The following is a 42,080-nucleotide window of genomic DNA, read 5'->3' on the forward strand; positions in this document are numbered from 1 at the left end:
GCGGGCAACTGCTGCCAGGTACAGCCCGAGGTGGCAACGAACACGATCGCCGCGAGTACCTCACGGTCGCCATGCCGACGCCGGCCACCACCCTGAGGCCGCGACGGCGTATCCGGCACCACCCGCTGGATTGGCTCCCACAACTCATCCGGCACCAGCCGCTCAACAATCCCCGCCACGACCGACAGCCTACCCAACTGCCCAAATGAGATGACCTCTTACTGGGCGTTTTGTCTCTGAAATCGGTGTTTCGTGTCGGTTCTGGGGGTGTCCGACCGGCTCTCCTGCGGTGACTTTGGTGGCCGGGGTGGCAGGAGTGATGCTGGCGTACGCATGCCCGCCGGGATTGCGCACTTCGTTCCGTCTCGTTCCAGGAGGCCGAGTGGATCAGCATTTGCCCGCTCGGCCCCGCGGTCCCTGGCCAGAACGGCGATCCCGCAGTATGCCGTGGTTATGACGGATCGTCGACAGTATCCCAGCGACCTGTCCGACGCTCGCTGGGCCTTGGTGGAACCGACCCTGGCAGCTTGGCGCCAGGCCCGGACCGCACGTGCACTCGCCTTCGGCCGGCCGCCCGAGCACGACCTGCGAGATCTCCTCGACGCGATCCTCTACGTCGACCGCACAGGCATCCCCTGGCGCTACCTCCCGCACGACTACCCGCCCCACCAAACCGTCTACGCCTACTTCGCCCGATGGCAACGCGACGGCGTGTTCGAGCAGCTCAACGGGCTCCTGCGCCGCCGGGTCCGCGCCGGCGAGGGCCGCGATCCGGAGCCGACGGCCTGCATCATCGACTCCCAGAGCGTCAAGACCTCCACCAACGTCCCCGGCGCCACCCAGGGCGTGGACGTCGGAAAGAAGATCGCCGGCCGGAAGCGGAACATCGTCACCGACACGATCGGACTCCTCCTGACCGTCCTGGTCACCGCCGCCAGCGTCCAGGACAGCACCGCAGGCCAGCGCCTGCTGACCGCGGTCGCCGCCGAGCACCCCACCGTACGCAAGACCTGGGCCGACATGGGCTACAAGACCGCCGTCATCGAGCACGGCGCCGCCCTCGGCATCGACGTCGAGATCGTCCGGCGCAACCCCACGACCAGAGGGTTCGTGGTCCAGCCCCGCCGTTGGGTCGTCGAGCGAACCTTTGGCTGGCTCATGAACCACCGCCGCCTCGCCCGCGACTACGAAGCCCTCCCAGCCCGCTCCGAAGCCATGATCCACGTCGCGATGATCAACCTCATGACCCGCCGACTGGCCAAAGAAGCCACCCCGTCCTGGCGCGGGACGTGAACCACAAATCAGGAATGAAACGCCCAGTTAGAGACCCTCATTGACGGCGAAGATGGTGTCGCACCGGTCACGCACGTAGTCGTTGTGGGTGGCGATGACGACAGCGCATCCGGCGACGCTCATCTCCCGGAGGATGTCGACGACCATGGTGGTGTTGCCCTGGTCGAGGGCGCCGGTCGGCTCGTCAGCGAGGACGAGGGCTGGCTGTTTGACCATCAGCCGGGCGAGCGCCACACGCTGCTGCTCACCGCCGCTGAGGTGGTGGATCTTCTCCTTTTCCCGCCCTGTGAGGCCGACGCGGTCGAGTGCTTCGGCGATGGTGACGCCTCCCTTGCCCCTGACGGATCGGCGAGGCCTGATGGCGATGTCCAGATTGGCAGTGACGGTGGCATTCTCGATCAGGGCGTAGCTCTGAAAGAGGTAGCCAAGGACGTCGCGACGGAACCGCCGGACCCCGCGCTGGTTGAGTTTGGTGATGTCCTTCCCTTCGTGTCGGATCGCCCCGGCACTGGGTTCATCAAGCAGACCCAGGCAGTTGAGGAGAGTGGACTTGCCCGATCCGCTGGGGCCAACGAGGGCAAGCATCTCGCCGCGGCTGACGGTCAAGGTGACATCGGACCAAAGAGTCCGAGGGCCGAAGGACTTCGACAGGTTGTCTATATCGATCACTGCGGTGCTCCTGCTGAAGCTGAGGGGGTGCGGGCGTGGGCGGGGCTCACGCTTCGGTCGCCCCTTCCTTGACGATGCGGCGGTGGAAGACAGCCAGCGAGATCAGTACGGCCGTGACCTCGAAGGAGACCAGTGCGGCGGTGAGGCCCAGGTCCAACGCTGTGATCTGGACGGCTGGCCGGGGCGCGGGGATGCCCAGGGCCGCGTACTGCGCCAAGTCCTGGTTTTGCTGCCACGCGTGGAACGGGACCCAGACGGCAAGGAGTGCGGCGAGGAGACCCTCGATGGCGAGGACCGAGCGGTGTGTGGAGGTGAATCTCCAGCCGCTGATGTGTTTGACGAAGATCGCCTGAGCGTTCTTGCGTGAATAGACGATGCAGACCCCGACACCGGTGATGAGAAGCACGGCCAGGGCTACGACGAGGTTAAACAACTGCAGCCGGAAACCGCCGACGGCGTCACGGAGCTGCAGGGCAGCGTCCTGCCCGACCGGACGCACGGCTGTTACATAGGTCTGCAGCTTGTTCTCTGCGATCCCGTCCACGACGTCGTTGGGGTCTGGGAAGATTACCCCGCCCTGCGTGGCGAACGCTGTGTAGGCATTGTCGGTGAGGAACGTTGAACCGTTGGGTACCACGACAAGAACTGGGTCGCGCAGCAGGGAGCGGTCCTGCTTCGGGTTGCGGACGGCGCTGAATGTCTGGTTACCAGGGTTGTAGCCGAAGACAGTCTGACCACTCTTCGACTGGAGCGTCTCTACCTGGTTTTGCCGGATGAGCTTCGGATTGGTCGGGCTCAGTAGCCCGGGAATCTTCGCGGCGATGGCCGACGCATGGGCGGTGAGGGATTCAGGAACGATGAGTCGCACCGTCCGGGCGTCTGAAGACTTGTTTCCGTCCTTCGCTGCTGGGGTGTAGCGCCGTCCTATGGGGTCGAGGATCGGCTGGTTGGCGAGGAACGTTTCATTGACGATCAGTAGCTCACCCTGGGGCAGGTGCTCATGCGGGGCGATGCCTTGGAGGTCTCGGCGGCCGACGACAATGATCTTCCCCTTCGCATCGGATCGGCGGAGCCACTGGCCCACCGATCCTTCCATCTGCGATGTCTCGTGGCCCAGGCTGCCGTTGAGGCGGATGGCGGTGGCGTCGCCCACCTTGGCGTATGCCTCGCGGCTGTCCTGGCGCGACACCACGTCCTGGCCGGCTAGGACAACGGATGAGGCGATGCTGAGCGCGAGCAGTAGCGCGGGGACCCGTACCAGGTAGGCGCAGAGCGCCGCCACCCGGGCAGGAAGTTCGCCCTTGAGGGCTCGCAGCACTTCGGTGTTGAAGGTCAAGGCAAGCGCGGCCGCATGTGCGGCCAGCATCAACAGGAGGAGCAGAGCGGCAACGCCGGCGGCCACGGAGGCGAAGAAGCCAAGCCAGGCCAGCCCGTTGTAGAAGCCTAGGAAGGTCAGCGCGACACTGGCTACTCCGGCGGCTGCGACCGCCCAGAAGACTGCCAGCTGCCGCAGATCCCGAAGTATGACCTCGCCGAAGGACTTACCCTGCAGCCGCAAGACGCCGTATGCCTTGGCATTGAGCAGCACGCTCGCGCCGGTCATCGTTACCGCAGCGAGTGCAACTACCAAGACTGACCAGTACAGGTCGGTGCCGGTGTAGAAACCGGACAGGGCGGCGAACGAGAGCGGATGGGCGATGCTCCCCCTCAAGCCGCAACGGGCGAACTCGGCTACCAGAGCTTGCGCGTCTTGGGGCGACCCGAACACGTAGTACATGCCCCGCGGGTCCCGTTGTCCTATCTCAGCGATCGGGTGGACATCCGTGCGGTAATCCCTGTCGAACGCCGAGTAACCCTCGTCCAGCCATGACGCCGCATCGGCACCAGGGCCACCTGGGGCCAGATATAGATGCCGAAGGCTATCGGGATCATGCAAATCGGGCACCTCACGTGCCACCGTGACCCTGTGGTTAGCAGCGAACGACGCAATCACCTGGGCGACCTGCTCGCCGCGCATCGAGTCGTCTGAATCGGTAACCCATACCAGGGCGGAGTGGCCCAGCACCCAGTCCTCGTCCAGGCCCCGCAGCATCAGAAACGACACTACAGCCGAGAAGGCCAGCACAGCGGCGTGGGTGAACTTAATACCTCGGTGCAGCATCGATTACCTAGGCCGGGCACTCAGGGAGCGCGAAGTTGAGAAACGTGGGATGAACTTCAACAAGCCCAGCTGTGGGGGCCTTGCTCGCTCCCCACAGCTGGGGGCGACTACCGAGAAACCGCGGGGCCGCGAAGGGTACCTACTCAGCAGCCCTTGGACCAGTACGATTCGTTACCCGCCCACTTGTCCGTCGCCGAGGCGTAGGACCACTCCCCGGCCCCGACGTTACCGCTCGAGGACCAGTAGTCACCCTGAACAGAAGAGGAATGGCAGGTAATATTGTGGTAGTAGTTCGACCACACTATCCCGCTGCCAACGCCGTAGTCCCACTTGCCGCCACCGGTGTTAACCACCGTGGCCAGCGCCGGAGTAGCGGAGGCCACAACGAGGGCCACGGCAGTGAGAGTTGTCTTGAGTCTCATGGACTTCCTTCATTTATGTGATCTTTACAGGTGGAGGATGTCAGCACACTCATCCAAGATCAACTTGGCGCGATGTGAGACAGCTCTCGTAACGAGATGCAACCAATCGTCACTGTCAGTAGTTGAAGAGTCGCCTCACCTGGATGCCTGGGTTGCCTGTCAGTCGTGGTGGGGATTGTTGCGTGACTGGTGCCGGATGGGCTGGGGGCGCCGTTCCAGCGGGCGGTGCCCGAGGCGCCTTCGCGGCCTCAGGGTGCGGTCGGCGTCGCCATGGCGACAGGGGCGCTCGCTACGATCATGTTCGTCGCCACCTTGGGCTGTACATGGCAGCAGCTACCCACGCGCCGCTTGGGCCGTCGGGGGCAACGGCTCACCGGCACTTCACAGAGTGAGCGAAGGCACGGGTCTGGACCACGCTCCACCGGGTGCTGGATGAGCTCGGCGCCCACGGCAAGCTGGACTTGGCCCCACTGCGCGATCGACTCGGTGTACATGCGAGCCCCGAAAGGGGAGCCCGATGGGTCCGAATCCTGTCGATCGGAGCAAGTTCGGATCGAAGATCCACTTTCCTATCTTTTCCTGGCATGAATGACAGACTCCAGAAATGACAGCTGGCGAAGCGATCATGAAGATACCGGCCGCGTTCGAGGCCGTCAACGATGGCCTGTAATCGACTACTGCCGGGAACTACACGGACCGGCGGGCAATTTCCTCAAAAAGTTGTGATAGTGCAGTTTCACTGCAGGCCAGCGCACGAAACAGCGCCCTGCAGTGCGGGATTTATGTGGCTTAAATATCGGGATCTTCTTCTTAATCCACACAAAGTGCGTACAGCTTTGAGGGGCCAGCATTCGCCATTTCTGCAGATCGACTGCGATAAATTGTTGCAATGGACTTGAAGTTAACGCAACGAGAACGTTCATTCGTTGCAATGGAATGTAGATAAACGCTATGCCGGATGCGGGTAGCCATGTCCGTACATGAAGGGGCGATCTCCTCAACAACGCTGCTGAAGCGGCTGCGCTCCGGCTTGCGGAAGAGCGCCACATACGCCGCGTTCCGCGAGGTCGGCCGCGTGATCCGCACCGTACAACTGCTGCCCTACCTCTCCGACGCCTCGCTGCGCCGGCAGGTGACCGCAGCGACCAACAAGGTCGAGGCGTTCAACGGCTTCTCCCAGTGGCTCGGCTTCGGCAACCGCTGCGTCCTCGCCGACGACGACCCCGTCGAGCAGGAGAAGGTGATGTCCACTGATCCTCACGTCCGTCCACGGCGAGCGCGGGAGCGGCCGGCTCCACCTGGCCGTGCTCGGCACAGCAGGCGCGGTCCGCGAGCCAAGCGCCGGGAGCGCCCGGGTCACCGAGCTCCAGCAGCCCGTCCGCTCCACCCAGTCGCGCTCGATGTCCTCGCCAGAGCAGTCGAAGTCGCCGACCATTCTCCGGGGCGCCGCGAGCGTGCGGTTTGAGTTCACGCAGCTCAGAAGTGGTCGGGACGACGATAGCCGGTGCAACACCTGTGGTGCACGGTGTCGCCACACGATTCACCCGGCCGCGTGAGTAATCCGCGCGCGACTCCTCCCATCTCGTCTTATCTAGCGTAAATAACGTGGGTAGAGGCTTGCTTGTCGAGCCTCTACCCCGCTACGGTTCCTCCGCAAGGTGCGCTCTTATTCGCCTCTTCCAGCAAAGGGATGACGTGAAACTCCACCTGATCGTTGAGGACCCCGATCCCGCCTTCCAGAAGGCCCTCCTGGCCTTGCTCGCCGGTCATGCCAGCAGCCTGAAGACCGCCGGGCCAGCCACCGACTGGGCTGACCCGGAAACAGCATCCCGCTACTACCTCTCCCTGCCGACCACCGCGCAGCGCATCCTGCGCGAGGCCTCGGCACGCGAGGATGGCTATGTTCCGGCCGATGTCCTGCGCGGCCCCAACGGCGACGGCAAACTCACCGGCAGCAGCGGCGCGTTCAAGGCCGCACTGAAACGCGGCGTCCGCCGCAACTGGTGGATCGCCGGCCAGGTCTCGCCCGTCCTTGCCGAGGGCCCGGGCTTCGGCAAGGTCGCCGGCTACCGCATCCGTAACGACGCCCTCCCCGCCTTCCAGGCCGCCGTCACCTCCCACCAGCAGGGCGAACTCGCCAGCCAGAAGGACTGCCTCGCCGAGGCGATCACCGCCGAAGGCGGCGAGTGGGACGCCCAGCGCTCCGTCGCCGCACTCCACGAGATCGGCCACACAATCGACGAGAAGCGCGCCCGCCAGATCCTCCGCGACCTCGCCGCCGACGGAGTCATCGACCGCGTCGACGCCGATCGAGCCATCTACCGCCCCACTGTCGATCCGGAGCAGTAGAAGCGCCGAGGGGAGCAGACATCCGCAGCGGACGTCGGCTCCCCTCGGATTGGTGCGGAGTCAGCCCTGCGCTGTCTTCGGAACACCGGCGGCCGCGCGGACGGACTGGGTGTCGATGATCACGAGGGACGGGTCCTCTAATCGGCGGGCTCTCTCCCTCACCTGGCAGCGCAGGAGCTCCTGGATGCGCTGGTCGAGGCCGTCCTGGCGCCACAGAGTGAAGTAGTAGAACACCGCCGACCAGGTCGGCAGGTCATGCGGCAGGTAGCGCCACTGGCAGCCCGTCCGGTTCTGGTAGAAGATCGCATTCACGACTTCCCGCAGGTCGCAGGCCCCGGGATCCCCGGTCGCCGACCGTGCCACCCGGTCCTGCTTCCAGGCCGTGATCATCGGCTGGATCAACGCCCACTGCTCGTCCGATAAGTCGCTGGGGTGTGGCTTTCTCTCCATGGCCGCATCTCAGCATGAACATGCCCAGCGGATGTCCGGCATGGCGATCAGTACCACGATCGAGCGATCACGAACCGAGGAAGATCGGACTTAACGTCCTCTCAATAGCTGTTGGTCCCCTCGGCCGTTGGCCGGCCACTTCGACACGAGATGAAGCTGCTGTTCACTGGAGGGAGATGTGGCGGTGGCGCCGTAGCACAGGCGGTCGTTCGGACCGGCGCGGTGGTCTGCTCACACCTGCCAGATGCCCGGCAGCAGCCCGCCCAGGCAGCCGTCCGGTTGGTAGGCGCTCCACGGCGCGACAAGCGCGGGCGACTGCGCAGCGGCAATGCTGGGTGTTACGCCCAGACGAAGACACACGTGGCGGCGCGGGGTGCTTTGCCGCCCTGGGCGGCCGACTTGACCTCGACGGCGGCTGGACAGAGCAGTCCGGGCTGTGGGCGGCTGCGGACGGCCTCGAAGGTGGGTGAGGAAACGGATCAAGCCCAGCGTCGCCACAGAGGACACGCTCTCCGACATAGAAGGTTCATTCGTCGTCGATGCGTTCGATATCCGGGGCTCGTTTGATTCCGAAGGTCTCGGCTGCTGCTACGCCAGCTTCAAAGCGACTGGTGGCCCCCATCTCTCCCATGAGGTCGGCGATGTGTCGGCGGCAGGTCCGTACCGAAACCCCGAGGCGTCGGGCCACGACGTCATCCGTGTAGCCCATGGCCATCAGTCGCAAGACGGACAGCTTCACATCATCAATGGCCTCCTGGTAGCCGACGGCGGTGGGCCGCCAAGGCGACGCTTTCGACCAGTTGCTTTCGAAGACCGAGTGCAGGAAGGCGACGACCGGAGGGTTGGTGATGAAGACTGCCCCCGGAACCTTGGTGATCGCACGGCGGTCTGGGATGACCGCCAGGCGGCGGTCGAAGATGAAGAGCCGTTCGGGAAGCTCTTCAATGGTGCGGACTTCCGCTCCGGCCTGTGTGAGCGTGCGCACGTACGACCCTGTGGGAATGCTCCCGCGTGCTGTGTGCTGGTAGAGGATGCGGAACTCGACGCCGCGCTCCAGCATGCTCACATCGCGCTCCTTCGCAGCCTCCAGTGTGGTCGCGCTGCGTCCTCCGCCGGGCTGGACGGTCACTACGTCGCTGACACAGTTGTCCGTCTCCCGCCGAAGGCGTTCCGTGACTTCCATGGGATCCATCACCACGGTGATGTCGCTGCGCTCTTGCTCTGTCCTGGCGCTCTCGAAGGCGGGCTTGAGAAGCGCCAGATCCTGCTGAAGCCGTTCCCTGGCGTCCGAGAGCGCCTCGATGCGCTGCGCGAGGGGTGCCGACGACCGTCGGAACGCCACTTCGGGATCCACGGCCGTGTAGTAGGTGTCCGCAGCGGTATCCAAGAGGCGCAGCGCCTGGAGGCAGACGAGCTTCTCCACGGCGCGTTCGACCTCCTCTTCGGTCAGTCGACCACCCAGAGTGTCCTGGCTGTGGAAGCGTCCATTGCGCACTGTGTGGACATACACGGCGATCGCCGCATCGTCGACATGGGTTGACTCTTGGTCGCTCATCGGATCTTGCACTTGGTGATCATAAAGGTCATAAGGATCACACCTGCAACATCCTGCCAGTCGAAGGCAGAGAGATGTCACTGGTCAAAGCTAGGACTCGGATGCCTGAGAGGTGAAGCTGACACGGCGCGGATGTGGACGGGGCATGAGGATCTCATGAACTTCGTCGGGGAGGCATCCGCCCGTTCATGCAGAAAAGAGTCAAAAGTATGCGCACATTCATCCGCACGCTACTCTCCGTGGCGGTCCTCGCTTCGGTCGTCAACGTGGTCGCGGAGACCGCCGGCGATGCACCGGCCGTGACCGTCGCGTCCACGAGCCGGATCCAGGTGAGCACCGGCACGTCCCTTCAGCCGGACACGGGGTGGGACTAGCCCCGCCCCGAATTCTCCATCCCTGACGGGACTCATTACTCGCGGAGTGGAGTATTCCGCCCATGACGCTCACCTTTTAGGCGAAGGACACGTATGAACCTGCAGTCCGTGGTTTCCCCTCTCGGCAAGAAGGAATTCTTGGACGGCTATTGGCCTCGGCGCCCGCTGACCATACCGGGCGGGGAAGATCGCGTCGCCAAGATCAAGAACCTTCCGCTCATGGAGTCAGGAGAAACGGTCCTCCAGTCGTATCCCGACCGCGTTTCGCTCATGCGGCCGGACGGATTCTGGTCGGAGGCCGACAGCGGTCCTGCGGCGCTGGAGCACTATCGTACGGGGCACACCTGCTACCTCCGCCGTGTCGAGCGCTACGTTCCCGAGATCGCCGAGCTCGTCACCTCGGTCACCGCGGAACTCGGCATGCCTGAAGGTTCCTTTACCGGAGAGATCTTCTGCTCGACGGCCGAGAGCGGCGTCGGCATGCACAGCGACTACGACGTCAATTTCGCCATGCTCCTCAAGGGAACCAAGCACTGGCGCTTCATGCCCAATGAGCACATCCGCAACCAGACGAACATCTGCCTGCCCAGCACGCTCGACCAGGTCGACGACACCCAGCTGGAACTTGCTGACGAGGTGCCCTTCCCTTCCAGCATGGCAGCGGACGCGCCGGAGATCGAGATGACTCCGGGCGGACTGGTCTTCATTCCGCGCGGCTTGTGGCACCAGACAAGGGCGGTCGGCGAGTGTATTCAGCTCAACATCGTCATGAAGGGCCCCCACTGGGTTTCGGTACTTACCCGTGCCCTGGAGAAGCGGCTGATCAAGGACTCTTCATGGCGTGACTACGCCTACGGAGTGTGCGGCGCCGCCGATCAGCGGCAGTCCGCCGAGGCCGTCTTCGCTGGGCTACTCGACAAGCTGCGCGCCGACCTCGCCACCGGCAGCTCGGTGGAACTGGCCCAGTCACTCATCACCGACGCGGGTCTGCATGGCGAGGCGGACCGCGCCTGACCTGGGCGAGCCCGAGAAATCTGTTGGACAACTGGAGGGGGACAACCATGACAACCGTGACGGATACGGCGCACTCCGAGGTCGGCCACGCGTCGACTGTCGGCGACGAACTCGCCTACGTCGACCTGCTGTCTCTGGTACGAGAGACGAACCGCTGTCCTGGAGGGAAGCGGACCATCCGGCGCATCGCCACACGGCTCGGCATCGGGCCCCACACGCGCGTCCTGGAGATCGGCTCCAACACCGGTTTCACTTCGATGGAACTTGCGAAGATCACCGGGTGCACCGCCGTCGGAATCGACGTCAACGCAGCTGCCGTGGCCGAGGCCAACCGGAAGCGGTCTCAGCTGCCTCAGCGCATCGCCGACCGGCTCTCCTTCTCCGTGGGTGACGCCTGCGCCATTCCCTTCGGCGACGCCGAATTTGACGTGATCGTCTGCGGCGGAGCCAACACCTTCGTCCAGGACCGCGCGACCGCGCTGAGTGAATACCTCCGGGTGCTGCGCCCGTACGGATTTGTCTCGGTCACCAACCTCTACTACCGCAAAGCCCCGGATGAGCAGCTGCTCACGGACCTGCGCGACGTACTCGGCTTCGACGTCCCGCCTTACGGTCTGCAGGACTGGCTGAAGGTCCTGGCGCCTGCGGAGTGGGAGCTGTACGACCTGGAGACGACTGATCTGGTGGCCCGGCCCGACAAGGTCGTGGAGGCCTATGCCGATGCGCTCTGTTCGTCCGACCGGCTCCCGCAGGTGAGCGAGTCTGACCGCCTCCGCGTCCGGAACCGCTGGCACGAGGTTATGTCGATCTTCAACCGTAACCACGCCCATCTGGGCTTCATGGAGCTGACCCTACGCCGGCCCATGCCGGGCGATGAGGAGCAGCCCGAGCTCTTCCTGACCGCCGGTAGCTGGGATCCCTACTTCGAGAAGGCGTTCGTGCAGGGGAACTGAAGGAATGCGGCGACGGGCGCACTCCCGTCGCCGCATTCGGCCCCTCTCCACGTAACACCTCGACACGCCACACGTGAAACAAGGAATCGGCACGGATGATCACCGCAAATCTCTCCACCTCGCAGACCCTTACCGCACCGCCCACCCAGTGGTTTGACCCCGAGCGCTATCTCAAGCTCATGGCCTCTCCTTGGGGGCGTGCCCTGATCGAGCTGCAGAACGCCATCACCGTCACCTCGACGGCCTTCTGGGCCGAGCGTTCCGTACGAGCCATCCACCTGCCCGTCACAACGGGTTCGGTCTCCTCTCCGATGGGGCTGGGCAGCGACTCCAAGCCCGTTCCGGTTGACTTGCTCGGCGCCCGGACCTATCTCGCCGACTCCATGCAGTTCCTGCTCGAGTTCGGAACCCGGATGACTCCCGCGGGCTGTTACTACCTCATGCCCTCGTTCCGAGGCGAAAATGCCGATGAGACGCATTTGTGCCAGTTCTACCACAGCGAGGCGGAGATCCCCGGCGATCTGAACCGGGTGACCGCCACCGTCGAGGAGTACATGCGCGCCTTGTGCCGTGGTGTCCTCGACCTGTGCCCGGACGTGGTGCGTGCCACGGCCGGCACGACCGCCCATCTTGAAGAGGTCGTCGGCCAAGGGGCCGTTTTCGAGCGGATGACGTTCGACGAGGCGGCCGCATTCCTGGGCACCGATCCCCACTACATCCAGGTGGAAAAGCAGGACGGGCGCCAGTGGCGCACCCTGACCCGCGCCGGAGAGCGGCGGCTGATCGAGCACTGTGGCGGCTACGTGTGGGTCACCCACTACGACCACCTTGCGGTCCCCTTCTACCAGGCGTTCGAGGACGGTCAGCGACTGGCGCGCAACGGCGACCTCCTGTTCGGCATGGGTGAGGTGGTTGGTGCTGGTGAGCGGCATGTCACCGCGGATCAGGTGCGCAGCTCTCTGCAATTGCATCAGGTCTCGGAGGAGGACTACGCCTGGTACGTGGCGATGCGTGAGCAGGACCCGAAGCTGACCTCGGGCTTCGGTCTCGGCGTAGAACGCTTCATGATGTGGGTGCTCCAGCACTGGGACATCCGGGACATGCAGCTGCTCAACCGCGCGAACGGCCAGGTGTGCAACCCGTGACCGCTGGGGAAGCTCCTGTACTGATTATCGGATGGCGCAACCACCTCGTCGACGCCGCCCGCCGACTGGGTCTGTCGCCAGTCGTGGTGTACGGCCCCGGCGACAAGGACTGGGCTATGCCCGAGTTCGCACCCGACGTGCGCGCCGTGTTTGCCGAGCGTCCCTCCGACGCGGAGAGCATTCTCACGGCGCTCGCCCGCGCGGGGCTGAGTGACCTGCCCTATCAGGGTGTCTGCCCCGGCGGCGAAAGTTCCGTGGTGGTCTGCGCCCTCATCGCGCAGGTCCTCGGTGCCCCGGGGCTGCCGCTGGACACCGCCGTCCGAGCCCGCGACAAGTTCCTGCAGAAGGAGCGCATGCGAGGCATGGGGCATCTCACGGCCGCCAGTCGGGTGATCGACGACATGGAGGACGTTCACTTCGGCACGGAGTGGCCCCCTGCCATGGGCTTCCCCGTTGTCCTTAAGCCGATCGACGGAGTGGGCACCTCGTACACGCGGGTGGCCCGTGACGAGAGCGAACTTGTCGAGTGCGTTGGTGACCTTGCGCTCCGGTCCGGCCGTCACACCTTTGTCTTGGAGGAGTTCGTCCCCGGCGACGAGTGGGAGATCGACGGGGTGGTTCGCGACGGCGTCGTGGAGTTCTTCTCGGTCGGTATGTACGAGAAACCGGTTTGGCACATCCAGAAGGGCACCGCCATCCGCATCCTGGTCCTCGACCCAGATAACGAGGCGTGGGCGTACGCCCTGATGGAGAGCTACCTGGCCGACTGTCTGCCCGCACTGGGCATCCAGGACGGGGTGTTCCATTTGGAGGTGTTCCACCAGGTGGAGACGGGCCGGCTCGTCTTCAGCGAGTGCGCCGTCCGGCCCGGTGGCGGGCTGATCCCGGAAACGGTGGCTGCCAAGTTTGGCGTGAATCTCACCGAGGAACATCTCCGCGCATGGTGCGGTTTGCCTGCGGGGTGCCAGAAGGGGAAGCCCCGGCCGGGCTACTTCGGCAGTGTGTTCTTCCCTTCCGTCGGCGGAACACTGGTCGAATGCCCGTCCACGGAGGATCTCCGGCTGCAGCCTGGCGTGGTGGACGCGATCGTCCAGACACCTGTCGGGTTCGGCATGGGCCCCAGCGCCGCAAATGTGAACATGCGGATGGGCCTGGCTGTCCAGCACGCCCCCACCTTGGAAGAGCTGCGGGCCGAGCAGACCCGGGTCCTGACGTGGTTTGCCGAGCGAGTGGTAACCAGCGAGCAGGCTCCGTCCGGCCTGCCTCCACGGTTCCTGCGCGCCGCTGAGGGCAAGGTCTCATGAGCGGGGTGGATTGGCGTGATCCCTTCTTCCCGGCGGCCAATGAGCGAACGCTTCCTTACCTCTCGCGCGATACTGAGGGCGTGCTCAGCATCCTCGGGCACGACGCGGAGAGCCTGCTGGTCGACCACGGTTCGCCGCTACTCCTGCTTCTGCCCGAGCGCGCTGCGGACAACGTGCGCAGCGTCCGCGCGGCCTTCGGCACGTTCTTCCCGGACGTGTCCGTGCATTACGCCCTCAAGTCCTGCTACTACGCCCCCATCGCCCGTGCGGCACTCGAAGCGGGCGCGGGCGTTGAGGTGATGAGCGACGCAGAGATGCAGATTGCGGAGCAGGTAGGTTTCCCGGACCACCTTCTCGTGGTCAACGGGCTCGGAAGGGACCGGAGCTATCTGCGCCGCGGGGTATCGGCATCGGGAGCTCTTCACGTCCTGGACTCCTGGGATGACTTCGAGGCGCTCGCTGCCGAGGCCGCGCACCTGCGTCGGCAGTTGGATATCGCTGTCCGAGTCGTGCCTCCCATGCCACAGGGGCTTGACAACGCAATGCCGCTGGACTCCAAGCTCGGCAACCGCGTTGACGACGGCGAGTTCTGGCGATTGTGTGACGCCGTGTCTGAGCACCCGTGGCTGAACCTTCGCGGGCTGCACGGGCACCAGTTCACCCGAGCGGCTTCGCCGGCGGACTACGGCGTGTTCGTCGCCGGTTTCGCGGCGGTGGTCCAGGAGGCGTACGAGCAGCGAGACATCCGGTTCGAGATCCTGGATATCGGCGGAGGTTTCGACACCCGGTCGGTGCTCGAGGCACGGGGCCTTCCCCTGTCGATGTTTGCCGAGGTTGCCGCGCGGGAGTTGGCGGTTGTGCCGTATCCCTTCCGGCTGGTTGTTGAACCGGGCCGCTATGTGTCGGCCGATGCCGCCATCGGCCTGTCGCGAGTGCGAGCGCGAAGGCAGAGGGGGCCCGTCACCTGGCAAGTGGTGGACCTGGCGACCAACACGTTGATCCCTGTGCCGGGTGCGGAGTATCTGCCCGTCCCGGTACGAGACGGCGAGCGTCGGCAGCTCTCCCGGATTGGTGACGGAACGTGTGCCCCCTCGGTGATGTGCGGTGATGTGGCCCTTCCCACGACCGAGCCGGGCACACCGCTGGCCCTGCTGCACTGTGGGGCGTACACGACTGTGTTTGCCCATGTGTGGGGGCCTAGGCCGCCGACGGTCATGGCCCTGAGAGCGGGTCGGATGCCAGAACTTGTAACGGGTCCGGCGGAGTTCGGTGCTGCGGCAAAGGCCGTGTACGGCTACGACCTCAGCTTGACCCCGGACGTCTGAGTGCTGTTCGGCCGGGCGCTGAGGCCGGCCGAACAGCAGCAGGATTCCAGGAGGTGATCAGCTTCGGGACTCGGCACGCAGTGCCTGCGCGGCACGGATGCTCTGCTTCGTCCACGCCGGGCAGGCTGCATCGGCTTCCAGCTCGGCCAGGGTGCGCGTCACCACGGCTGCCACCTCGTCCGGGGCCTTCACTACCGGCTTCTGATCGCCAAGGGGGCACATGAAGACGATGTTGAGAACCCGATCGCCCGAGTCACTGACGAAGAACGTGGACTCCACGTACTGCAGAGGGCCGGTCAGCTCAACACCGATCTCTTCGGCCACCTCACGGCGTGCGGTCGCCTCCAGCGCTTCGGAGGCCGGGCTCGTCTCGTCAAAGGTCCCGCCGACCAGCGACAGCATGCCAGCCGCATGCTCTTCCTTTTCGCTTCGGACGATAAGGGTCCACTCGTCGCCGTCGTGAAGGGCGACATCTACATTGATGAACGTTTCCATGGACGCATCCTAGATCGATCCAAGAAGCCTTAGCAAGAGGTTCATTCAGTGGGAATTCTCAAAAAGCCCTATCAGCCGGAGTACTTCAACTTTGACGAATCGCTGCTGGCTCAACTAGCTCACGGCTACGGCATCGCGCAGAGCCTGCGCCTCTGCCCCATCCTGCTTGACGGTGACTACTGCACACTCGTAGACGTCCGTTCCGCCACGAGCAAGAAGATGATTCTCGAAGCCGACGGGCGATGGCTCTTTCTCAAGCAGGTGCCATGGTACTGCGACGATGAGACCGTCGAGTTCGCCCTCGCCTGGCAGAACGCACTGTCGGCGGCATCCTTCAGAGTGCCCGGCATATTGCGTACCGCAGAGAGCGCCCAGGTCCTGCGGTCAGGAGGTGCCCGTCTCATCCTCTTCGAGTACGTGCAGGGATCCCGCTACCAGGCACGACCAGAGGAGTACCGAGCAGCAGCGGCTACACTCGCGACCCTGCACTCCCTGCCGGGACCCGATGAGGGGCCACGTTCCGACGCCTTTCAGGATGCCGTCGAACACGCCCGGTTGGCGCGCAAATCGTTCCCGGATGCATCCGCCCTCGTGGAAGTGATGGACGAGGTCGAGGAAGTCCTGAGGTCCTGGGAAATGCAGGCGGCACAACTGGGTTGGGAGGAGCTGCCGCGCCGGGCTGTCCACGGTGACTACAGTCCCTGGAATCTCGTGTTCAGCGAAATGGGAGAAGTCACGGCTGTCCTGGACTTCGACAATGCTCATTTGGGGCCCGTGATCAGAGACGTCATGGAGGCCGTTCTCACCTTCTCTTGCGTGCACTACGCCAGGGACTCCACCACTTTCGCCGCCGACATTCCCGATCCGCTTCCGCGGGTTCGCGCACAAGAAATGCTGGCATCTTATGAATCCGTCCGCTCCCTGAGCACCCGAGAACGAGAATGCGCCGCATTCGCGGCTGGCGCAGTGGCCTTGGAGATCGCGTGCCTCGGTCTGATCCGGGGCGACTACGAGCCCGGGTCGGCCGGCCGGCTGCTCGCCTGGGCGAAGGGAATCCAAGAGGACGTACAGCACCTGTTCTCCCGCACCGCAGGAAGCACTCGATGACCACCAGCACCGATCTCATGCCCTCCGACGTGGCCCCGTGGCGCCGTCCGCTGACGCTGCTCTCGGCCGCCACGCTCCTAAATTCCGTCGGCACTGGGGCCTGGCTCACGGTGCAGGCGGTCTATCTGGTTCGCAGCGCCGGTCTCTCTGCGGACCAGGTGGGTCTCGGGCTTGCTCTGTCGGGACTCGTCGGGATGGTGGCGGCGGCTCCTGTGGGGCGGCTGGCCGACCGGCACAACGCACGCCGGGTGACGATCTGGGTCCTGTGCCTGGAAGCGCTCGCGACGGCCCTGTTCCTGTTCGCTCACGATTTCTGGCTCTTCCTCGGCATCACCTCGGCCGTCATGGTCCTGGAGCGCGGCGGCAGCGCGGTGAGAGGTGCCATGCTGGCGGGATTGTTCCAGGGCGCGGAGCGGGTCCGCGCCCGTGCGGCTGTACGGCGGGCGTTCAACCTGGGCGCGGCGACCGGTGCAGGGCTGGGCGCCCTGGCCCTGAACGAAGCCACCCCTCGTACCTATGCCGTGTGCATCCTCCTGAACGCGGCCACCTACGCGGTGGCTGCCGTCCTCAACCTGCTGATGCCAACTGTCACGACCATCTCCGCAAGCCGTGAGCGGACGAAGATGAAGGCGCTGCGTGATCGCCCATTCTGGGCCATGACCGCGCTCAACGGCCTGGTGACACTCCACTATCCCGTCCTCACCTTGGCACTGCCGTTGTGGCTGACCCAGCAAACCGAGCTGCCCACGTGGACAAGCGCAGCGGCCTTCGCTCTCAACACTGTGCTGGTCGCAGCACTCCAGCTACGGGCCGCTAATGGGACCGAGGACGTGACCGTGGCCGCGAGGCGTATGCGCCATGCCGGATTCGCCGTGGGCGCCGGATGTCTACTCTTCGCCGCCACGGCCAGTGTCTCGCTCCTCCCGGCAGCACTGGTCCTCTTGCTCGCCCTCGTGGTCTACACCGTCGGCGAACTGTGGCACTCCGCCGGCGCCTCCGGGCTTGCCTTCGGCCTGGCCCCCGACAGCGACCAAGGGCAATACCAAGGGATCTTCGGCATCGGAACCAGCCTGGCCCAGATCCTCGCCCCGCCACTCGTCCTACTGTGCGCAATGCGCTGGGGAGTGCCGGGCTGGTTCCTGCTCGCCGCAATCACCACTCTGGCCGGCGCGGCGGTTCCAGTCGTGCTGCGAACCATGTACCGAGATCGGCTCCCTGACCCCCTGATCGGCTCATCGGCCCCCTGAAAGGAGCCCGGACATGAAGGCTGCGCCCCCCCTTCCCCCCGCGGTGATCGTATGGAGCGGCAAGGGAGGAGTCGGCAAGTCCACCATCGCCGCACAGACTGCCCGCGGACTGGCCGCCATTGGCGTCCGCACCGGCTATCTGGACGCAGATCTGCATGGCCCCAGTGCGGCAACTCTCTTCGGCATCGAGGAGCGCCTCGCTGTCCGTGGACGGCGCATCGTTCCGGCCGTCCGGGACGAAGTTGAGATCGCATCGACGAGCCTGATCGCAGATCCCGACCACGCTTACGTTTGGCGTGGACCGCTCATGCGCGGAGTGCTATCGCAACTCCTCCAAGACACCGATTGGACCCGCGCTGACGTCCTTGTGGTGGACATGCCTCCAGGCACCGGCGAGATACAGATGCAGATACTCTCCGAACTTACGTGTCTGGGCGCCGTCGTAGTGACGACGCCACAGGACCTCTCCCTCGCCGATGTGCGCCGCTCAGCCCGGATGCTGCTCGACGCGGACGTTCCGGTCACGGCGGTGGTGGAAAACATGGCCTCCGTCGCCTGCCCCTCGTGCGCCTTTTCCTTCCCCCCGCTCCCCGGCGACGCAGGACAGCACGTGCACGCGATCTTCCCCGAGGCGGCATTCGTCCGCCTGCCCATGAGCCCGCTCACCGGCCACTCAGATCCGCTGGCCCAAGCGCTGCGACCGCTGGTCGAGAAGATCGCTGACCGCCTTCAACAGCGGCCCCTATCCCCCTGCTGACATCCTGTCCCGAGCAAAGGAACATTTGCATGGACGTCCTGTCCGCCCGCCCTGCCGCCCTCCTCTGCGACATCGACGGAGTTGTCAGGCTGCGCGACACCACGCACGCCACCCGACTCGAAGAGCAACACGGCATCCCGCAAGGCCGCATAGCCGCGGCGGCTCTCGATCCCGAGCTGCTGCACCAAGTGGTGACCGGTGGGATCACCGCCGACGAATGGTGCGTGGAGGCCGCCGGTCGACTGGCCGCGAGCCTCAGCATGCCCAGCCTTGCCAAGGAGATCATGGGTACCTGGATGGATCCCATGGGAATGGTGGACGACACTGTCGTCCAGCTGCTCGCGGCCGCGGCCAAATCCATTCCGGTGGTACTGGTCAGCAATGGCACCGACCGGCTGGAGCGCGACCTGAGCCTCCTCGGTGTCACCGCGCACCTGCCCCTGCTGGTCAACTCGGCCCGGATCGGCTACGCCAAGCCCTCAGCTGAGATTTACCGGATCGCAGCCCAACGGGCCGGGGTGAGCTTGGAACGGTGCCTGCTCATCGACGACACCCAGCAGTATGTCGACGGGGCACGCCGGCTCGGCATGCCCGCAGTCCTCTACCACGGGCATGAGTCCCTCCGCAGGGCACTCGCCTCGATCCCGTCGTCGGCTGGCCAGCAGAGGGTGACTCCGTGACCCAAGCCCCTACGCGCATTCTGCCCCCGGCGCTTCGTCCCGGCGGGACGATCGGGATCTTCGCCCCCTCGTCCGACGAAGCGGGTCGTTTCCCGGCACGCACAGCCCGCGCGGCCCGGTTTCTCCGAGGAGAGGGTTTCCGCCTGAAGCCGGCGCCCAACGCCCTCGCCACAGGCCCCCTTACGGCAGGATCCGCGCGGCAACGAGTCGACGACCTGCACTGCCTTTGGGCGGACCCCGAGGTGGATGCCGTTCTGGCGACGGTAGGCGGCAACAACACGAACGAGTTGCTGGACCTAGTCGACTACGACCTCATAGCGTCGCGCCCCAAGATTCTCGTGGGGTACAGCGACACGACGGCACTGCTCACCGCGGTCTGGTCACGCACAGGCCTGACCACAGTCATGGGCCCCCAGTTCATGCCCCAGTTCGGCGAGGTGGGCGGCTGTCTCCCGTACACGCTGGCTTCCTTCCGGAAGGTCCTGGGCGAGGCCCGGCCCTCCGGTCCAATCGCCCCTTCGACGCAGTGGACCGATGTACGCGGTGACTGGTCGGGCCCCGACGACGAACCGCGCGCGCTCGTTGCGGCGAACGGCCCTCGGGTGGTGAAGCCGGGCACAGCCCAAGGGCCGGTCTTCGCCGCCAACCTGGACACCCTGCTACGGCTCGCTGGCACCCGCTACTGGCCGGACCTGACGGGACACGTCGTCCTGCTCGAATCCGGAGACCCATCGCCCTCCCGGCTCGCCGCCCAGCTCACCCAGCTGCGGCACACCGGCTTACTGACAGCGCCCGTCGGCCTCGGGCTCGGGCGGTTTCCGGCAACAGGGGAGTCCTCCGCGCTCCTCATCGCCACGCTCCACGACGCCCTCCGGGACTTTCCGGGACCGGTTGTCGCGGACCTGGACATTGGCCACACCGATCCCATGATCTGCGTGCCCAACGGCATCGTCGTCACCCTCGAAGCATCAGAAGACTCACTCGATTCCCCCCACCCGCTTCTCACCTTCGAAGAGCCAGCAGTAATCCCTTATCACCGGAGCCACCCGTGAACCACACAGCGAAGAAGTCCATCCTCCTCATCGGCGCGGACAAGCACGTCCTGCGTGCTTGCGGAGAACTTTCCGTCGATGTGACGGTCGTCTACGGACGTTCGGCGAAGGAATTCGGCCTACACCCCATCGCCCCAGAGGTCACGCAGCTCTTCGTCGAGGACCAGCACAGCCTTGAGTCCATCCTGTCGGCCCTGACGCGGTCGGGAATCGACGGACGGGCCTTCAGCAGTGTGTACACAAGTGACGAAGGGGCGGTCGTCACCGCATCCGCGCTGGCGCTTCACTTCGGCATACGGTCCATGGCCATGGACACAGCGATCAATTTCCGTGATAAGGCGGTCCAGAAGTCGATCCTGAGGTCGGCGGGCGTCCCGGTGGCTGACTTCCGCGCCATCGACGACATCAGCGAGCTGTGCGAGGATTTCAAGTTCCCTTTCTCTGAAGCGGTGATCAAGCCGGTTGCTGGCGCAGGGGCCAGCGCCACGGCGAAGGTGTGCTCGACGAGAGAACTCCTGCAGTTCGCCAAGAAATTCCGTCCGGGAGGGCACCCGCAGCGCAGCTTCGTCCTGGAGGAGTTCATGCGTGGCCAGGAGTGGCAGATCAATGGCGTGGTGCATGATGACCATGTGATCTTCATGAGTGTGAGCACGTATGGCGAGACTTGCCTGACCGCGCTCAATGGCAACCGCCCGATGCGGGTGTCGGTACTCGATCCGGTCGTGAATTCCTGGGCGTACGAGCGGTCTGCCTCCCTCGTCCAGGATTCGCTGCGGGCCCTCGGCCTCAAGTCCGGGGTCTTTCACATGGAGCTGTTCTACGACCGGGATTCCGACCGGCTCGTCTTCGGGGAGTGCGCGGCCCGTCGAGGTGGGGCGATCACACAGGAGGAGGTGGCTTATAAGTTCGGGGTCAGCCTTGCTGCATGTGCGGTACAGTCCGCGCTTGGCGAAGCCCCCGTCATTCATCAGGAGGTCCAGCCCGGATCGGTCGGCAGTGCATTTCTCCCGATCATCCCGGGCACGCTCTTTGCCTGCCCGACCGTGGAGGATCTGCAGGCTCTGCCAGACGTACGGTTCGCGCGAATCGATCTTCCTATCGGATTCCGCATGTCGGAATCCCTCGGCAGCACGCTAATCAAGGCTGGCCAAGTGATGATCCACGCCGAATCCGACGAGGCCGTGGAAAAGAGGATCGAGTATGTCCTTGACTGGTTCCTCTCCCAGATCGTCGCTATTCCTAATGACGCATCTCCCGCAGAGCTCCGCTCGTGGGGTGAAGGCCTGACGTCGGCGACCTGACCACTTCATAAGCAACCCGGCGTCCTCGTCGAGCCCCAGAATCGACCGTCCACTTGCCGGCCTGGTGTGGCGGAGAGCGCGGCAGCGCCGGTGCCGAAGAGCCGGATCAGGGTGGACAGTGGGGTGTCGGCGATGTCGCTGATGGTGTGCAGGCCGTAGGTGCGCAGTTTGGCCGCAGTGGCCGGGCCGACGCCGTAGAGGGCTGCGACGGGCCGCGGCCGCAGCCAGCGGTCGACGTCCGCCTGCTCGATGACGGTGGTGGCGCCGGGCGGGGTAACGGCAGAGGCCATGGTTGCCAGCATCCGGTTCGGTGCGATCGCGCAGCTCGTCTGGACTCCGTAGAGGGCAACGGTGCGCAACCGCAGGTGGTAGGCGGTGATCCAGTCCTGTGCGTCGATGAAGGCCCGCATGCGGCGGTCTTTGTGGACGTTGTCCCAGACGAGGACGATGGGCCCGTCGAGTTGCTGGTGGGCGGCGATGCGGAGGTCGCGGTACTCGGTCCAGGCGAAGCTCTTGCGGCCACCGGCCTTGTGATCGGTGTGTCGTTTGGGCCGGTAGATCAGGCGCGAGCGCATCCCGGGTTTGTAGCAGCACAGGGCGGCGATGGAGAAGCGGCGCTGGGAACGTCCGCGGACCCGGATGATCGGTGTGCTGCCGCGTTTGCTCCAGGTGCGGGAGGTCGGCGGCGTCATCGAGAATCCGGCCTCGTCCTCAAAGACGATCCAGGCCCCGAGTGCCGCCGCGGTGGTTCCACGTGTGGCCACACGTCCTTCACCCAGCCGGCCACCGCCGCCTCATCACGCTCGACCGCGCGACGGGCCGGAACCTGGTGGCTCCAGCCATGCCTGCGCAGCATCTGCGAGATCCCCGACAGCGTCATCGACTTGTGGAACCTGCGGCCGATCAGCGTCTTGATCCTGGCCAGCGTCCACCGCTGGTCCGGCCACCCGTGAGCGGCCGGTCCCTTGGCCAGCTCCTCCTCGAGCACCGCGAACAGCCGGTCATTAAGCTTCGGACGGGACGCGGGGCCGCGGGAACGGACCGCGTCCTGGCCGACCTCCCGCCAGGACCGCCTCCACCGCTGGACCGACCGGACGCTGACCCGTAACTCCTTCGCGATCTCCGTACTGCCCCGTCCGTCGGTGAACATGGCGACCGCTTCCATCCGGACCCGCTCACGGAACGCTTGCCTCTCCGCGGTCAGACCCCCACCCTGCGGATACCTCATACACCCGGGATACCGCGAGGATCACCAACCGTCAGCCCCTATGACAAGACGACTTCAAGGTCAGTAGAAAAGCTCGACCGAGATGCTGTCGAGCACCGCTTGCGCTGAAGGCGGCCGAGGACAGCGGCTAATGATCCACTCGTGTCGCGCACACTCACGCATGTAAGCCCCTCCTGAAGTTCAGTCGCTTCCGTCGTGGTTCTCGCAGGAGCAGGCTTCTGGTCTGCCCTTGCAGGAGTGCCCGGAGACTCCCCCACGCATGAGATCCAGTTCCCGGCACGTCAGGGGCGGACCGGCCAAGGGCGGGCGCCTGGGTCCGCGTAGGGCGCCGAGGAGGACGCGGGGTTTGACCAGGGTGGTCAACGGGGCCTGGAGAGAGGTGACGTCGGTGACGTCCCTGACCATGGTGAGGTCACCGCAACTCGTCTCCATCAGGCGGTTCACATAAGCTGCGAGGAGCCTGTCCTTCCGGCGCGGGCCTCCGCCTTGGAGGCCTGGGAAGAAGACGTCCTGCCCCACGGCCAATTCCCAGGCCGCGGACACCGGCTTGGCCACGGTCCGCTGGACGTGTCGTGCGAGGCGGGGTACGTCGATCCCGTGGGCGGCCACCGCGTTCCGGAGCGCGAGCGCGGCCTGAGCGGTAACGGACATGCCGTGGCCGTAGACGGGATTGAACGCCGCGATGGCGTCGCCGATCACCACGAATCGCTCCGGCCAGTTCTTGACGTCTTCGAAGTAGCGACGCCTGTTGCGGGTGCTCCGGCTGACCGCGACACCTGTAAGCGGCTCGAGACGGGAGATGGTCTCGCCGATGAGGGGATGGCGCAGGCCCCGGGCGAAGGCCTCGAAGTCCTCGGCCCTGCCGGTGGGCTCACCGCCCCGGGTCCCCATCGTCGTGACCATCCACTGGCCGTCCTCGATCGGCAGGATGGTCGCCCCCTGTCCCGCCCGGCCACTGTGCGGGTCCGGCATCACCACGACGACGGGGAAGGGCGTGGCACCTTCGGGAGCGCGGAAGACACGACTCGCGTATACCAGGCCGGGGTCGATGGAGCGCTCCAGCACCGGGCCCACCCCCAGTTCCTCCAGGTACTGCGGAGCCCGGGAGCCGCGTCCGCTCGCGTCGACGACGAAGTCGGCCTCCAGGGTCTCCTCTCGGCCGTCGGCCGTGCGGATCCGTACTCCGGTGACGCGGGAAGCACTGCCTGTGAGGCCCTCGACGCGAGTCCGGTGGAGGACCTCCACATTCCCGTCAGCGAGGACGAGGTCGCGTACGACTGAGTCCAGGAGGTCGCGGCCACACGCGATGAGGAAGTGGGTTTCGGCGTTCCAGCGCCGGTACCAGCCCTGGGCGCTGAATCCGACCATGCCGCTGGGGATCGGGACGCGGTTCGCGCCGGCTGCCAGCCACCGGCTGGTGACGCCAGGCAGGAGGGTCTCGGCCGCCCGTGCTCCACCGCTCCAGAACAGGTGTGCGTGGCTCGCCTGGGGCAGGCCCCGTCGTGGACGCGGACCGTCCGGCAGTTCGTCGTGCTCGATGAGGAGAACGGTGTCCACCGCCTCCCGAAGTGCCGCTGCGGCCAGCGTGCCCGACAGGCCTCCGCCGATCACGATGGCCCGTCGCCGCTCCGCTGGGGTGGGGGTGGTGCCAGGGTCGGTCATGTAGCTGCTCTCTCGGTGGGTGGATGTCTGATCAGCGGCAGTGCCGGCAATGCGGCCAAGGTCGGCGGGCGGTAGGACGCTTCCGGCTGGTCCAGGACGTCTCTTGCTCAGCCATCGCCTCGGCCGGCACCGACGGGCGGATGGCCAGTGTGCGGTTCGTTCTTCGCCGGGTGCCCCTGGAAGGGCTCGCGCCGGAGGGCCGCTTCGTCCGGGGCCATCACCGCACACAGTGCGTCGGACAGCCTCACGAGTCCCTCGTCGCCTTCGAGAAGGGATTGGAAACCGTCAGGGCTCGAGTGGGCCAGGGCGCCGTGAAGGCTCTCCAGGGCGGCGGTCAATGAGCGGATGTACTGCTCTGACCCGGGCTTGAGTGCGCCAGGGCCGTGTGCGGCCGTGCGGGCGCAGAGGTCTGTGTGGCCGGCCGTGTAGGGCAGCAGGCGCAGGCCATCCCGGATGTCGCAGGTACGTCGCAGGTGGCGCTTGCCGATTGAGGACCACCAGGGAATTCGCACTAGTTCGTACGGGGTGATCGCGCGCATCGCCAGCCACAGCGGCCTGAGGCGCTGGTATTGGGTCCAGCGGCGCCATTGATGCGACAGAGCCTGGCTCACCGAGGGGAGGGCGAGTCCCACGCACTGGACGAGCGAGGCGAGCGAAGCCAGTGCCGGGGCGGTGGCCGTGCTGATCCCGTCCCAGTCGCGACCGGCCCATCGGGCTCCGACACTGAGGAGTTTGGCGGCGGCGTACGCGAGGTCCACGACGGAGCCGGCCACCATGATGGTCAGTCCGGTGCGCAGTAGGCTGACGACTTCGCGTGACCAGCGCCAGCACAGCCGGGCCAGGGTGAGAGAGGCCAGTGCGTGCGCCACGATGTAAAGGACGACCATCTCCCGGAGATACGGGGCGGTGGCGTAGTAGGTGTCGAAGTCCAGGCGCCGCTCGTCAGAGGCATCGCCAGCGGCGAACAGCACAAAGACCACCCCGATGACGGCCCCGTATACGGCGACGCACCGGCGTGTGGCGGTGCGTCGCCGGTGTTCGGGGCCGCCGCGCCAGGTGATCGTCAGATTGATGAGGGCGGCGCTCAGCGCCGTGACGAGGGCGTAGACGAGCGGGGCGGAGAAGTTGGTGACGCCCGTGAGGTGGTTCACCTGGGAGATCGTCGGCGGTGCGGCGAAGAAGAACACGCTGGCGGCCAGCGGGAGGAGTACGGCCACCGAGCGGACCAGCGGGTCACGCCAGTGTCTGAGGAGTCTGGGCACCCTCAGTGCGAAGGTGAGGAGCAGGAGGGAAGCGATCACGTAGTAGGCCAGGTCAGCCATGGCGGACACCCTTCGGTTCGGACACTGCGCAGCAGTGCTGGACCGCTGGGGAGGGCAATGCTGTGGTGGGATTCGGTGGTGGGGTGGGCTTGTGCGGTGAGGGGCTGCGGGACGGAAAGTGAGCGGCGGGCCGGGCAGCGGCCGTGATGTCGTTCGGGGAGTGGGCGGCGGGGACTCTCACACGCGCTCCTTCTTCGTGCTCGACCCCGCAACGGTCCTGAAGAGGTTGCGTGGCAGGGCCCGGGAGATGCGTACCAGGTCGCCGTACTCGTCCGTCCCTTCCTGCAGCACCCGGGACGAGGCGATCACCCTGCGGTCGGGGTCGGCGCGCAGGGCCTGGACCGCGGCGACGACCATGGCCGCGTCGGCGGACGCCGACGCGGCTTCGGAGGTGGCACCGTCCGCCAGGGCTTCGGCGAGTTCACGAGCCCGCAGTGTGAGGTCGAAGTACGGGTTGAGGGTGAGGAGAGCGTCGTGGATGCCGGATTCGCGCTGCAGGCGGCGTACTCCGGGGGCCGCGAACAGGGGTACCCGCACCGAGGCGGACACCGGTGTCAGGCCGCCCACCAGTCGTGACAGGTTCTCCAACTGCCGATACCTGGACCATTCCCGCCACGGCCCCTTGAGGCGCTGTGCGGCAAAGGGGATGCCGAAGCCGAAGGCGATGATCGGAGCCGCCGCCGCACTGAAGGGGCGGGCCACGTCGGTGCTGAGTACATCCCAGTCGTGGCCGGCCCAGCGGGCTCCCACTGCGGCGAATTTGCTGATGTCGTAGCAGAGGGTGAGCGAGTAGCCTGTCAGCATGAGGGCGAAGCCCACGCGGAGCTCCCCCACCACCTGATGCCGCCAGTGCCAGCACAGGGCCGACATGATCATGGCTGCCACGGTATGGGCCACCAGGTAGAGCACGATCATCTCGCGGATGTACGGCGTGTTGGCGTAGTAGGTGTCGAAATCCCGCAGCCGTTCAACCGGCGCCTCGCCCAGGAAGAAGAGGGCGAACTCGGCGATGATGAGCACGCTGTAAGAACCGATGCACCAGCGCGCGGCCCGCCGGATGCGTTCTGACGGACCACCCCGCCAGTTGATCACCAGCACGATGCCGGAGCCGGAGCAGGCAGTCACCCATGAGTAGACGAAGGGAGCGGCGAAGTTCGGTACACCGGTGACCTCGTTGACTTTCACGATCATCGGGATCGACCCGAAGAAGAAGACGCTGACGATGCACACCAGAAAGGCCGTCACGGCACGCAGGAGCGGATCGCGCGGGTTCCTGAGCAGACCGGGGATCCTGAACAGGACAGCCAGAGCTCCCAGAACGGTGGGAATGGTGAAGCTTGGATCGGACACCGTCAGCCTCGTATGCCGAGGTGGCCGAGGGCCGCCCCGATGCGGCCGGAAGTCGTGCACCGGTCGGAGGAGAAAGCTGTGGGCACGGCGAGAAGGTGCCGTACGGCGTACGCCAGCTCCAGCCCGTACCGCTCCGCGTCCTGTTCCTCCGTCTCGTGCTTCTCGGCCTGTGATCCGTCCTGCTTCAGCAGAACGGGGCTCTGGCGTCCGGCCACCGCCAGTACCGACTCCACCACATCCCCCAGGCTGGTGTCGTGACTGAGCAGACGGGCGGCAACAGAGGCCTCCGCGACGTGCTGGTGGCAGTGTCCCAGCTCCAGGTGGCGCAGTTCGTGTCCGGTGATGATGAGCTGGTGCTCGGGCACGGTCCGCGCCTCGATGACCACGAGGTCACGGTCGCCGAGGTCGAGCGCGATACCACTCGCGGTTCCGGGAGGGAACGGCGTCATACGGAACTCGACTTTCCGACCCCGCCGCTGCCCCATGGCATCGCAGAGCGCACCGCATACCACTTCTGCCTCGGTGGGGGCCGAGAGATGACCCAGAGCCGCCACCAGGGCACCGACCGACCGCCGCATCTCTCGGTGTTTGAACACGGATCCCCTCAACCCCCTCCTCAGAGGGAAAGCTCGTATATCCCGGACGAATCCGCCCGGTCTGCCTGTCACACCCCCGCAGGGTCGTGCTTGGTCCGCAGGGGTTCGACGACCTGGGCCATCACCCCTTCGTGGACCTTCACCCGGTTCTGGGTGCGAGCCCAGCCCGGCTATGTCAGGCGGAGGTCCTCTCCTTGTCCGGCTCCCCCACCGCAGCTTGCTTCTCCATGTAGTCGTCGAGCCACTGGAGCAGCCTCGCGCGGCCCTGATCAGTCAGAAGAGCCGCACGAAGGGCAATCCCGTCGACGCCGTGCCGGACGTAGAGACTCGGCCTGCCGGCGGGAGTAGAGGCCACTGGCAGGGTGTCCCGCTCCGTGCACTCCTGGTACTCCTGGAGAAGCGATCGCTCGATGCCGGTCAGCGTGCAGCGGAGCGCGTCGTCGTCCTCGGACTGCAGGAACCCGGCCGGCCGCCGGAAGAATCGCTCCAGGCGGGCACAATGGTCCATTGTCGGCCGGCGGGTCCCGCCGAACAGGGCCTGCACCTGCTGACGGGAGATTCCGCTCTCCCGGGCGATCTCGCCATGGGAGTACCGGCAGCCGTTCTCCTTGAGATACGTCTCTTGGAGCAGACTGAGCCGCTGACGGAAGCGCTTGTGGATGTCCGGCTCGCCCGCTGCCTGCCCTTGCAGGAGCGTCCCCACCACGTCAAGCGGTACTCCGGAGGCTAGAGTCAGCTGCCCGGGATCCAGCACCTCGTCGCGATCGCGCCCGAGCTTGGCGCCCAGGCTTGCGACTCGTTCGATGGCTGCGGTCAACTGATGGGCCGCCGCTGGGGGTGCTGAGGAGGCGTCTGTCACTGGTGGGGCTCCCGAGATCATGCAGGATGAGTCACCCCGGCACCACCGGGAGGCGGAGCACATGAGCGGGTGCCTGTGACCCCAAGCCTGTCACAACAGTGGCAGGACAGCCAGATACCTCCGGTCAACTGCCACAGCGGTGGCATGAAGCTGACCGTGGACCAATCGGCTTTCCGGACACCTCCGCGGCCAGTGCCCGGCGGAGCTGGCACGTGTCGCTACAGGACCTGGCGGGGCGGTTCAGCCCGGCGCCCTTGAGTCGTCCGGTGAGGCCCTCGTCGTGCGAGAGGATCGGTTCTCGGCCCAGCGGTGCCCATCGCGGGGACGCGGCTCTACCGGGCACGTGAATCCGGTACAAGCGGAGGTACGAGGGGGCGGGGTCGACCCATACGAGCACACCGGTAATCGAAATCGGCCGAGAGACACTCACTCGCGAGCGGCACCGATGATGTACTGGCATTACCCTCCCGCCTCATCGGGGCGATCCGGACCCGGGCTTCCGCTGAGCCCTTTCCCAGTCGTCCAGTTCGGCCCGCAAGCGAGTTCCGGCTGCCACTGCGGCAGCCCGATCGGCGAGTACGGCCATGACCTCGCGCTCGCGCACTGTGGTGGGACGCGTGGGTGGCAGGGCCTGGCGACGGCGCCATGCCCGTCGCCGGTAGACGTCGACCGGCCTCTCCGGGCTGGATTGGTAGGGCAGGGACTTCAAGTGGTGCGCCTCGGGCTCCTGCCAGTGAAGACTCCACCGCGGTTGCGTGGTGGCGTGCGACGTGGTGCCGCGCCGGGCGCGCAGTGCCGCCCGTAAATCCTCGGCGAGGGTGAGCACGTAGCGTTCGTAGGCTGGCCTCGACCGCTCCTGCCTCTCGGCGAGCATGCGGGTGTGTCGGGTTCCGGTCTCGTCCACGGGTACCTGGCGGTAGGGCCTGACGTAGCCGTCGGGCAGGTGCAGAAGGCCTGTGTTGGCGCGGCGGCGCAGTTCGGATCGGACGAAGCCGATGACGCTGTCGGGGCGACGGCGGGGATTCCAGCGTATGAGTTCCCGTGCCGTCTCCTCAAAAGTGAAGCCCGCCGAAATGAGGGGCCGGAGTGCATAGGCCAGTTGCCGCACGCAGGAGTCCTGAGCCCACCACACGTGGAGGCGGACCTGCTGGGCGTAGACCATCCCTGCTGCGGCCTCGGCAGGAGAGGCGCCGGTCGTTCCCTTCGTCCTGATGCCTCGAGGGCTTCGGGAGTCGCGGGCCGCGCGGCTGGCCGCGCTGTTCTTATTGCTCCCCCCACTGAGAGGAGGCTGTCCGTCGTGGGGAACCACGGTATAAGAAGGGGTCCGCGGCCGCCGCGTTGAGGAGATGGTGGGGCGGGCCCCGGAGATGGCCCGGGCTCGGCCCTCAGGGGTGAGGGCGCGGATACGTGCGGTGTAGCCGGCGCCGGCGCGGATTCGGCCTTGGGCACGGTCCCAGACCGCGGGAGCGCAGGGCGCGTAGATGGTCGCGGTGCGACGGAATCCGCATCCGGGGCCGAAGCGGTCGCCCAGACGTGTACGCAGGGCGTTGCGCCGACGGCTGCCGTGTTCCACGAAGGCCAGCAGGCCCAGCTCGCGGAGGATCCTGGTGTGCTTCATCACGGTGCTGCGCGATACGCCGAGCCGCCTCTGGATGCCTGCCGCCCCGTAGGCGACATGGCCGTCCTTGCTGCGGTGCATGCGGGCCGCGATGTCGCGGGCCACTGTCAGGGTGGTCGAGTTGGCCCAGGGGTGATACCGGGCGCTCACCATGAAGTGAACGGCAGCGAGGAAGTCGTGTTCACGGCGTAACCGGCGTGAGCATGTGGCGGAGACTTGTTGCTCGGCGGCACAGGTCACCAGTTCGAAGGAGAGGTGTTTCGCTGGCTGAGCTGGAGAACCGATACGTATGTCTGCCGGAATCGTCTGGCAGCGGACGCAGAGATGCTGCATCATGAGTGGCGCATGACTCCTGTTCGGGGGTATGCGTGAGCCCCGTCTGGATGGGGCTGGTTCTGGAGAACCCGAAAACCCGGCTTCGCCCGGGCCCGTCGGCCGAGAGTGTCGAATCACGGTGACGGGGTGATGTGGAGGCTGCAGAAGCCGCACGTGGTGTTGGCGCACCAGGCGTTCTGTGGCCGGGCGGCAACCGTTGCGTAGGGGCACGGTTCCGCCATGCGTGGCGAGTCAGCTCATAGGCCTCCGATGCGCCCGGTCTTCTGGCTGCGGCCTGTGCACGGCTCCCTCTCGCATGGCTACGCGGATCGTGGTCTTGCGACCCATGGTGTCGAGCGACGGCCCTGGCCCGGCACCTGCTCTTTGCTCACGTCGGCGTGCGGTGCGGACTGGTGGGCTGTCGCGGTGTGCACGACGGGCCGCGGCTCGGGACCGTGGCCCGTCGTGAGGGCCTATGGGGACACGACATGGCCATCTCGACCACGGTCGAAGATCCTGCTATGCGAGCAAACGCGTGTCAACGATCAATTCAAGCGATGAAAGGATCGCTTCACCAACTTGGTCAGTCGCGACGGATGCGACCGCCTGTTTTTCGCCAACTGGCCGAGAGGGCTAACGAGAACCGCATGGGAGAGTGGCTGAAACTCACCCCACTACGGCTTGATCGCCCACTCTCACCACGCGCCTCAGGACATTGACGATCGTTTCAGTTGTAGAATCGATCACCGTTCTGCTCTAGTGGTCCACGACATCCTCCCGACAGAGCACATTGGGATCCCGTCCACCGACCACCGGGAGAGGCCGTGATTGCCGAAGGTGAGCCCCACCTGAAGAGCCTTGCGCTCCTCGAAGAGCTGATCGAGGAGGCAAGTCTCGACTGGAACGCCGTACTTGACCCAGCTTCAATCTCGTTCTCAACGGGCCTTCCGGTGAACGTCGTCCGCGCCGGCTTGAGCCGCAGGCCACTCCCAGAGCCCGACTTCCAAGAACAGGTGGCGGAGAGGCTCGAGTTTCTGCGCAGTACCCGTCGGCACCCGGACGGATCCCATATATCTCGGTCGGACATTGCCAGAGCCGCAGGAGTCACTCCTCAGTGGATTGGCGAAATCCTCAATCGCAGAAAAACACCAAAACTGGAACACGCCGCACTGATCGAGGATTTCTTCGGTGTTCCGCGCGGCTTCCTGATGGCCACACCCTCTCAGGCCCTTGACCGAGCCTTGAGCGAAAAACTGGAAACCGCGCAGGCGCAGTCTCTTGCCGAGCTCTTCAAGGAGAAGCACCAACTGCGAAAGGTCTCTTTCCGCGGCGCCCCTGAAACGCTGGCCAAAATGAAAGCACTGATGGAACTCATTCTGGACGAGGAAGAGGGACGCTCCCCCAACTGAGAAGGCCTCTGGAACCCCTGCCGGTTCACCAGCAGGCAGCACCAGGCCACCTTCTAAAGAGCACACCAGGGGATCCCATGGGTACCAGCAGGAAGATGAACAAACTCGTCCGTGAACTCATAGCAGGCATCGGCCAACCCGTTCCGTCCGATCCCCGCCAGCTCTTCGAGTCGCTGATTTCCTACATCGAGCAGCGGGAGGGCTGGCAGGTCAGGCTTCGGTTCGAGGAATTCCCTCCGGATACCGTGAGCGGACTCATGCTGGACCTGGGCGACAAGAAGGTAATCGTGGTGGAGCGCAACACCACCGGCCTTCACCAGCTGGTGATTCTGGCACACGAGATCTGGCACATGATCATGGGCGACTGCACCGTGCACGGCATGGATTCCCTCACCCATTCGGTCGCTGCCCGCATGCTAAGCGGCGACATCGACCTGCGAGAGGCGGTGGACACTCTGGCGGTCGCCGCCCGTACCAGCTTCCACGATCGCGAGGAACTCGACGCCGAGAACTTCGGGCTCAAGCTCGGCATAGCATTCCGGCCGTTCCTCGAACACGACGCCGAGTTGGCCCCCGGGAGCGGTCTGGCCGGCCGGATCCAGGCGAGCCTCGGGAACCGTGGCATCTGACAATGGACGGGCCCGACTACTACATACCCGCTGCAGCGCTCGGCGTGGCCCTGGCCGTGAAACTTCCCAGCCTGCGGCACAGTCGGCACTCCCCCATGACCCGTTCCGTGTGTGTCCTCATAGCCACGGCCGGCAGCGCGTTCTTCTTCGCCGCACCACCCACCGTCGCCCGCGTCAACCGGCTCACCGGCACTCCCAACTTCTCAGCGCCGCTCGTCTACTCGCTGCTGTGTGCCCTTTCCTGCGCCTCGCTCGTTCTGATCACCCATTGGCAGGGAGGGCCTGCTGAGGCCATCCGTCGGTTCACGCGAGGGTTGATCGGTGCAACAGCCCTCGTCATCGCGGCTCTCTGCACCCTCTTCGTCCTGGGCGATGCGCACGTGGAACAGCAGCGCGAACTGGACACCTACTACGCGAACACGCCTTTCATCCGGGAGATGATCTCCCTCTTCCTCGTCGCTCACACGACCGCAAGCGTGGTCGCCACCGTGAAGTGCTGGCGATGGGCCCGGCAGATCCCCAGAAGCTGGACCCGGTGGGGGCTTGTCGCGCTGGCCGTCGGCTACCTCGGTGACCTGGGCTTCGCCCTGTTCAAGGGCATCGCCGTGGCAGCACAGTGGGCTGGCAGGAACCTCAACGGTCTGAACACGATCACACCACCGATCGCCAGTGTGGCCGCCGGGCTCACTGCCACCGGCTTCCTCCTCCCGGTCGTGGGCCCGCGCTGGTCCTCCGCATGGCAGGCATGGCGGGCGTATCGCCGGATGCGCCCGCTGTGGCAAGCGCTCGAGGCGGACGGCGTCAACTCTCGCATGGAGATCTCCTGGTGGTCCTCACCCGAGCTGCGCGCCACTGGAAGAGCCACGGCCATCGCCGACGGCCTCCTTGAATTGCGACCCTACTTCGACCAGGAGTATCGCTCGACGGTGGAGCGAGAGGTCCACGGTAGGGGACGCACCGGGCGGATCGCGCAGAGCACGGCGGAAGCCGCGATGATCCATCAGGCGCTGGTCGCCAAAGCGGCCGGCACCCCCAGCAGTCACAAGCCCGGTGCCGATGAGCCGCCGGACTCAGGCGACTGGTACGCCATCCGGTCATCGGGCGCGGACCAGCTCGCCGAACTCAGCCGGGTGTTCCGCGATTTCCGCGTACCCGGCGACCGACCCGTCGAGGCCGCCGAGGAGAGGCCTTAGCCAATGCACACCACCGTCGCCCGCGCTCGAGCAGGCCGTTCCATACCCGCGCCTCGGTCCCTGACCGCCTCCGGTCCCAGCACACTCGGAGGCCAGCCGTGAACGCCGACACCGCCTATTTCATCCCCGCGGCGCTGCTGCTGATCGCCACCCTCATCAAGCTCTGGGCACTGCTGAAGAACTGGCAGGACGCCCTCCTGCGTGCGGTCTGCGCCGTCCTGTTCATCGCCGCGCTGGTCTTCACCACAGCGGCTCCACCCGTGCTCGCCCTGATCAACAAGGCCACGGGTGTACCGAACATCGCCGCTCCGCTCGTCTACTGCGTCCTGACCGCCTTCGACGGCAGCAGCATCGTGCTCCTGATCCACTGGCGCGGCAATGAAGACGAGGCCAGGACCCAGAAGGCCACACGCCTGTGCGTGGCGGCCTACGGCACCATCATGGCTGCCCTGTGCGTGCTCTTCGCCCTGGGCGACGCCCCGGTGGAGCGGCTGCGCGACCTGGACACCTATTACGCCCGTACGCCGTACATCCGCGAGATGATCGTGCTGTACCTCGCCGCGCACAGCGTCGCGGCACTCACCATGCTCGTACTGTGCTGGCGCTGGTCCCGGCAGGTACCGGGCACCTTGCGGGTCGGCCTTCTGACCATGTCGGTCGGCAACCTCCTCACCTTCGGGTACGACGTTCTGAAGTACACGGCGATCACGGCACGCTGGCTGGGGCGTGACCTGGACTGGCTCAGCACCGATGTCGCCTTCCTCATGGCGGCCGTCTCCGCCCTGGTGATCGCGGCGGGTTTCCTCATCCCGCCTCTCGGTCAAGGAGCCACATCCCGTCTGAAGGCCCTGCGCCGCTTCCGGCAACTCAGGCCCCTGTGGCTGGAGGTGAGAACGGCGATACCCGACACCAGCCAGGCGCCCTTGCACTGGTGGGCGCCGCCGGAGCTGAGGCTGATGCAGCTCGAACGTGACATCCACGACGCCTTGCTGCGCATCGGACCGTGCTGCGACCGAGAGCTCGGAGCCATGGTCTACACCCAGGCGATGACTCGGTACGCCGACCACAGCCGCGCACTGATCGTCGCCGATGCCGCGGTGGTCACAGCCGCCGTAGTGGCCAAGAGGAGCGCACAGGCGGGAGGCGGCCTGGAGGCGACCGCACGGTGGACCATCAGCTCCACCAAGGACACCGCCGACTTGGTGAGCATGTCACTGGCCCTTACGCACCCGCTGGTCCAGGCGACACGGACGACTGCCCCTCCCGAGCGCGACAGCGTCTTCTGAACCCCACAACCGCCGCCTGCCCGAGCGGCCCCTCCCACTGCCCGACGAGGTCTCGTACAGAGAAGGCACCGTGATGACTAAGGAACCCACCCGACCGACGCACGTAGAAGTGGTGATCATCGGAGGTGGCTACGGTGCACTGCTCGCCGCCGCCGTCATCTCTCACTCCGGCCATGACGTCCTGATCCTCGGCGGGGACGATGAGACCAGGGGGGCAGCGGCCGAAGCCGCCCAGCTCCTGCGAATCGGTGGCCAGGACATCGATGACCTGTTGTACGGCGCGACGAGGGCCCTGCGGGCCGCCGGTGCCCCGAGCAGCCTACTCGCCGGTCCTCCTCGTGAGGGGACGAGCACGGACGGCACGACAACTTCCGAAGTCATCACGTGTAGCCGGGCTCTGCTGACCAGCGTCGTACGAACGGAAGTCCTCGCCCGCCCGGGATACGGGCGGGAAACAGTGTGGTGGAAGGACGCCCGGGCCATCAGCCTCATCGGTGACAGGGGTGAGGTCCGCGGGGTGGTGGTTCGGCTTGAGGACGGCACGATCCACTCCGTGACCGCCAATCTCGTCGTCGACGCCGACGGCGCACACGCCCCGTCGTGGCTCGCGCAACTCGGTGTCCAGGAGGCGCCGCAGAGCGTATCGGGCACGGCCGGCTCCTGCGCCACGCGCGTCTACGGCGTACCCGCCACCGCCGCGGTCACCACGGCTGACATCCCACTGGCCGTCGCGACCGCAGGCAACGTTACGACAGTCGTCGCACCCATAGAGGGCGGCAGGTGGACGCTCTCGCAGATCACGCACGGGTCCGCTCCCCTGCCAACTGGCCTGACTTTCGAGGACGCGGCGTCCACGTTTGCCAACCCCCTAGTCCATCGGGTCATATCCGAAGCGGATCCCCTGACTGACGTCGCGGTGTCTCACATCCGCAGACCGCGATGGTGCCACTTCGAGCGGGTCCGCCACTGGCCTCGCCGATTCGTCGTGCTTGGCGATGCCGTCGCGGCCTTCGGACAGGCCACGGGTCAAACCCTGACGAGTGCGGAGTGGGCTGTCAGGGTCCTGCGCAACGAGCTCGCGCAGGGAGGGGTCTCCCATCCCACGCTGTCACGCCGGGTACAGAAGAAGATCGCCGAGCAGATCGCAGGCACGTGGCCGGGCTCAGGGCTGCCGGGGCCTGGGAGTTCTCCGATCACCACAGTTGGCTCCCGTTTTCACTTCACGAGGTCCCGGACGTACGCACGCGCCGTGTCAGCTGGCCTCGTTCGGCGCGGGTCACGGTAAGGCAAAGACCTGCGGGTACCCCCGCACAGGCCAGTTCGATATCTTTGCCCGGCTCAGGGCTCCGGCCCTGCCCACCGACAAACACTGGTCACTTGGGGAGATGTGCGATGGACCTGTTCACCCCGCTCGCGCTGCCCGGCGGCACCACCCTCCCCAACCGCCTCGCCAAGGCCGCCATGGAGGAGAGTCTCGCGGCCCAGCCCGGACAGCTCCCCGACGTCCGCGTGGAGCGCCTATACGCCCGCTGGGCGCGCGGCGGCGCCGGACTGATCCTCACCGGAAACGTAATGGTGGACCGGCGGGCCATGACCGCCCCCGGCACCATTGTCCTGGACGCGCACTCCCCCCTAGGGCCTTTTCACCGCTGGGCAAAGGCCGCCTCCTCGGGCGGCGGACAGGTGTGGATGCAGATCAACCACCCCGGCCGCCAGGTCCGCTCTGACATGCCAGGCACCGCATGGGCCCCGTCCGACGTCCGTATCAGCCTCGGCAAGCACACCAGGTTGTTCGCCCGCCCCGCCGCCATGACCGAGGCCGATATCCAGGCCACCATCACCCGCTTCGCCACCACCGCCCGGCGCGCCGAGGAGGCCGGCTTCCACGGCGTCCAGATCCACGCCGCCCACGGATACCTCCTCAGCCAGTTCCTCTCTCCGCTCGTCAACCGGCGCACCGACCGCTGGGGCGGCAGCCTCACCAACCGCACCCGCCTTCTCACTGAAATTCTCACCACCGTCCGCGACCACGTCTCGTCTGACTTCGCAGTCAGCGTCAAGCTGAATGCCGCCGACTTCCAGCGCGGCGGCTTTGATACCGAGGAGGCCGCACAGGTTATCGACCTCTTGGGCGACCTCAAGGTGGACCTGGTGGAACTTTCCGGCGGCAGCGTCGAGAGCCCGGCCAGCATGGGACTCACCTCCGACCACCGCAGGCTCGAACGCGAGGCCTACTTCCTCACCCTCGCCGAACGCTTCGTGGAAACGGCCGCAGTCCCCCTCATGCTCACCGGCGGGATAGCACGCCGCGCCACTGCCGAAAGAGCCCTTTCTCGCGGTGTCTCCATGGTTGGCATGGCCACCGCCCTGGCCCTGCAGCCCGATCTCCCCGCCCGCTGGCAGGCCGGCGAGGAAACTGACTACGACGCCGCAACCGCACCCCACCTGAACTGGAAGGACCGCGAACTGGCCTGCGCCGCCAGACTCGCCTGGGTTCGTCACCAACTCAATTGCCTGGCCAAGGGCACCCGCCCCCGCCCGCAGGCCTCGGCCCGCTGCCTCTTGCTCCTGGACTCCCTCCACCAGCGCAGACAGCGCCACACCTACAGCGCCTGGCTCGCCCGCAACCCCGCACCAGAGCCACCCACCATGGCCAGGTGACCGGCCGATACCACGGGACGCCGGCCTGGAAAACGCCGTGTCAATGGGTTGTCGTTGCTTCCAAGGGGCTGATGGCGCTCTTTGAACCTGGCTGTGGCGGATATTCCGTGACGGTGAAGGCTGATCACCAGGGCGGCCGGGACGGCGGCGGTGGGCAGCCGGTGCCAGCGCATCCGCGCCGCAGGGAGACCATCGGCCACGACGCCGACGGCTCGGTCCGGCCGCGGTATGACTCACGGGTCCGGGGCAGGCACCGGCCATCCACGAATACGTCGGCGCAGGCTTCAGTCTCTGACGTGTTTACACAGCTCAGAGGCATGCCGTGTCGAAAAAGCGACTGAAGCGACTCAGATCCGAAGACCTGCAAAAAACGTGTCGGCGTACCGGTCAGGCATCGGTGGTCTGAGCTGGGCGCTCGGAACGCTCCGTCTTCCTGCCCTTGCTGCCAGCCTCGAGGGTGGTGGGGTCGACAGCTTCGGCTGGGGCCCCGCTGGCGTAGAGACCGTCGGGGAGGCTATCGCGGTCGTGGGGCAGGAGCCAGAACACGCGGCGGCGGAACGTCCCGCTGCTCCGGGAGGGTTTGGCCTGGGGGCCGAGCTGGGCGTAGCCGACGAGGCGTCCGTCGCGGTGGTAGGCGGGTTTGCCTCGGCGGGTGGGGAGGCGGTCGAGGGACTGACGGACGTAGTCGAGTTCGCTGACGTCTTCGAGCCAGACCAGGTCGATCTCGTGGTGGATCTCGTCGTCGGAGATGAGCGAGCTCATGCGTTCTCCTCCTCTGCGAGCAGTCCGATGCCGGGGTAGTACTTCTTGGAGTTCGACAAGATCATTTCTTTGGGTGAGGCGAGGCCGACCATCTCGCGGGCCCGTGCGGCGAAGGCTCGGGAGGAGATGGTGGGTGCTCCTTCATTCTGGCACCAGGTGCGGTAGACGCTGTAGAGGCGGGCCTGCTCGGCCCGGTGGTCGGTGTGGAGGATGCAGCACTCCTCGAAGAAGCGACCGGTGTGGTCCTCGGTCTCTGCGTACGCGTTGGTGGCGATGCGCACGGGGGCCGGGCCGGTGAGGTCCTTCTCGCCGGCGAGGTAGCGGCGGGCTCCGTTGATGAGCCAGGCGAGGATGCCCGGGCCTTCCTCGGTGACGAGGATGTCGGCGAGGTTGTCGATCTTGCGGTCGTCGGAGACGACCTTCTCGAACGGGACCAGGCGCATGCGGCGCCAGAAGGCGAAGCCGCCTGTGCCGACCTCGGGGCGGTGGTTTCCGATGAGCCACAGTTTGTGCGTGGGCGCGAAGGAGAAGAAGTCCTGGCGCATGCGACGGGCCTTGATGCGGTCGCCGCCGGTGAGGAGTTTGACGCGGGCCTCGTCGAACTTGTCGCCGGGCTTGACCTCGGAGCAGACGATGACGCGGCGTCCGTGAAGCTCGGCGAGTTCGGTGGGGTGACCGTCGAAGGTACGGGCCATCAGGAAGCCGGGCGGCGCGGCGTCGGCGTAGTCGCCCAGGAGCTTCATCAGGACGTCGAGGAGGACGCTCTTGCCGTTCTTTCCGGAGCCGAAGAGGAAGGGCATGACCTGTGCCCCGACGTCGCCGGTGATGGAGTAGCCCAGGAGCAGGTGCAGGAAGTCGATCATCTCCCGGCCTTCGGCGTCGTCGCCGAAGGTGTCGGTCAGGAAGCGGTTCCAGCGTGGGGTGGGCTGGCTTTTGGGGCCGGTGGAGGTCGAACGGGAGTGGAAGTCCTTGTCGGGGCGGGGCGCGCGCAGGAGGCCGGTCCGCAGGTCGACGATGCCTGCCGGCGTGCACAGGGCGTAGGGGTCGGCGTCGAGGATTTCGGCGCGGAGGACCATGCCGGGGGCTGATTTGGCCTGCGTGAGCATGGCGTTCATGCCGGAGGTGCTCAGGGCCCGGCGTCGGTGCTTCTGCAGTGCTTGGTTGCTGTAGACGCCGCGGGGGTCCGTGGTGGCGATGGCCTCCGCGAGGTCACCGGCGGCCCAGACCACGGTGTCGTCCTCGTCGACCTGCCAGCGGGTGGTGTCCCAGCGGTACCAGCCGAGGCCCGGCACGTGCCGGTAGTCGCCCACGTAAAGGCGGACGAACAGCTTGGCGTTGCCTCGGTCGCTGAGGGTGTCCGGGAGCAGGCCTGCGGGGGTGGCGTGGTCGAGGTGGACCTGCTGCCCGGCCTGCACGGGAAGGGGCTGGGGCGGCGCCTGGGCAAGGATCTGCGCGGCGACGGCCTCGGGGTCGAAGTCGAAGAGGACCCCGTCGGTTTCGGGTACGCGGCTCACTGGCGGCCTTCGAGGTGCAGGGGGCGCTTGGCGCCGGCGGCCATGCCGCTGCGGATGATCTGGTCGATGCGGTTGCCCTGGCCGGGGCGGGCTGCTTCTGCGGTCTCCCGCAGTCCCTCTTCTGCAGCGGATGGCGTCAAGTGGCCGGCGGCTGCGAGGCCTCCGAGCGTGTAGGCAGCCCGGTTCAGCTTCTCGGTGAAGCCGGCGCCTTCGGCCACCTGGCCGCAGGCCGCCACCTCTGAAAGGAGCGCGGCAAGCAGACGGGAGGTACGGTCGTAGCCCCCACCGGCCGCGAGGACGGCCTGGCGGGCCCGCGGCGGCACAGGCCGGGGGGCCGGGATGTGCGGGGCAGGCAGGTGTCCGGTGCGCTGAAGTTCCTGGGCGAGCCAGGCGGGCAGCGGAGCGGGCCTGCGGGTGGTTCCCACAGGCTTGTAGGTTCCCGCGGTAGTGGTGGTTCCCGGAGCAACGATGTATCCGCCGTGAGCGCGGACGTCGACCTGCCAAGCGAGGCCGCGCTTGCCGGATCCGGTGGAGCACTGCCAGCGGCGGCCGTCGGTAGCCCGGTACCAGACGTGCATTCCGCCAGAGGGAGTGCGAACGCGGAGGGTGGAGGTGTCCTCTGCTGGGCTGGCCTCGCCTCTGAGGGCGGCCAGCACGGCAAGGGAGTGGTAGCCGGTGGTCATGCCAGAGAGATCGATGTGGTCGCCGATGGGGATGCCCGGGAGCATCCTGTCCCTCTCCGGCGGGGTTCCCGCGTGCGCGTCGATGTCCACGACGACGAGGCCAGCTGGGCCGCAGGCCACTCCAACACCAAGCGCCGGGTCGGATGCCCACCAGTGCTCGATGCGGTCGTAGTCGAGGGTCGCTGCGTGGAAGCCGTGGCACCAGCGGCCAGCGGCAAGGCAGGGGCAGTCTGTATGCGTATGCCCTGGTTCGCTGCATTGCCGACAGTTGGCGGCGGGCGTCTTGCGGCCTGGAGCAAGGGGGTGGACAGGCCAGCCGCTACCCGCGCACCAGCGGGCAAGGCGGAGACCAGCGACTGAGTGAGCAGAGGTGGACTGCCCTGAGTCGCTGCGAGAAAACCGCAGCTCAGCGGGCATCTACTTCCCCTAATAGCGACTGAAGCGACTCAACAACGAACACAGCCTAGCGAAAGCATTGGGGTGATGGGGCAGCGTGTCGCCAACCCCCCATCGGCGTGTCGAACTCTCCCTCCGGTGAGTCCCTGAGCGACCGAAGACTGAGGGCAGAGCGACCGAGTCCCTACAGTCGCTCACAGCCTCAAACAGAAAAACCCCAGTTCACAGAGCTGACGGCCACTCAACAGCGACTGAAGCGACTGAAGGCCCCTATATATGACGCACACGCGCACACAGGAATGTCCTTATATACCTGAAGTACAGTCGCTTCAGTCGCTGCACCACCTAGGAGACCCCGCCTGACCTGCTCATTTATCAGCGACTCAAGCCCAGCGACTCAAGCCTCACTTCAGTCGATCGCCCAGACAACTTCAGCCTGTGCGATCTGAGCCAGCCACCAAACGCCGCAAACGTTCTCCACCCCGGGACCGGGGTGACCGCAGCGAAGAAGGCGTTCCCCGAGCGGGACTGCTGGCCGCCATCGGCTGGCCTGGGTCCGCGCGCCGCAGCACGCGCAGCCCTGGACGGCGTCTCGTACGGCGGCGTGCCTATGGAGTACCGGGAGCCGCCGTCACTCGTGGAGCGGGAGCTGGTCCGCGCCGGCGCTCGCCGGGGCGGCCTCCTTCGCCGCCGGCCGGCGCGACGTCGACGGCGTCCTGGTGGGGGGCGCCGGACGGTCCACGGCGGCCGGAGCCGGGGCAGTCTGGGTGTTCTCGGTTGCAGCCCTAGCCGCAGCCTCGGGAGCCGGGCCTGTCGCCAGAACCGGGGCTGCGGCTAGGGCCTGTGTGATGTCGTGATCAGTCGACGGGCTTCAGGAGGTCGTCGATCCAGATCATTGCGGCGCGGAGATGGAGGCCGGCGAGGTAGCTGTCCGGCGTTTTGTC

38 protein-coding genes and 3 pseudogenes are annotated in these 42,080 nt (G+C 66.2%); 22 read left to right on the plus strand and 19 right to left on the minus strand.

The features are described 5' to 3' along the window. On the minus strand, window positions 1-188 hold a 188-nt coding region (locus tag AB0469_RS38000; protein WP_366456193.1), incomplete at its 3' end, for a transposase. Between the two features lie 265 nt (window positions 189-453). On the opposite strand from AB0469_RS38000, the gene AB0469_RS38005 reads away from it, so the two are divergent. Next, the gene (locus AB0469_RS38005) at window positions 454-1,293 is read left to right on the plus strand and encodes an IS5 family transposase (protein WP_366456155.1); all 840 of its coding nucleotides are present in this window, start codon (window positions 454-456) and stop codon (window positions 1,291-1,293) included. 27 nt (window positions 1,294-1,320) lie between these two features. Here AB0469_RS38005 and AB0469_RS38010 read toward each other — a convergent pair whose 3' ends face one another. The 3 genes from AB0469_RS38010 to AB0469_RS38020 all read right to left on the minus strand — a co-directional run bounded on the left by AB0469_RS38010 (window position 1,321) and on the right by AB0469_RS38020 (window position 4,545). Continuing rightward, window positions 1,321-1,962 (minus strand): ATP-binding cassette domain-containing protein, encoded by a 642-nt coding sequence (locus tag AB0469_RS38010; protein ID WP_366456156.1) that lies wholly within the window; start codon window positions 1,960-1,962, stop codon window positions 1,321-1,323. A 46-nt stretch (window positions 1,963-2,008) separates the two neighbouring features. Then, window positions 2,009-4,123, minus strand: coding sequence for a hypothetical protein (locus AB0469_RS38015; protein WP_366456157.1), 2,115 nt, complete (start codon window positions 4,121-4,123; stop codon window positions 2,009-2,011). A 143-nt stretch (window positions 4,124-4,266) separates the two neighbouring features. Next, window positions 4,267-4,545, minus strand: coding sequence for a lactococcin 972 family bacteriocin (locus AB0469_RS38020; protein ID WP_366456158.1), 279 nt, complete (start codon window positions 4,543-4,545; stop codon window positions 4,267-4,269). A 186-nt stretch (window positions 4,546-4,731) separates the two neighbouring features. Between AB0469_RS38020 and AB0469_RS38025 the strand changes: the two are divergent. From AB0469_RS38025 to AB0469_RS38035, 3 genes and pseudogenes are all read left to right on the plus strand, one after another. After that, window positions 4,732-5,110, plus strand: a pseudogene (locus AB0469_RS38025) (transposase); the annotation flags it as partial. Between the two features lie 405 nt (window positions 5,111-5,515). Beyond that, a complete protein-coding gene (locus tag AB0469_RS38030) occupies window positions 5,516-6,010 on the plus strand; it encodes a Tn3 family transposase (protein WP_366456159.1) in 495 nt (164 codons plus the stop codon). 230 nt (window positions 6,011-6,240) lie between these two features. Further along, the gene (locus AB0469_RS38035) at window positions 6,241-6,894 is read left to right on the plus strand and encodes a hypothetical protein (protein ID WP_366456160.1); all 654 of its coding nucleotides are present in this window, start codon (window positions 6,241-6,243) and stop codon (window positions 6,892-6,894) included. Between the two features lie 78 nt (window positions 6,895-6,972). Here the strand turns inward: AB0469_RS38035 and AB0469_RS38040 are convergent. Next, window positions 6,973-7,344 (minus strand): annotated as a pseudogene (locus AB0469_RS38040) (transposase); the annotation flags it as partial. A gap of 526 nt (window positions 7,345-7,870) precedes the next feature. Then, window positions 7,871-8,911 (minus strand): LuxR C-terminal-related transcriptional regulator, encoded by a 1,041-nt coding sequence (locus AB0469_RS38045; protein WP_366456162.1) that lies wholly within the window; start codon window positions 8,909-8,911, stop codon window positions 7,871-7,873. Between the two features lie 197 nt (window positions 8,912-9,108). Here AB0469_RS38045 and AB0469_RS38050 point away from each other — a divergent pair, with 197 nt between their 5' ends. The 6 genes from AB0469_RS38050 (at window position 9,109) to AB0469_RS38075 (ending at window position 15,014) form a co-directional block, all read left to right on the plus strand. Continuing rightward, on the plus strand, window positions 9,109-9,273 hold the full coding sequence (locus tag AB0469_RS38050; RefSeq protein WP_366456164.1) for a hypothetical protein: 165 nt from the start codon (window positions 9,109-9,111) through the stop codon (window positions 9,271-9,273). 93 nt (window positions 9,274-9,366) lie between these two features. Further along, entirely contained in the window at window positions 9,367-10,287 is a 921-nt protein-coding gene (locus AB0469_RS38055) for a cupin domain-containing protein (RefSeq protein ID WP_366456165.1), read from the plus strand. A 47-nt stretch (window positions 10,288-10,334) separates the two neighbouring features. Beyond that, complete coding sequence (locus AB0469_RS38060; protein WP_366456166.1) at window positions 10,335-11,240, plus strand: class I SAM-dependent methyltransferase; 906 nt, start codon at window positions 10,335-10,337, stop codon at window positions 11,238-11,240. A 95-nt stretch (window positions 11,241-11,335) separates the two neighbouring features. Further along, complete coding sequence (locus AB0469_RS38065) at window positions 11,336-12,385, plus strand: amino acid--tRNA ligase-related protein (RefSeq protein WP_366456167.1); 1,050 nt, start codon at window positions 11,336-11,338, stop codon at window positions 12,383-12,385. Next, a complete protein-coding gene (locus AB0469_RS38070) occupies window positions 12,382-13,689 on the plus strand; it encodes a hypothetical protein (RefSeq protein ID WP_366456168.1) in 1,308 nt (435 codons plus the stop codon). The genes AB0469_RS38065 and AB0469_RS38070 overlap by 4 nt, the downstream gene beginning before the upstream one ends. Before the next feature lie 80 nt (window positions 13,690-13,769). After that, complete coding sequence (locus tag AB0469_RS38075) at window positions 13,770-15,014, plus strand: hypothetical protein (protein ID WP_366456169.1); 1,245 nt, start codon at window positions 13,770-13,772, stop codon at window positions 15,012-15,014. 57 nt (window positions 15,015-15,071) lie between these two features. On the opposite strand, the gene AB0469_RS38080 is transcribed toward AB0469_RS38075, so the two are convergent. Further along, window positions 15,072-15,509 (minus strand): NUDIX domain-containing protein, encoded by a 438-nt coding sequence (locus tag AB0469_RS38080; RefSeq protein WP_366456170.1) that lies wholly within the window; start codon window positions 15,507-15,509, stop codon window positions 15,072-15,074. Between the two features lie 48 nt (window positions 15,510-15,557). On the opposite strand from AB0469_RS38080, the gene AB0469_RS38085 reads away from it, so the two are divergent. The 6 genes from AB0469_RS38085 to AB0469_RS38110 are packed head-to-tail and all read left to right on the plus strand — an operon-like array spanning window position 15,558 to window position 21,653. Then, the gene (locus AB0469_RS38085) at window positions 15,558-16,616 is read left to right on the plus strand and encodes a phosphotransferase (RefSeq protein ID WP_366456171.1); all 1,059 of its coding nucleotides are present in this window, start codon (window positions 15,558-15,560) and stop codon (window positions 16,614-16,616) included. Further along, window positions 16,613-17,863, plus strand: a complete 1,251-nt coding sequence (locus AB0469_RS38090; protein ID WP_366456172.1) for an MFS transporter — start codon at window positions 16,613-16,615, stop codon at window positions 17,861-17,863. The genes AB0469_RS38085 and AB0469_RS38090 overlap by 4 nt, the downstream gene beginning before the upstream one ends. A gap of 13 nt (window positions 17,864-17,876) precedes the next feature. Continuing rightward, window positions 17,877-18,620, plus strand: coding sequence for an Mrp/NBP35 family ATP-binding protein (locus AB0469_RS38095; RefSeq protein ID WP_366456173.1), 744 nt, complete (start codon window positions 17,877-17,879; stop codon window positions 18,618-18,620). A 29-nt stretch (window positions 18,621-18,649) separates the two neighbouring features. Continuing rightward, complete coding sequence (locus AB0469_RS38100; protein WP_366456174.1) at window positions 18,650-19,300, plus strand: HAD-IA family hydrolase; 651 nt, start codon at window positions 18,650-18,652, stop codon at window positions 19,298-19,300. After that, window positions 19,297-20,352 (plus strand): S66 peptidase family protein, encoded by a 1,056-nt coding sequence (locus tag AB0469_RS38105; protein ID WP_366456175.1) that lies wholly within the window; start codon window positions 19,297-19,299, stop codon window positions 20,350-20,352. Before AB0469_RS38100 ends, AB0469_RS38105 begins: the two co-directional genes overlap by 4 nt. Next, entirely contained in the window at window positions 20,349-21,653 is a 1,305-nt protein-coding gene (locus AB0469_RS38110) for a hypothetical protein (protein WP_366456176.1), read from the plus strand. Before AB0469_RS38105 ends, AB0469_RS38110 begins: the two co-directional genes overlap by 4 nt. A gap of 5 nt (window positions 21,654-21,658) precedes the next feature. On the opposite strand, the gene AB0469_RS38115 is transcribed toward AB0469_RS38110, so the two are convergent. From AB0469_RS38115 to AB0469_RS38155, 9 genes and pseudogenes are all read right to left on the minus strand, one after another. Further along, on the minus strand, window positions 21,659-21,955 hold the full coding sequence (locus tag AB0469_RS38115; RefSeq protein WP_366456194.1) for a hypothetical protein: 297 nt from the start codon (window positions 21,953-21,955) through the stop codon (window positions 21,659-21,661). A 60-nt stretch (window positions 21,956-22,015) separates the two neighbouring features. Further along, window positions 22,016-22,345, minus strand: a pseudogene (locus AB0469_RS38120) (IS630 family transposase); the annotation flags it as partial. Next, window positions 22,342-22,881 carry a winged helix-turn-helix domain-containing protein gene (locus AB0469_RS38125; protein WP_366456177.1) on the minus strand — a complete coding sequence of 180 codons (540 nt, stop codon included), beginning with the start codon at window positions 22,879-22,881 and terminating at the stop codon, window positions 22,342-22,344. The pseudogene AB0469_RS38120 and the gene AB0469_RS38125, both read right to left, overlap by 4 nt. A 180-nt stretch (window positions 22,882-23,061) precedes the next feature. Beyond that, on the minus strand, window positions 23,062-24,543 hold the full coding sequence (locus tag AB0469_RS38130) for an FAD-dependent monooxygenase (protein WP_366456178.1): 1,482 nt from the start codon (window positions 24,541-24,543) through the stop codon (window positions 23,062-23,064). A gap of 107 nt (window positions 24,544-24,650) precedes the next feature. Beyond that, entirely contained in the window at window positions 24,651-25,865 is a 1,215-nt protein-coding gene (locus AB0469_RS38135; protein WP_366456179.1) for an MAB_1171c family putative transporter, read from the minus strand. Window positions 25,866-26,042: 177 nt separating this feature from the next. Further along, window positions 26,043-27,215, minus strand: a complete 1,173-nt coding sequence (locus tag AB0469_RS38140) for an MAB_1171c family putative transporter (protein WP_366456180.1) — start codon at window positions 27,213-27,215, stop codon at window positions 26,043-26,045. 2 nt (window positions 27,216-27,217) lie between these two features. After that, window positions 27,218-27,664 carry a toxin-antitoxin system, toxin component gene (locus AB0469_RS38145; RefSeq protein WP_366456181.1) on the minus strand — a complete coding sequence of 149 codons (447 nt, stop codon included), beginning with the start codon at window positions 27,662-27,664 and terminating at the stop codon, window positions 27,218-27,220. A gap of 322 nt (window positions 27,665-27,986) precedes the next feature. Then, a complete protein-coding gene (locus AB0469_RS38150; RefSeq protein WP_366456182.1) occupies window positions 27,987-28,670 on the minus strand; it encodes a helix-turn-helix transcriptional regulator in 684 nt (227 codons plus the stop codon). 472 nt (window positions 28,671-29,142) lie between these two features. Next, window positions 29,143-30,624 carry a helix-turn-helix domain-containing protein gene (locus AB0469_RS38155; protein WP_366456183.1) on the minus strand — a complete coding sequence of 494 codons (1,482 nt, stop codon included), beginning with the start codon at window positions 30,622-30,624 and terminating at the stop codon, window positions 29,143-29,145. Window positions 30,625-31,427: 803 nt separating this feature from the next. On the opposite strand from AB0469_RS38155, the gene AB0469_RS38160 reads away from it, so the two are divergent. From AB0469_RS38160 to AB0469_RS38185, 6 genes are all read left to right on the plus strand, one after another. Continuing rightward, a complete protein-coding gene (locus AB0469_RS38160) occupies window positions 31,428-32,012 on the plus strand; it encodes a helix-turn-helix transcriptional regulator (protein WP_366456184.1) in 585 nt (194 codons plus the stop codon). 95 nt (window positions 32,013-32,107) lie between these two features. Next, window positions 32,108-32,641, plus strand: coding sequence for a toxin-antitoxin system, toxin component (locus AB0469_RS38165; RefSeq protein ID WP_366456185.1), 534 nt, complete (start codon window positions 32,108-32,110; stop codon window positions 32,639-32,641). Between the two features lie 2 nt (window positions 32,642-32,643). Continuing rightward, window positions 32,644-33,834, plus strand: a complete 1,191-nt coding sequence (locus AB0469_RS38170) for an MAB_1171c family putative transporter (protein WP_366456186.1) — start codon at window positions 32,644-32,646, stop codon at window positions 33,832-33,834. Window positions 33,835-33,932: 98 nt separating this feature from the next. Then, window positions 33,933-35,120, plus strand: a complete 1,188-nt coding sequence (locus tag AB0469_RS38175; RefSeq protein ID WP_366456187.1) for an MAB_1171c family putative transporter — start codon at window positions 33,933-33,935, stop codon at window positions 35,118-35,120. A 73-nt stretch (window positions 35,121-35,193) separates the two neighbouring features. After that, the gene (locus AB0469_RS38180) at window positions 35,194-36,405 is read left to right on the plus strand and encodes a hypothetical protein (RefSeq protein WP_366456188.1); all 1,212 of its coding nucleotides are present in this window, start codon (window positions 35,194-35,196) and stop codon (window positions 36,403-36,405) included. 107 nt (window positions 36,406-36,512) lie between these two features. Continuing rightward, window positions 36,513-37,781 (plus strand): NADH:flavin oxidoreductase/NADH oxidase family protein, encoded by a 1,269-nt coding sequence (locus AB0469_RS38185; RefSeq protein ID WP_366456189.1) that lies wholly within the window; start codon window positions 36,513-36,515, stop codon window positions 37,779-37,781. A gap of 387 nt (window positions 37,782-38,168) precedes the next feature. On the opposite strand, the gene AB0469_RS38190 is transcribed toward AB0469_RS38185, so the two are convergent. The 3 genes from AB0469_RS38190 to AB0469_RS38200 are packed head-to-tail and all read right to left on the minus strand — an operon-like array spanning window position 38,169 to window position 41,157. Next, entirely contained in the window at window positions 38,169-38,543 is a 375-nt protein-coding gene (locus AB0469_RS38190) for a DUF6009 family protein (protein ID WP_366456190.1), read from the minus strand. After that, window positions 38,540-40,057, minus strand: a complete 1,518-nt coding sequence (locus AB0469_RS38195; RefSeq protein WP_366456191.1) for a phage/plasmid primase, P4 family — start codon at window positions 40,055-40,057, stop codon at window positions 38,540-38,542. The genes AB0469_RS38190 and AB0469_RS38195 overlap by 4 nt, the downstream gene beginning before the upstream one ends. Next, entirely contained in the window at window positions 40,054-41,157 is a 1,104-nt protein-coding gene (locus tag AB0469_RS38200) for a bifunctional DNA primase/polymerase (RefSeq protein ID WP_366456192.1), read from the minus strand. The genes AB0469_RS38195 and AB0469_RS38200 overlap by 4 nt, the downstream gene beginning before the upstream one ends. Window positions 41,158-42,080 lie beyond the last annotated feature (923 nt).

The organism is Streptomyces sp. NPDC093801, assembly GCF_040701585.1.
In the GTDB taxonomy this organism is placed as follows: Bacteria; Actinomycetota; Actinomycetes; order Streptomycetales; family Streptomycetaceae; genus Streptomyces.

What these genes read in the sequence shown, in the direction of transcription:
- AB0469_RS38200 (WP_366456192.1), bottom strand. Translation starts at nt 41,157, where the DNA reads ATGCCCGCTGAGCTGCGGTTTTCTCGCAGCGACTCAGGGCAGTCCACC.
- AB0469_RS38060 (WP_366456166.1), top strand. Translation starts at nt 10,335, where the DNA reads ATGACAACCGTGACGGATACGGCGCACTCCGAGGTCGGCCACGCGTCG.
- AB0469_RS38180 (WP_366456188.1), top strand. Translation starts at nt 35,194, where the DNA reads ATGACTAAGGAACCCACCCGACCGACGCACGTAGAAGTGGTGATCATC.
- AB0469_RS38170 (WP_366456186.1), top strand. Translation starts at nt 32,644, where the DNA reads ATGGACGGGCCCGACTACTACATACCCGCTGCAGCGCTCGGCGTGGCC.
- AB0469_RS38115 (WP_366456194.1), bottom strand. Translation starts at nt 21,955, where the DNA reads ATGCTGGCAACCATGGCCTCTGCCGTTACCCCGCCCGGCGCCACCACC.
- AB0469_RS38100 (WP_366456174.1), top strand. Translation starts at nt 18,650, where the DNA reads ATGGACGTCCTGTCCGCCCGCCCTGCCGCCCTCCTCTGCGACATCGAC.
- AB0469_RS38020 (WP_366456158.1), bottom strand. Translation starts at nt 4,545, where the DNA reads ATGAGACTCAAGACAACTCTCACTGCCGTGGCCCTCGTTGTGGCCTCC.
- AB0469_RS38030 (WP_366456159.1), top strand. Translation starts at nt 5,516, where the DNA reads ATGTCCGTACATGAAGGGGCGATCTCCTCAACAACGCTGCTGAAGCGG.
- AB0469_RS38080 (WP_366456170.1), bottom strand. Translation starts at nt 15,509, where the DNA reads ATGGAAACGTTCATCAATGTAGATGTCGCCCTTCACGACGGCGACGAG.
- AB0469_RS38065 (WP_366456167.1), top strand. Translation starts at nt 11,336, where the DNA reads ATGATCACCGCAAATCTCTCCACCTCGCAGACCCTTACCGCACCGCCC.
- AB0469_RS38185 (WP_366456189.1), top strand. Translation starts at nt 36,513, where the DNA reads ATGGACCTGTTCACCCCGCTCGCGCTGCCCGGCGGCACCACCCTCCCC.
- AB0469_RS38125 (WP_366456177.1), bottom strand. Translation starts at nt 22,881, where the DNA reads ATGAGGTATCCGCAGGGTGGGGGTCTGACCGCGGAGAGGCAAGCGTTC.
- AB0469_RS38005 (WP_366456155.1), top strand. Translation starts at nt 454, where the DNA reads ATGACGGATCGTCGACAGTATCCCAGCGACCTGTCCGACGCTCGCTGG.
- AB0469_RS38145 (WP_366456181.1), bottom strand. Translation starts at nt 27,664, where the DNA reads ATGACGCCGTTCCCTCCCGGAACCGCGAGTGGTATCGCGCTCGACCTC.
- AB0469_RS38130 (WP_366456178.1), bottom strand. Translation starts at nt 24,543, where the DNA reads ATGACCGACCCTGGCACCACCCCCACCCCAGCGGAGCGGCGACGGGCC.
- AB0469_RS38165 (WP_366456185.1), top strand. Translation starts at nt 32,108, where the DNA reads ATGAACAAACTCGTCCGTGAACTCATAGCAGGCATCGGCCAACCCGTT.
- AB0469_RS38190 (WP_366456190.1), bottom strand. Translation starts at nt 38,543, where the DNA reads ATGAGCTCGCTCATCTCCGACGACGAGATCCACCACGAGATCGACCTG.
- AB0469_RS38135 (WP_366456179.1), bottom strand. Translation starts at nt 25,865, where the DNA reads ATGGCTGACCTGGCCTACTACGTGATCGCTTCCCTCCTGCTCCTCACC.
- AB0469_RS38155 (WP_366456183.1), bottom strand. Translation starts at nt 30,624, where the DNA reads ATGATGCAGCATCTCTGCGTCCGCTGCCAGACGATTCCGGCAGACATA.
- AB0469_RS38055 (WP_366456165.1), top strand. Translation starts at nt 9,367, where the DNA reads ATGAACCTGCAGTCCGTGGTTTCCCCTCTCGGCAAGAAGGAATTCTTG.
- AB0469_RS38015 (WP_366456157.1), bottom strand. Translation starts at nt 4,123, where the DNA reads ATGCTGCACCGAGGTATTAAGTTCACCCACGCCGCTGTGCTGGCCTTC.
- AB0469_RS38095 (WP_366456173.1), top strand. Translation starts at nt 17,877, where the DNA reads ATGAAGGCTGCGCCCCCCCTTCCCCCCGCGGTGATCGTATGGAGCGGC.
- AB0469_RS38050 (WP_366456164.1), top strand. Translation starts at nt 9,109, where the DNA reads ATGCGCACATTCATCCGCACGCTACTCTCCGTGGCGGTCCTCGCTTCG.
- AB0469_RS38090 (WP_366456172.1), top strand. Translation starts at nt 16,613, where the DNA reads ATGACCACCAGCACCGATCTCATGCCCTCCGACGTGGCCCCGTGGCGC.